At 53.8% G+C, this 57671-nt stretch carries 45 protein-coding genes and 1 pseudogene (2 of these 46 running past the window's edge); 22 read left to right on the top strand and 24 right to left on the bottom strand.

All coding sequences use genetic code 11. The features are described 5' to 3' along the window. The 3 genes in view from yrfG to hslO are tightly spaced (at most 24 nt apart) and all read left to right on the top strand, a layout consistent with a single transcriptional unit that may run on beyond the window. Window positions 1–392: the 3' portion of a GMP/IMP nucleotidase gene (yrfG, locus tag ACE15A_RS01550; RefSeq protein WP_023247867.1), read on the top strand. It extends 277 nt beyond the left edge of the window; only the last 392 of its 669 coding nucleotides appear in the window; its start codon lies beyond the left edge, outside the window; its stop codon occupies window positions 390–392. Between the two features lie 10 nt (window positions 393–402). Beyond that, window positions 403–804, top strand: a complete 402-nt coding sequence (hslR, locus tag ACE15A_RS01545) for a ribosome-associated heat shock protein Hsp15 (RefSeq protein ID WP_000660721.1) — start codon at window positions 403–405, stop codon at window positions 802–804. 24 nt (window positions 805–828) lie between these two features. Continuing rightward, entirely contained in the window at window positions 829–1707 is an 879-nt protein-coding gene (gene hslO / locus ACE15A_RS01540) for an Hsp33 family molecular chaperone HslO (protein WP_053508029.1), read from the top strand. A gap of 110 nt (window positions 1708–1817) precedes the next feature. On the opposite strand, the gene ACE15A_RS01535 is transcribed toward hslO, so the two are convergent. Then, window positions 1818–3527 carry a DUF4153 domain-containing protein gene (locus ACE15A_RS01535; RefSeq protein ID WP_053507966.1) on the bottom strand — a complete coding sequence of 570 codons (1710 nt, stop codon included), beginning with the start codon at window positions 3525–3527 and terminating at the stop codon, window positions 1818–1820. A gap of 379 nt (window positions 3528–3906) precedes the next feature. Between ACE15A_RS01535 and pckA the strand changes: the two genes are divergently transcribed. Beyond that, window positions 3907–5526 (top strand): phosphoenolpyruvate carboxykinase (ATP), encoded by a 1620-nt coding sequence (gene pckA, locus ACE15A_RS01530; protein WP_053507967.1) that lies wholly within the window; start codon window positions 3907–3909, stop codon window positions 5524–5526. A 117-nt stretch (window positions 5527–5643) separates the two neighbouring features. On the opposite strand, the gene envZ is transcribed toward pckA, so the two are convergent. Both envZ and ompR read right to left on the bottom strand, forming a co-directional pair. Continuing rightward, window positions 5644–6996 (bottom strand): two-component system sensor histidine kinase EnvZ, encoded by a 1353-nt coding sequence (gene envZ / locus ACE15A_RS01525; RefSeq protein ID WP_001253818.1) that lies wholly within the window; start codon window positions 6994–6996, stop codon window positions 5644–5646. After that, window positions 6993–7712 (bottom strand): two-component system response regulator OmpR, encoded by a 720-nt coding sequence (gene ompR, locus ACE15A_RS01520; RefSeq protein WP_001157751.1) that lies wholly within the window; start codon window positions 7710–7712, stop codon window positions 6993–6995. The genes envZ and ompR overlap by 4 nt, the downstream gene beginning before the upstream one ends. A 225-nt stretch (window positions 7713–7937) precedes the next feature. Between ompR and greB the strand changes: the two genes are divergently transcribed. The 6 genes from greB (at window position 7938) to ACE15A_RS01490 (ending at window position 15251) form a co-directional block, all read left to right on the top strand. Continuing rightward, window positions 7938–8411, top strand: a complete 474-nt coding sequence (gene greB / locus ACE15A_RS01515; protein WP_000856695.1) for a transcription elongation factor GreB — start codon at window positions 7938–7940, stop codon at window positions 8409–8411. A gap of 98 nt (window positions 8412–8509) precedes the next feature. Further along, window positions 8510–10840, top strand: coding sequence for a Tex family protein (locus ACE15A_RS01510; protein ID WP_023247864.1), 2331 nt, complete (start codon window positions 8510–8512; stop codon window positions 10838–10840). A 436-nt stretch (window positions 10841–11276) separates the two neighbouring features. Further along, entirely contained in the window at window positions 11277–11504 is a 228-nt protein-coding gene (gene feoA / locus ACE15A_RS01505; protein ID WP_001160955.1) for a ferrous iron transporter A, read from the top strand. 18 nt (window positions 11505–11522) lie between these two features. After that, window positions 11523–13841, top strand: a complete 2319-nt coding sequence (gene feoB / locus ACE15A_RS01500) for a Fe(2+) transporter permease subunit FeoB (RefSeq protein ID WP_053507968.1) — start codon at window positions 11523–11525, stop codon at window positions 13839–13841. 12 nt (window positions 13842–13853) lie between these two features. Continuing rightward, window positions 13854–14090: a [Fe-S]-dependent transcriptional repressor FeoC gene (feoC, locus tag ACE15A_RS01495; protein ID WP_023247862.1), complete on the top strand. Its 237-nt coding sequence runs from the start codon at window positions 13854–13856 to the stop codon at window positions 14088–14090. 234 nt (window positions 14091–14324) lie between these two features. Further along, window positions 14325–15251 carry an Rpn family recombination-promoting nuclease/putative transposase gene (locus ACE15A_RS01490; RefSeq protein ID WP_053507969.1) on the top strand — a complete coding sequence of 309 codons (927 nt, stop codon included), beginning with the start codon at window positions 14325–14327 and terminating at the stop codon, window positions 15249–15251. Window positions 15252–15286: 35 nt separating this feature from the next. On the opposite strand, the gene bioH is transcribed toward ACE15A_RS01490, so the two are convergent. Further along, complete coding sequence (bioH, locus tag ACE15A_RS01485; RefSeq protein WP_064055969.1) at window positions 15287–16057, bottom strand: pimeloyl-ACP methyl ester esterase BioH; 771 nt, start codon at window positions 16055–16057, stop codon at window positions 15287–15289. Between the two features lie 37 nt (window positions 16058–16094). Here bioH and gntX point away from each other — a divergent pair, with 37 nt between their 5' ends. The 3 genes from gntX to gntT all read left to right on the top strand — a co-directional run bounded on the left by gntX (window position 16095) and on the right by gntT (window position 19105). Then, window positions 16095–16778 (top strand): DNA utilization protein GntX, encoded by a 684-nt coding sequence (gene gntX / locus ACE15A_RS01480; protein ID WP_023247859.1) that lies wholly within the window; start codon window positions 16095–16097, stop codon window positions 16776–16778. A gap of 58 nt (window positions 16779–16836) precedes the next feature. Further along, on the top strand, window positions 16837–17412 hold the full coding sequence (gene nfuA / locus ACE15A_RS01475) for a Fe-S biogenesis protein NfuA (protein ID WP_000619387.1): 576 nt from the start codon (window positions 16837–16839) through the stop codon (window positions 17410–17412). A 376-nt stretch (window positions 17413–17788) separates the two neighbouring features. After that, a complete protein-coding gene (gntT, locus tag ACE15A_RS01470; protein WP_001131734.1) occupies window positions 17789–19105 on the top strand; it encodes a gluconate transporter in 1317 nt (438 codons plus the stop codon). 96 nt (window positions 19106–19201) lie between these two features. On the opposite strand, the gene malQ is transcribed toward gntT, so the two are convergent. Further along, window positions 19202–21280 (bottom strand): 4-alpha-glucanotransferase, encoded by a 2079-nt coding sequence (gene malQ, locus ACE15A_RS01465; protein ID WP_023247858.1) that lies wholly within the window; start codon window positions 21278–21280, stop codon window positions 19202–19204. A gap of 9 nt (window positions 21281–21289) precedes the next feature. Next, window positions 21290–23683, bottom strand: coding sequence for a maltodextrin phosphorylase (gene malP / locus ACE15A_RS01460; RefSeq protein ID WP_053507971.1), 2394 nt, complete (start codon window positions 23681–23683; stop codon window positions 21290–21292). Between the two features lie 593 nt (window positions 23684–24276). On the opposite strand from malP, the gene malT reads away from it, so the two are divergent. Then, on the top strand, window positions 24277–26982 hold the full coding sequence (gene malT, locus ACE15A_RS01455) for an HTH-type transcriptional regulator MalT (RefSeq protein ID WP_023247856.1): 2706 nt from the start codon (window positions 24277–24279) through the stop codon (window positions 26980–26982). A 68-nt stretch (window positions 26983–27050) separates the two neighbouring features. On the opposite strand, the gene ACE15A_RS01450 is transcribed toward malT, so the two are convergent. The 3 genes from ACE15A_RS01450 to glpE form a co-directional block, all read right to left on the bottom strand. Continuing rightward, the gene (locus ACE15A_RS01450; RefSeq protein ID WP_023247855.1) at window positions 27051–27809 is read right to left on the bottom strand and encodes a DeoR/GlpR family transcriptional regulator; all 759 of its coding nucleotides are present in this window, start codon (window positions 27807–27809) and stop codon (window positions 27051–27053) included. Between the two features lie 93 nt (window positions 27810–27902). Then, the gene (gene glpG / locus ACE15A_RS01445) at window positions 27903–28733 is read right to left on the bottom strand and encodes a rhomboid family intramembrane serine protease GlpG (protein WP_053507972.1); all 831 of its coding nucleotides are present in this window, start codon (window positions 28731–28733) and stop codon (window positions 27903–27905) included. A 75-nt stretch (window positions 28734–28808) separates the two neighbouring features. Continuing rightward, window positions 28809–29135 (bottom strand): thiosulfate sulfurtransferase GlpE, encoded by a 327-nt coding sequence (gene glpE, locus ACE15A_RS01440; RefSeq protein WP_023247853.1) that lies wholly within the window; start codon window positions 29133–29135, stop codon window positions 28809–28811. A 197-nt stretch (window positions 29136–29332) separates the two neighbouring features. Here glpE and glpD point away from each other — a divergent pair, with 197 nt between their 5' ends. Continuing rightward, window positions 29333–30841, top strand: coding sequence for a glycerol-3-phosphate dehydrogenase (gene glpD, locus ACE15A_RS01435; RefSeq protein ID WP_129382342.1), 1509 nt, complete (start codon window positions 29333–29335; stop codon window positions 30839–30841). A gap of 91 nt (window positions 30842–30932) precedes the next feature. Here the strand turns inward: glpD and glgP are convergent, their stop codons facing one another. The 6 genes from glgP to asd form a co-directional block, all read right to left on the bottom strand. Next, window positions 30933–33380, bottom strand: a complete 2448-nt coding sequence (gene glgP, locus ACE15A_RS01430) for a glycogen phosphorylase (protein ID WP_000993430.1) — start codon at window positions 33378–33380, stop codon at window positions 30933–30935. 19 nt (window positions 33381–33399) lie between these two features. Beyond that, window positions 33400–34833 carry a glycogen synthase GlgA gene (gene glgA / locus ACE15A_RS01425; RefSeq protein ID WP_001197663.1) on the bottom strand — a complete coding sequence of 478 codons (1434 nt, stop codon included), beginning with the start codon at window positions 34831–34833 and terminating at the stop codon, window positions 33400–33402. Beyond that, the gene (gene glgC / locus ACE15A_RS01420; protein ID WP_023247851.1) at window positions 34833–36128 is read right to left on the bottom strand and encodes a glucose-1-phosphate adenylyltransferase; all 1296 of its coding nucleotides are present in this window, start codon (window positions 36126–36128) and stop codon (window positions 34833–34835) included. Before glgC ends, glgA begins: the two co-directional genes overlap by 1 nt. A gap of 14 nt (window positions 36129–36142) precedes the next feature. After that, window positions 36143–38119 (bottom strand): glycogen debranching protein GlgX, encoded by a 1977-nt coding sequence (gene glgX, locus ACE15A_RS01415; RefSeq protein ID WP_064055967.1) that lies wholly within the window; start codon window positions 38117–38119, stop codon window positions 36143–36145. Then, on the bottom strand, window positions 38116–40302 hold the full coding sequence (glgB, locus tag ACE15A_RS01410; RefSeq protein ID WP_023247849.1) for a 1,4-alpha-glucan branching enzyme: 2187 nt from the start codon (window positions 40300–40302) through the stop codon (window positions 38116–38118). The genes glgX and glgB overlap by 4 nt, the downstream gene beginning before the upstream one ends. 347 nt (window positions 40303–40649) lie before the next feature. Further along, entirely contained in the window at window positions 40650–41756 is a 1107-nt protein-coding gene (asd, locus tag ACE15A_RS01405) for an aspartate-semialdehyde dehydrogenase (protein WP_053507975.1), read from the bottom strand. A gap of 182 nt (window positions 41757–41938) precedes the next feature. Between asd and ACE15A_RS01400 the strand changes: the two are divergent. Next, window positions 41939–42034: pseudogene (locus ACE15A_RS01400) on the top strand (MarC family protein); the annotation flags it as partial. 62 nt (window positions 42035–42096) lie between these two features. Here the strand turns inward: ACE15A_RS01400 and gntU are convergent. The 5 genes from gntU to ACE15A_RS01375 form a co-directional block, all read right to left on the bottom strand. Beyond that, a complete protein-coding gene (gntU, locus tag ACE15A_RS01395; RefSeq protein WP_129382341.1) occupies window positions 42097–43437 on the bottom strand; it encodes a gluconate transporter in 1341 nt (446 codons plus the stop codon). Next, window positions 43434–43967, bottom strand: a complete 534-nt coding sequence (gene gntK, locus ACE15A_RS01390; RefSeq protein ID WP_053507977.1) for a gluconokinase — start codon at window positions 43965–43967, stop codon at window positions 43434–43436. Before gntK ends, gntU begins: the two co-directional genes overlap by 4 nt. A gap of 138 nt (window positions 43968–44105) precedes the next feature. Beyond that, window positions 44106–45101, bottom strand: coding sequence for a gluconate operon transcriptional repressor GntR (gene gntR / locus ACE15A_RS01385; RefSeq protein ID WP_053507978.1), 996 nt, complete (start codon window positions 45099–45101; stop codon window positions 44106–44108). 291 nt (window positions 45102–45392) lie between these two features. Further along, complete coding sequence (locus ACE15A_RS01380; RefSeq protein ID WP_023183670.1) at window positions 45393–46088, bottom strand: pirin family protein; 696 nt, start codon at window positions 46086–46088, stop codon at window positions 45393–45395. A gap of 122 nt (window positions 46089–46210) precedes the next feature. Further along, window positions 46211–47248 carry an oxidoreductase gene (locus tag ACE15A_RS01375; protein WP_053507979.1) on the bottom strand — a complete coding sequence of 346 codons (1038 nt, stop codon included), beginning with the start codon at window positions 47246–47248 and terminating at the stop codon, window positions 46211–46213. A gap of 470 nt (window positions 47249–47718) precedes the next feature. Here ACE15A_RS01375 and yhhY point away from each other — a divergent pair, with 470 nt between their 5' ends. The 5 genes from yhhY to ACE15A_RS01350 all read left to right on the top strand — a co-directional run bounded on the left by yhhY (window position 47719) and on the right by ACE15A_RS01350 (window position 52483). Next, entirely contained in the window at window positions 47719–48207 is a 489-nt protein-coding gene (gene yhhY / locus ACE15A_RS01370; RefSeq protein ID WP_023247843.1) for an N-acetyltransferase, read from the top strand. Between the two features lie 233 nt (window positions 48208–48440). After that, window positions 48441–49655, top strand: coding sequence for a PfkB family carbohydrate kinase (locus tag ACE15A_RS01365; RefSeq protein WP_053507980.1), 1215 nt, complete (start codon window positions 48441–48443; stop codon window positions 49653–49655). Window positions 49656–49667: 12 nt separating this feature from the next. Next, on the top strand, window positions 49668–50429 hold the full coding sequence (locus tag ACE15A_RS01360; protein ID WP_053507981.1) for a glutamine amidotransferase: 762 nt from the start codon (window positions 49668–49670) through the stop codon (window positions 50427–50429). Window positions 50430–50480: 51 nt separating this feature from the next. Beyond that, the gene (locus ACE15A_RS01355; RefSeq protein ID WP_023247840.1) at window positions 50481–51452 is read left to right on the top strand and encodes a DMT family transporter; all 972 of its coding nucleotides are present in this window, start codon (window positions 50481–50483) and stop codon (window positions 51450–51452) included. Next, on the top strand, window positions 51449–52483 hold the full coding sequence (locus ACE15A_RS01350; protein WP_053507982.1) for a phosphotriesterase-related protein: 1035 nt from the start codon (window positions 51449–51451) through the stop codon (window positions 52481–52483). The genes ACE15A_RS01355 and ACE15A_RS01350 overlap by 4 nt, the downstream gene beginning before the upstream one ends. Before the next feature lie 38 nt (window positions 52484–52521). Here the strand turns inward: ACE15A_RS01350 and ggt are convergent, their stop codons facing one another. Then, on the bottom strand, window positions 52522–54264 hold the full coding sequence (ggt, locus tag ACE15A_RS01345) for a gamma-glutamyltransferase (protein WP_053507983.1): 1743 nt from the start codon (window positions 54262–54264) through the stop codon (window positions 52522–52524). Between the two features lie 125 nt (window positions 54265–54389). Between ggt and ACE15A_RS01340 the strand changes: the two genes are divergently transcribed. Next, window positions 54390–54806, top strand: coding sequence for a DUF2756 family protein (locus tag ACE15A_RS01340; RefSeq protein ID WP_000826034.1), 417 nt, complete (start codon window positions 54390–54392; stop codon window positions 54804–54806). Between the two features lie 12 nt (window positions 54807–54818). On the opposite strand, the gene ugpQ is transcribed toward ACE15A_RS01340, so the two are convergent. The 3 genes from ugpQ to ugpE all read right to left on the bottom strand — a co-directional run. After that, window positions 54819–55559 (bottom strand): glycerophosphodiester phosphodiesterase, encoded by a 741-nt coding sequence (gene ugpQ / locus ACE15A_RS01335; RefSeq protein ID WP_053507984.1) that lies wholly within the window; start codon window positions 55557–55559, stop codon window positions 54819–54821. Further along, entirely contained in the window at window positions 55556–56626 is a 1071-nt protein-coding gene (locus tag ACE15A_RS01330; RefSeq protein ID WP_000907842.1) for a sn-glycerol-3-phosphate import ATP-binding protein UgpC, read from the bottom strand. The genes ugpQ and ACE15A_RS01330 overlap by 4 nt, the downstream gene beginning before the upstream one ends. A 268-nt stretch (window positions 56627–56894) precedes the next feature. Continuing rightward, on the bottom strand, window positions 56895–57671 hold the 3' portion of the coding sequence (gene ugpE, locus ACE15A_RS01325; RefSeq protein ID WP_000572196.1) for a sn-glycerol-3-phosphate ABC transporter permease UgpE. Its footprint extends 69 nt past the window's final position; the window shows 777 of its 846 coding nt (coding positions 70–846); its start codon lies beyond the right edge, outside the window — the gene reads right to left on this strand; its stop codon occupies window positions 56895–56897.

Genomic DNA, 57671 nt, shown 5'->3' with positions numbered 1-57671 from the left:
TTTTACGCGACGATACCGTGCCGTTTCTGAATGCGTTAAAAGCCAGCGGAAAACGTCGGATTCTGCTCACCAATGCACATCCACATAACCTGGCGGTGAAGCTGGAGCATACCGGTCTGGCCTCACACCTTGATTTATTACTTTCCACCCACACATTTGGTTATCCCAAAGAGGATCAGCGGTTATGGCGCGCTGTCGCTGAGGAAACGGGAATAAGCGCAGAGAAAACTCTGTTTATCGATGACAGCGAACCGATTCTCGACGCCGCCGCCCGGTTTGGTATTCGCTACTGTCTTGGCGTGACGAATCCCGATTCCGGCCAGGCGGAAAAGCAATATACGCGCCATCCGTCCCTGAACGACTACCGCCGTCTGATCCCCTCGCTGATGTGAAGGAGACGCCATGAAAGAAAAGTCCTCCGTTGAGGTCAGACTGGATAAATGGCTGTGGGCCGCGCGTTTTTATAAAACCCGCGCGCTGGCCCGCGAGATGATTGAAGGCGGTAAGGTGCATTACAACGGGCAACGCAGTAAGCCGAGCAAAATCGTCGAGCTGAACGCAACCCTTACCCTGCGTCAGGGAAATGACGAACGGACAGTGATCGTTAAAGCCATCACCGAACAGCGCCGTCCGGCCAGCGAAGCCGTCGCTCTGTATGAAGAGACGGCGGAGAGCGTGGAAAAACGCGAAAAAATGGCGCAGGCGCGCAAGCTTAACGCCCTGACCATGCCGCATCCGGACAGACGACCGGACAAGAAAGAGCGCCGCGACCTGTTACGATTTAAACACGGCGACAGCGAATAACTGTCACCCGCAAGAGAGATGATTATGCCGCAACATGACCAATTACATCGTTATCTGTTTGAAAACTTTGCCGTTCGCGGCGAGCTGGTGACCGTTTCGGAAACCTTGCAACAGATCCTCGACAATCATAACTACCCACCGCCGGTGAAAACCGTATTGGCCGAACTGCTGGTCGCCACCAGCTTGCTCACCGCGACGCTGAAGTTTGCCGGTGACATTACGGTACAGCTCCAGGGCGACGGGCCGTTAAGCCTGGCAGTGATCAATGGCAATAATCAGCAGCAGATGCGCGGCGTGGCTCGCGTTCAGGGCGACATCCCTGACAATGCGGATCTCAAAACTCTGGTTGGCAACGGCTATCTGGTGATCACCATTACCCCGGAAGAGGGTGAACGCTATCAGGGCGTGGTGGGTCTGGAAGGCGATACTCTGGCGGCGTGCCTGGAGGATTACTTCCTGCGCTCCGAGCAGTTGCCGACGCGCCTGTTTATCCGTACCGGCGATGTCGACGGTAAACCAGCGGCAGGTGGAATGTTGCTCCAGGTGATGCCGGCACAGAACGCGCAAGCGGAGGATTTCGACCATCTGGCCATGTTGACGGAAACCATTAAAAGTGAAGAGTTGCTGACGCTACCGGCAAATGACGTGCTGTGGCGTTTGTATCACGAAGAAGAGGTCACGCTCTACGATCCGCAAGATGTTGAATTCAAATGCACCTGTTCACGCGAACGTTGCGCGGGCGCGCTGAAAACATTGCCGGATGAAGAAGTGGACAGCATTCTGGCGGAAGAAGGCGAAATCGATATGCACTGCGATTACTGCGGCAATCATTACCTGTTCAATGCGATGGATATCGCGGAGATCCGTAACAACGCCTCTCCTGCCGATCCACAGGTTCATTAATCGCATCTTATACGGCACCGTCATTGCCTGATGGCGCTGCGCTTATCTGGCCTACAGCATCCCGCTCCGTAGGCCGGATAAGGCATTTATGCCGCCATCCGGCAAAAAGCTTACTCGTTGTAGTAATTCACATCCAACCGCTTACCATCAACAATGATATCGCGCCAGGCTTTGGGAGCTGAGTCTAACCGATGCCCGGCAATCGCGCGCAAAAGTTGCGTCTTAGAAAACCCGTCCGGCAATTTGACGAACGCTATCTGCGTCCATTCCCGATCTTTTAAGCCAAAAACCCGGCTCTCGGCAACTATAAAGTTATACAGCACCTGCTCAGGCTGACCGTCACCGTTAAGATCCTGGCTCACCAGCACGCAGGCATCCTGTTCGAAGCAAGAAGCGGCCGAATAATTCTGCTCTTTGACAAACGCCCAAAATGCGGCATCCGGCTTCTGGCTACCGGGCGCAATCATCACCACCCGCGCTAAATCGTCCGCCGTCGGGGAAACCTTATTTTCCTGCAAAAGCGTCGTCAGTTCCCGCTTGCGCTTTCTGTCCTGCGTAAACATCCCGTCATCCTGCAACGATTTCAGCGCTTCACGGCCAGTTTTACCGCTGTGATCCAGCATATACAGGCTGATCTGATCCGCAGTAATTTTACCGCTGTGGTAACGCGCCATATGGCTGTTGACGCTAATACGCCAGGCATCAAGTACAGGCGAGGCCAGCAACAGCAATATCGCCAGCGTCAGCAAAGAGACGCTCAGTATCACCTTGCCTTGCCATTCACCTGGATCGCGCCCGCGCCGTAACAGACCGATCAGATAACCGAAGGACCATACCAGCAATACAAACACCGTCAGCGCACCATACAGACGATCCGGCGTCCAGCCGTATTGCTGAATGCGTACCCATAACGCCCAGCCCGCTAGCAGCATATATATCGGGGCAACGCAAAGCGAGGCGCTAATCATGCCGCGTAGTACGCGCGGATAAGGTAATACGCGCTTTTGCGGTTCACTGACGATCGCCACAAGGAGCAGCAGCATCAGTGTCAGCGTGGATAACAGCCCCGCAGCGGAAACACGCGCAGAAATCGCCTCCAGTCCGGTAAAGGGCAACGTCACAATAAACAGCAATGCCAGCAGCGACACTATCGGCAGTAAACCCATCGCGATCAGCGTCAGCAGCTTTTGTACCGCCGCTACAAGGCGCGACTGCGTGCGGGCGAGAATGACCGCCAGCGCCGTAATCAGGCCGATGGCCACATAAGCAAAGCCTTCAGTTTCAAAGAAAAGGGTGCTGAAAAAGTGGATGCCCACCAGTTTAAATAGCGCGCTCCAGAGCAGCAGAACCAGCCAGAACAGTCCGTTAGCGACCAGGACAATAAGCAATGTCAGTACGTTATGCCATAACCGCATATAAAACTGGGGATAACGCACCGAACCGGTTTGCGAATGCAACTGATATTGCATCCAGGGTAATACCAGCATCGCCATCAACACAAGCCGGAGGCCATACTGCCAGAGGAGATCGGCCTGGCGCCATTTATCCACTGCCTCAACCTGCCATTTCAGCCAGCCGCTCATTGCCAGCACTACCACAAAGATTAGTACCAGCCAGCCCCACAGCGCCCCCTGTTTAAAAGAGACCACGGTAAGCAATAGCATTGACGACAACGCTATCGTTGCGGGCATACCATAGAACAGCCAGTCGCTATTATACGGTACCAGCCAGGCCATCAGCAGGTAGCACAATACTCCCTGTAGCAAACCGGTGAGCATCATACCCCAGCGAGTAGTACGTGAAAGCGCTACACTTTCCATGTCGTTATCCAGAATGATGAGAAAGTCGCATTATTGCATCATCTCTTCACCGCCAGGCGTCGTCATGCATAATTCAGAAAAAAACGCAGAGAGGTGAATCGATATTGTTAATGTTGGTGTTACGTCACTTTCTTACATGAATGCGATTACCATCACATTATGTCGGTCAAAAACACTTCCTTTTAACGTTTTCAGAACATTTTCCACAACAAAAGTAGGTTTCCTGCCATAATAACCGCCTCTGCGTGACAGGAGACACAGTGTTTTTCGTCAATCGTGATTTTGTCCAGATACGTAAATCTATGAGCCTTGTCGCGGTTAACCAACTTCAAAAAACCTTATTATTTCCGGTAATACATATTGGCTAAGGAGCAGTGATATGCGCGTTAACAATTTAACCCCGCAAGATCTCAAGGCTTATGGTATCAATGACGTCCAGGATATCGTTTACAATCCCAGCTACGACACCCTCTATCAGGAAGAACTTAATCCTGGTCTGGAAGGCTATGAGCGTGGCGTGTTAACTAACCTGGGCGCCGTTGCCGTTGATACCGGTATTTTTACCGGTCGTTCGCCTAAGGATAAGTATATTGTTCGCGACGAAACCACGCGTGATACGCTCTGGTGGTCCGATAAGGGTAAAGGTAAAAACGATAATAAGCCGCTTTCCCAGGAAACCTGGCAACATCTGAAAGATCTGGTAACGCATCAACTTTCCGGTAAACGCTTATTCATTGTTGATGCATTCTGCGGCGCAAATGCTGATACGCGTCTTTCCGTACGCTTTATTACGGAAGTCGCCTGGCAGGCCCATTTCGTTAAAAATATGTTTATTCGCCCAACGGACGAAGAGTTGGTGGATTTCAAGCCTGACTTTATCGTCATGAACGGCGCGAAGTGCACCAACCCGCAATGGAAAGAGCAAGGGCTGAACTCGGAAAACTTCGTGGCGTTCAACCTGACTGAACGTATTCAGCTCATTGGCGGCACCTGGTACGGCGGCGAAATGAAAAAAGGGATGTTCTCGGTAATGAACTACCTGCTGCCGCTGAAAGGTATCGCATCAATGCACTGTTCTGCCAACGTGGGTGAAAAAGGCGATGTCGCGGTCTTCTTCGGCCTTTCCGGCACCGGAAAAACCACACTGTCCACCGACCCGAAACGTCGTCTGATTGGCGATGATGAGCACGGTTGGGATGACGACGGCGTATTCAACTTTGAAGGCGGCTGCTACGCCAAAACCATCAAGCTGTCGAAAGAAGCGGAGCCAGAAATTTATCACGCGATTCGCCGTGATGCGCTGCTGGAAAACGTCACCGTGCGCGAGGACGGCACCGTTGATTTCGACGATGGTTCCAAAACCGAAAACACCCGCGTCTCTTACCCGATCTATCACATCGATAACATCGTTAAGCCCGTATCCAAAGCAGGTCACGCCACTAAGGTTATCTTCCTGACTGCGGATGCCTTCGGCGTATTGCCGCCGGTTTCCCGTTTAACCGCTAACCAGACGCAGTACCACTTCCTGTCGGGTTTCACCGCTAAACTGGCCGGCACCGAACGCGGCGTTACCGAACCGACCCCCACCTTCTCCGCCTGCTTCGGCGCCGCGTTCCTGACGTTGCACCCGACGCAGTACGCTGAGGTGCTGGTGAAACGTATGCAGGCGGCGGGCGCGCAGGCTTATCTGGTTAACACTGGCTGGAACGGTACCGGCAAACGTATCTCCATTAAAGATACGCGCGCGATTATCGACGCCATTCTGAACGGTTCTCTTGATAACGCGGAAACTTTCCGTCTGCCGCTGTTCGATCTGGCGATCCCGACTGAACTGCCGGGCGTGGATACCCGCATTCTCGACCCGCGTAACACCTACGCGTCGCCGGAACAATGGCAGGAAAAAGCCACCGCGCTGGCGAAACTGTTCATTGAGAACTTCGAGAAGTACACGGATACCCCGGCAGGCGAAGCACTGGTTAGCGCCGGACCGAAGCTGTAAGGAATATGCCGGATGACGGCTTTGCCTTATCCGGCCTACAATGTGTGAAATACCAGGTCGGATAAGTGTAGCGCCATTCCAGCGTTGAGAAGAAAGGGAGGTTAATACCTCCCTTTCTTATGCCTCTTTTGTGGTCCCCTGGACGCGAGCCACAGGCACCGGCAGCCAGGCGCGAATCGACAATCCACCACGCTCGCTGGTGCCAATCTCCAGCATCCCGTTATGGTTATCGATAATGCGCTGCACAATCGCCAGACCCAGCCCTGTTCCGCTGGTGCTACGGGCGCTGTCGCCGCGCACAAAAGGCTGGAACAGATGTTTACGCTGCTCCGGCTTAATGCCCGGCCCGTCATCTTCTACCTGGAACCAGGCGCGATGCGACTCAGTGCCGCTGCTGACCTTAATCCAGCCGTTGCCATAACGGGCAGCATTGACCACCATATTCGCCACCGCGCGCTTAATAGAGAGCGGGTGCATTTTCACCTGAATGCTGCCTGCCTGAAGCGCAGTGTTAATCTCACGCTCATAGCCGCTTTCCGCCGCAATCACCTCACCCAGTACGGAATTGAGATCCGCCATCTCCATCGGCATTTCCTGACCGGTACGCAGATAGTCAATAAACTGTTCGATAATGGCGTTACACTCTTCGATGTCTTTATTGATCGACTCCGCGAGATAACCATCTTCCTCGCCCATCATCTCCGTCGCCAGACGAATGCGGGTCAGCGGCGTGCGCAAGTCGTGGCTGACGCCCGCCATCAATAGCGTACGGTCATCGGCCAATTGTTTCACACCGGCTGCCATATGGTTAAACGCACGGGTCACAGAGCGCACCTCAGAGGCGCCATATTCACGCAGCGGCGGCGGAATAATTCCCTTTCCTACCTGCAAGGCGGCATGTTCAAGATCCACTAACGGTCGGTTCTGTATGCGAATAAACAGCCACGCGCCGCCTATTGCCAATAGCATGATCGCCAGCGTGTAACGGAACAGCGGAGAAAAATCGCCCTGATGAATCTCGGTCAGCGGCACGCGCACCCAGATATTGGGCGACAGCCAGGTTTTCAGCCACACGACGGGCGAGCTTTTGTTGACCTCAACGCGCACTTCCGTCGGGCCGCCAAGCTGCTGCGCCATCTGATGGCTTAAGAATTCGTAGTGTTGCGCCCAACGCAGCCCGGCCTCTTCGGCAGCTTCGTTGGTGTAGAGAGAGATCCCCAGTTCGCGATAGATTTCCCGGCGAAACGCAGGAGGCACGACTAACTGCGTACCGTCCTCCAGTTGCAGCTTATCGGTCATCAGCATGCGGACCTCGTAAGCCAGAACCTTATTAAACTGCTGGAGGCTCGGCAAAATCGCGAAGTTCAGCACCACCAGGTAGGTCGTCACCAGGCTGACGAACAGCAAGGTGACGATGAGCAACAGCGTGCGGGCAAATGAACTTCGCGGCGAGAAGCGCATTCGCCTCATGCTTTAGAGCCGTCCGGTACGAAGACGTAGCCCAGGCCCCATACGGTCTGAATATAACGCGGATGCGCCGGATCTTCTTCCACCATGCGGCGCAGACGGGAGATCTGGACATCGATGGAACGTTCCATCGCGGAATACTCGCGGCCACGGGCCAGATTCATCAGCTTATCGCGAGAGAGCGGCTCGCGCGGATGGCTGACTAACGCTTTCAGTACCGCAAACTCCCCGCTGGTCAGCGGCATCGGTTCATCTTCACGGAACATCTCGCGCGTACCGAGGTTCAGTTTAAACTTACCGAACGCGATAACGGCCTCTTCCTGCGACGGCGCGCCGGGCAGTTCGTTTGCCTGACGACGCAGCACGGCGCGGATACGCGCCAACAGCTCGCGCGGGTTAAACGGTTTAGGAATGTAGTCATCGGCACCGATTTCCAGCCCGACGATACGGTCAACCTCTTCACCCTTCGCCGTGACCATAATGATCGGCATTGGATTACTTTGACTACGCAGGCGACGACAAATCGACAGACCATCTTCACCTGGCAGCATTAAATCCAGTACCATGAGATGGAAAGATTCACGGGTCAGCAGACGATCCATCTGCTCGGCGTTAGCGACGCTTCGAACCTGGAAGCCCTGCTCGGTCAGATAACGTTCCAGTAGCGCCCGCAGACGCATATCGTCATCAACCACCAGAATCTTATAATTCTCTTGCATTGTCTGTACTCCCAAAGGTTCGCAACAAATGTAAGTGTGTATTCTTAAAAAAGCTCACGTGAGTCACCAGCGAATTCTGGTATGAATTTCAGGCTAAATTGTTACAAAGCATATTTAACAGCAGCTTAAATATACAATTAATCAGCAAACCCATTATTTATTCTGTCGGGACGATCACGTTATACCCCGTGTGCGCAATATCGACAGCAAAGGTAAATCAACGAGATGAAAACGCCCCTGATCACCCGCGAAGGGTACGAAACACTCAAACAAGAGCTCAATTATCTCTGGCGTGAAGAGCGCCCGGAGGTCACCAAAAAAGTGACCTGGGCTGCGAGTCTGGGCGACCGCAGCGAGAATGCCGACTATCAGTATAATAAAAAGCGCCTGCGTGAGATCGACAGACGTGTCAGATATCTGACCAAATGCATGGAAAATCTCAAAATCGTGGATTATTCCCCGCAGCAGGAGGGCAAAGTCTTCTTCGGCGCCTGGGTGGAAATCGAAAATGACGACGGCGATACGCTGAAGTTCCGCATTGTCGGTTACGATGAAATTTTCGGACGTAAGGATTACATCTCTATCGACTCGCCGATGGCGCGGGCACTACTGAAAAAAGAAGTGGGCGATCTGGCGGTGGTCAACACCCCTGTCGGCGAAGCAAACTGGTACGTCAATGCGATCGAATACGTCAAATAAGACAAGAAGAATCCTAAGCCCTCGCTGATGGCTGGCATTTTTGTCAGCCAATCCGTATAACTATCCCCTGATTTTTATCCTGAAGACGAAGCTAACCCATGATGAATGATTCTTTCTGCCGCATTATTGCGGGTGAAATCCAGGCACATGCCGGACAGGTTGAAGCTGCCGTTCGCCTGCTTGACGAAGGGAACACCGTGCCGTTTATCGCACGTTATCGTAAAGAAATCACCGGCGGTCTGGATGACACGCAGTTGCGTAACCTGGAAACACGTCTGGGCTATCTGCGTGAGCTGGAAGACAGGCGTCAGGCCATCCTCAAGTCCATTTCCGAACAAGGCAAACTGACCGATGAGCTGGCTGGCGCCATCAACGCTACGTTAAGTAAGACCGAGCTCGAAGATCTCTACCTGCCCTATAAACCTAAACGCCGCACCCGTGGACAAATCGCCATTGAAGCCGGCCTTGAGCCGCTGGCCGATCTGCTCTGGAACGAGCCGTCCCACGATCCTGATGTGGAAGCGGCAAAGTATATTGATGCCGACAAAGGCGTGGCGGACACGAAAGCCGCGCTCGATGGCGCACGCTACATTCTGATGGAGCGCTTTGCCGAAGACGCCGCATTGCTGGCGAAAGTGCGTGATTACCTGTGGAAGAACGCCCATCTGGTTGCCACCGTCGTGAGCGGCAAAGAGGAAGAAGGGGCAAAATTCCGCGACTATTTCGACCATCATGAGCCAATTGCCAACGTCCCGTCTCACCGTGCGTTAGCAATGTTCCGTGGTCGTAACGAAGGCATTCTGCAACTTTCGCTCAATGCCGACCCACAGTTTGATGAGCCGCCAAAAGAGAGCTACTGCGAACAAATCATCATGGACCATCTCGGCCTGCGTCTGAATAACGCCCCGGCGGATAGCTGGCGCAAGGGCGTAGTGAGCTGGACATGGCGCATCAAGGTCTTAATGCACCTCGAAACCGAACTGATGGGCACCGTGCGCGAACGTGCGGAAGACGAAGCGATTAACGTGTTTGCCCGTAACCTGCACGACCTGCTGATGGCGGCACCGGCTGGCCTGCGCGCCACAATGGGCCTTGATCCTGGCTTGCGTACCGGCGTAAAAGTCGCTGTCGTTGACGGCACCGGCAAGCTGGTGGCGACGGATACCATTTATCCGCATACCGGTCAGGCGGCCAAAGCGGCTACCGTTATCGCCGCGCTGTGCGAAAAATACCACGTCGAACTGGTAGCGATTGGCAACGGTACGGCATCGCGCGAAACCGAACGCTTCTATCTCGACGTGCAGAAACAATTCCCGAACGTGACGGCGCAGAAAGTGATCGTCAGCGAAGCGGGGGCGTCCGTTTATTCCGCTTCTGAGCTGGCGGCGCAGGAGTTTCCGGATCTGGATGTTTCTCTGCGCGGCGCGGTGTCCATTGCCCGCCGTCTACAGGACCCGCTGGCTGAACTGGTGAAAATCGACCCGAAATCGATCGGCGTCGGCCAATATCAGCACGATGTCAGCCAGACCCAGTTGGCCCGTAAACTGGATGCGGTGGTAGAAGACTGCGTAAACGCCGTCGGCGTCGATTTGAATACCGCCTCCGTGCCGCTGCTGACCCGCGTCGCGGGCTTAACGCGTATGATGGCGCAGAACATCGTCGCCTGGCGCGATGAGAACGGTCAGTTTCAGAATCGCCAGCAACTGTTGAAGGTGAGCCGTCTGGGGCCGAAAGCGTTTGAGCAGTGCGCGGGCTTCCTGCGTATTAACCACGGTGATAACCCGCTGGATGCGTCTACCGTCCACCCGGAAGCCTATCCGGTTGTCGAACGAATTCTGGCGGCGACGCAGCAAGCGCTAAAAGATCTCATGGGCAACAGCAACGAATTGCGTCACCTCAAGGCCGCCGATTTTACCGACGATAAATTCGGCGTGCCGACCGTGAGCGATATCATCAAAGAGCTGGAAAAACCAGGCCGTGACCCGCGCCCTGAATTTAAAACCGCGCAGTTCGCCGATGGCGTCGAAACCATGAATGACCTGTTGCCGGGTATGATTCTGGAAGGGGCGGTCACTAACGTCACCAACTTCGGCGCGTTTGTCGATATCGGCGTCCATCAGGATGGTCTGGTTCACATCTCTTCCCTGTCGACTAAATTCGTCGACGATCCACACACCGTGGTGAAAGCCGGCGACATCGTGAAGGTGAAAGTGCTGGAAGTGGATCTGCAACGTAAGCGTATTGCGCTGACGATGCGTCTGGACGAACAGCCCGGCGAAACCACTGCTCGCCGTAGCGGCGGTGCCGATCGCGCTCAGGGAAACCGCCCGGCAACAAAAGCGGTGAAACCGCGCGGTCGGGACGCCCAGCCAGCCGGTAACAGCGCCATGATGGATGCGCTGGCAGCCGCACTGGGGAAAAAACGCTAATCGGGTAATACGCAGGCCGGATGATCTCTTATCCGGCCTGCGATTTTGCAATACGTCCAACCCTTTCTTTTTTAATTAACAATTAAATCTTACCCATTAGAATCTGTTAATTAATTCTCTTCTGCTATCCGTACTATTAATTATCACTCTATTAACAGATGAAACCTTAATTAAACATTAAAAATGGTGGATATTTGCACAACAGGGGGATTTGCAAAAAGACAAATAAATGTTGAGCCATATCAACATTGGCGCAAATTATCGCTTATTTGTACATTCCGTCACATTTTAACCGTTGAAGATAGAAACCATTCTCATTATCATTGTGTTGTTGATTATTTACTCTTTCCTTCGTTGGCTAAATATCGGGTCTCCTGCCGCCCCCCTGAGCGCCGCATGAGGTATACATCCAGTTAGCAAGAAACAAGTAGGTCGTATGCAATTCACTCCTGACACTGCGTGGAAAATCACCGGCTTTGCGCGTGAAATCAGCCCGGCGTATCGTCAAAAACTGCTTTCGCTCGGCATGTTGCCCGGCTCTTCATTTAATGTCGTCCGCGTCGCGCCCTTAGGCGATCCGATCCATATCGAAACACGACGCGTGAGTCTGGTATTACGTAAAAAGGATTTGGCGTTAATAGAAGTGGAAGCGGTTTCCTGTTAATACAGTGAGTCTATAAAAATGAAAAAATTAACCATTGGTTTAATTGGTAATCCTAATTCCGGCAAGACCACCTTATTTAACCAACTCACCGGCGCGCGTCAGCGCGTAGGGAACTGGGCGGGCGTCACCGTCGAGCGTAAAGAGGGTCAGTTTTCGACAACTGACCACCAGGTCACGCTGGTAGATTTACCCGGCACCTATTCGCTGACGACCATCTCGTCGCAAACCTCTCTTGACGAACAGATCGCCTGCCACTACATCCTGAGCGGCGATGCCGACCTGTTGATAAACGTTGTGGACGCCTCCAATCTGGAGCGTAACCTCTATTTGACGCTGCAACTGCTGGAGCTGGGTATCCCCTGTATTGTCGCGCTCAACATGCTGGATATTGCCGAAAAACAGCAGGTTCGTATTGATGTCGACGCTCTGTCCACGCGTCTGGGTTGCCCTGTCGTACCGCTGGTATCGACTCGCGGTCACGGTATCGAGGCGCTGAAACTGGCCATTGACCGTCACAACGCTAACGACAATGTCGAACTGGTGCATTATGCCCAGCCGCTGCTGCGCGAGGCGGGTTTCCTGGCCGACGCGATGGCCCAGGAGATGCCTTTACAACAGCGCCGCTGGCTGGGTCTGCAAATGCTGGAGGGCGATATCTACAGCCAGGCTTACGCAGGCGAAGCGGCGCAAAACCTGGACACCTCCCTTGCCCGTCTGAAGGACGAAATGGACGACCCGGCGCTGCATATCGCCGACGCCCGTTTCCAGTGTATCGCCGCTATTTGCGACGTGGTAAGCAATACCCTGACAGCCGAACCCAGCCGTTTCACCACCGCAGTTGATAAAATTATCCTGAACCGTTTCCTCGGCTTACCGATTTTTCTGTTCGTGATGTACCTGATGTTCTTGCTCGCCATTAACATCGGCGGCGCGTTGCAACCCCTGTTTGATGCCGGTTCCGTCGCTATCTTTATTCATGGCATTCAGTGGATTGGCTACACTCTGCACTTCCCGGATTGGTTAACCATCTTCCTGGCGCAAGGTCTTGGCGGCGGGATCAATACCGTCCTGCCGCTGGTACCGCAGATCGGGATGATGTACCTGTTTCTCTCCTTCCTTGAAGACTCCGGCTATATGGCGCGCGCGGCCTTCGTCATGGATCGCCTGATGCAGGCGCTGGGGCTGCCGGGTAAATCCTTCGTGCCGCTGATTGTCGGCTTCGGCTGTAATGTACCTTCCGTGATGGGCGCCCGCACGCTTGACGCTCCGCGCGAACGCCTGATGACCATCATGATGGCGCCGTTTATGTCCTGCGGCGCGCGTCTGGCGATTTTCGCCGTCTTTGCCGCCGCCTTCTTCGGGCAAAACGGCGCGCTGGCGGTCTTCTCGTTGTACGTGCTGGGTATTGTTATGGCGGTATTAACCGGCCTGATGCTGAAACATACCATTATGCGCGGCGAAGCCTCTCCGTTTGTGATGGAGCTGCCGGTTTACCACGTACCGCATATCAAGAGCCTTATTATCCAGACCTGGCAACGCCTGAAAGGTTTTGTACTGCGCGCCGGTAAAGTCATTATCATCGTTAGTATTTTCCTGAGCGCGTTTAACAGCTTCTCACTGAGCGGCAAAATCGTCGATAACATTAATGACTCCGCCCTCGCCTCTGTAAGCCGGGTGATCACGCCAGTCTTTAAACCGATCGGCGTCCATGAGGATAACTGGCAGGCGACCGTGGGTCTGTTTACGGGCGCCATGGCGAAAGAAGTTGTCGTCGGTACGCTGAACACGCTCTACACCGCCGAAAATATTCAGGACGAAGCGTTTAACCCTGCCGACTTTCATCTCGGCGATGAACTGCTGGGCGCGGTTGACGATACCTGGCAAAGCCTGAAAGACACCTTTAGCCTGAGCGTACTGGCCAACCCGATCGAAGCAAGTAAAGGCGACGGCGAAATGGCGACCGGAGCGATGGGCGTAATGGATCAAAAATTCGGCAGCGCCGCGGCGGCGTACAGTTACCTGATTTTCGTCCTGCTTTACGTACCGTGTATCTCGGTGATGGGCGCTATCGCCCGCGAGTCCAGCCGCGGCTGGATGAGCTTCTCAATCCTGTGGGGACTGAATATCGCCTATTCGCTCGCCACGCTGTTCTATCAGGTTACCAGCTTCAGTCAACACCCTACATACAGCCTGATCTGTATTCTGGCGGTGATCGTCTTTAACGTTGTGGTGTTAAGCCTGTTGCGCCGCGCCCGCAGCCGTGTGGACATTGAACTACTGGCAACCCGCAAAAACGTCAGTTCCTGTTGTTCGGGCACTGCGGGCAATTGTCACTAAGGGATGTAAAAAATGGCTTCATTGATACAGGTTCGCGATCTACTGGCGCTACGGGGTCGCATGGAGGTAACGCAGATCAGCCATACGCTGCACGCCCCGCAGCCAATGATCGACGCCATGCTGAATCAACTGGAGATCATGGGTAAAGCGGTACGTATCCCGGAAGAACCGGACGGCTGCCTTTCAGGTAGCTGCAAAAGTTGTCCGGAAGGTAAAGCCTGCCTGCGCGAATGGTGGGCCTTGCGTTAACCTTCGCCGGATAGCGACGTAACACTTCTCATCCGGCCTTTATCCCGCGTTATGTTGCCCGGTACGCGTCACGCTGCCGGGCAATTTTGCGTAATGCCTTCCACAAAGATGAAAGCGTTACCGCCGTCCGCATTTATCTCCCCATGCGCCTCGCAAGCGCACTAATTCTCTACTGCAATCAGCCCGGTCAGCGCGTAGTGTCACGTCATTGAACTTCACCGGTGACGGATCGATATGGCGACCTCAACAACATCCACGCCGCATGACGCGGTATTCAAACAGTTTTTATGCCACCCCGATACTGCACGAGATTTTTTGGAAATCCATCTCCCGTCGACATTACGTCAAATCTGTAATCTGAATACGTTACGGCTGGAGTCCGGTAGCTTTATTGAAGAGGATTTACGCCCCCATTATTCCGATATTCTTTGGTCGCTGGAAACAAGTGAAGGTGAAGGTTACATTTACGTGGTTATTGAACATCAGAGTACGCCGGACGCGCATATGGCATTTCGGCTGATGCGTTACGCGATGGCTGCAATGCAACGACACCTGGAGGCCGGGCATAAGACGTTGCCGTTAGTGGTACCAATGCTGTTTTACCACGGAAACCGAAGCCCGTATCCGTTCTCATTATGCTGGCTGGATGAATTTGCCGACCCGGTGATGGCGCGTAAGCTATACGCCACCGCCTTTCCTCTGGTCGATATTACGGTCGTGCCGGACGACGAGATTATGCGGCACCGCCGCGTCGCGCTGCTGGAACTCATACAAAAACACATCCGCCAACGTGATCTGATGGGGCTTGTCGAACAGCTGGTCGCCCTGCTGATTAAGGGATACGCTAATGACACCCAGCTTCAAAGTCTGTTTAATTACATGATGCACACTGGCGACGCCGCGCGCTTCAATACGTTTATCCGCCAGGTGGCTATGCGTATCCCACAGCATAAGGAGAAGATCATGACTATCGCAGAAAGATTACGTCAGGAAGGGCATCGTCACGGGTTACAGAAAGGGCTACAACAAGGCAAACAGGAAGGCCAACGGCTCGCCGCATTGCGCATTGCCCGCTCCATGCTAACCGATGGTTTCGATCGCGATACCGTGCTTAGGGTTACCGGGCTGGCACCTGCCGATCTGGCGTCTGAAAGCCATTAATCTTGCAGAATGGCCTGGACCCGGTAACGCCCTGGTTACAGCGATGATTTTAGCGTCATCAGCGCCTGGCAAAACGCCGCCGGATGCGAGATAAACGGCGCATGGGCCGCCTTCGCCATTATCTGCGATGTACTGTGCGGCCATAACGTATCGAGCAAAGGCGCGATTTTACGCGGCACCAGACCGTCCAGATAACCATACAAACGCAAAAACGGCATGTTCACATTTTTAAGCGCTTCTCGTAGATCGACCGTTTTTAAGATTTCCAGTCCGCCATTGAGCACGTCTACATCCGGCATAGGCTGCGCCAGCACTACGCTTTTTAAGGTGCGGGCATCCTGACGCGCCGTCTCCGTCCCTAACGTTTGCAGCGCCAGAAAACGCTCCACCGTGCGCTGAAAATCGTCGCTAAGCTGCTGCTGAAATCCGCCGAGGATTTCCGGTTTTATTCCCGGCCACCCCTCACGCGCGCTAAAGCATGGCGAAGAGGCGACAGTCACCAACGCCTGAACGCGTTGAGGGTGTGTGAGCGCCATCTGACTCGCCACCAGCCCACCCAGACTCCAGCCAAGCCAGATAGCCTGGTCCGGCGCGTTTTTCGCTACCTGCGCCGTCATCTCTTCAAGCGTCATGGCGCCAAACCCCGTGCTACGACCATAGCCCGGCAAATCGACCAGATGCAGCGTAAAATGCGAGCCGAGTTCCTCGCGAATGCAATGCCATACCTCCGCATTCAATCCCCATCCGTGCAGCAGCACAAGATGACAATTTCCCTCGCCGTAGGTCTGCCACCAGATGTCATTCATCAGTTACTGTTCTCTTTTGCCTAACAAGGATGCATCTATGCTAACAGTACCGGGATTATGCTGGCTATGCCGAATGCCGCTGGCGTTAAGTCACTGGGGGATTTGTTCCGTATGCGCGCGCGCCGTCCGTCAGCGTATCAGCCAGTGCCCGCAATGCGGATTACCTGCCGCGCATCCTTTGCTCCCCTGCGGTCGCTGCCTGCAAAAACCGCCGCCCTGGCAGCGTCTGGTGAGCGTCAGCGACTATACGCCGCCCTTGAGTTTACTGGTGCATCAGCTTAAATTTACCCGCCGCAGCGAAATTGCCGCCGCTCTGGCGCGTCTACTGTTGCAAGAGGTTCTCATGGCGCGCCGCAGCACTGGCTTGCAGCTTCCCGACAGAATCGTCAGCGTTCCGCTCTGGCCGCGCCGACACTGGCACCGGGGATTTAACCAAAGCGATCTGTTATGCCAACCGTTAGCGCGCTGGCTTGGCTGTGCATGGAACAGCCAGACCATCACGCGGGTACGGGCGACCGCAGTCCAACATCATCTCAGCGCCAGGTTACGTAAACGCAATTTGAAAAACGCGTTTCGCCTTGAATTGCCGGTACGGGATCTCCATATGGTTATTGTGGATGATGTCGTCACTACCGGAAGTACCGTCGCGGAAATCGCGCAACTGCTTTTGCGCAACGGCGCAGCGACTGTCCAGGTATGGTGCCTGTGTCGAACCTTGTAGAGCCTCGATGATGGGCGTATTATAACCAACTAAAATAGTCAACTATTAGGCCATTACTATGATCCGTATTTCCGATGCTGCACAAGCGCACTTTGCCAAACTGCTGGCAAATCAGGAGGAAGGGACGCAAATCCGCGTATTTGTCATTAATCCCGGCACCCCTAACGCGGAGTGCGGCGTTTCTTATTGTCCGCCCGACGCCGTGGAAGCCACTGACACCGCGCTCAAATTCGATTTGCTGACCGCTTATGTCGACGAGCTGAGCGCCCCCTATCTGGAAGATGCGGAAATTGATTTCGTGACCGACCAGCTAGGTTCTCAACTCACATTGAAAGCACCAAACGCGAAGATGCGCAAAGTGGCCGATGACGCGCCGCTGATGGAGCGCGTGGAGTATGCTCTGCAATCGCAGATTAACCCTCAGTTGGCGGGCCACGGCGGTCGCGTCTCGCTGATGGAAATTACCGATGAAGGCTATGCTATTCTGCAGTTTGGCGGCGGTTGCAACGGTTGCTCTATGGTTGACGTCACGCTGAAAGAAGGGATCGAGAAACAGTTGCTGAATGAATTTCCGGAACTGAAAGGGGTTCGCGATTTGACCGAACACCAGCGCGGCGAGCACTCATACTACTAATATTTTACCCGCATCCATGCCCGATGGCGCTTGCGCCTATCGGGCCTGCCGTCTGCGCTACCGTAGGCCGGATAAGGCGTTTACGCCGCCATCCGGCGCTATCAGCCACACCTCAGGTCGATGGTCTTTCTTCTCCCCGATAACATGACCTGTGTCTCATAATTTAAATTTTGCCTGCCAGAGCCATTTTCAACACCCCTATGTTACCCGTATCATTCTTATGGGCACCTAACATCCATATAACATCTGACTACGCTCATTCGTTTCAACGTTAATCAGTATTGGTGCTATTGCGGCTCTGTTCCCGTCGGGGATAACAGGAATTTGTCGTCGAAACAATGACGTTACCCATAACAAAGTAAAGGCCAGGTAAATCATGCCATTAGTCATCGTTGCTATCGGTGTTATCTTGTTACTTCTTCTGATGATCCGCTTCAAAATGAACGGATTTATCGCCCTTGTCCTGGTAGCGCTCGCTGTCGGGTTGATGCAGGGAATGCCGCTGGATAAAGTCATCGGCTCCATCAAAGCCGGTGTCGGCGGTACACTTGGCAGCCTGGCCCTGATTATGGGATTTGGCGCCATGCTGGGCAAAATGCTTGCCGACTGCGGCGGTGCTCAACGTATCGCCACTACCCTGATCGCGAAATTTGGTAAAAAGCATATCCAGTGGGCCGTGGTGTTAACCGGCTTTACCGTCGGCTTCGCTCTGTTCTATGAAGTGGGCTTCGTCCTGATGCTACCGCTGGTATTCACCATTGCCGCGGCGGCGAATATTCCGTTACTGTACGTCGGCGTGCCGATGGCCGCGGCGCTCTCCGTCACACACGGCTTCCTGCCGCCGCACCCGGGCCCAACCGCGATTGCCACGATTTTCCATGCTGATATGGGTAAAACGCTGCTGTTTGGTACGATTCTGGCGATCCCGACCGTGATCCTTGCCGGCCCGGTTTACGCCCGTTTTCTGAAAGGCATTGATAAGCCGATCCCGGAAGGCTTGTACAGCGCGAAAACCTTTACGGAAGAAGAGATGCCGGGCTTTGGCGTCAGCGTCTGGACGTCGCTGGTTCCGGTTATTCTGATGGCGATGCGTGCGATTGCCGAGATGATTCTGCCAAAAGGCCACGCTTTCCTGCCCGTTGCCGAGTTCCTGGGCGACCCGGTCATGGCTACGTTGATTGCCGTACTGATTGCGATGTTCACCTTTGGCCTGAACCGCGGGCGTTCGATGGATCAGATTAACGATACGCTGGTCTCCTCCATCAAAATTATCGCCATGATGCTGCTGATCATTGGCGGCGGCGGCGCGTTCAAGCAGGTGCTGGTCGATAGCGGCGTGGATAAATACATCGCTTCAATGATGCATGAAACCAATGTCTCTCCGCTGTTTATGGCGTGGTCTATCGCGGCGGTTCTGCGTATCGCGCTGGGCTCCGCGACTGTCGCGGCGATTACCGCAGGTGGCATTGTGGCACCGCTGATCGCCACTACCGGCGTTAGCCCTGAACTGATGGTTATCGCGGTCGGTTCCGGGAGCGTGATTTTCTCTCACGTTAACGATCCAGGCTTCTGGCTGTTCAAAGAGTATTTCAATTTGACTATCGGCGAGACCATTAAATCCTGGTCGATGCTGGAAACGATCATCTCCGTCTGCGGCCTGATTGGCTGTCTGCTACTGGGTATGGTGGTCTGATAAAATATTGCCGGGTGGCGCTTCGCTTACCCGGCCTACAAAAATCCTCGTAGACCAGGTAAGACACATTGCGCGCCGCCATCCGGCAAAATAACGTTACGCCTTCTTCACGGCCGCTTTTCGGCGTCTGTCCAAATCCTTAATCAGCTTGTTCACTCCCTCATCGGCAAACATGGCCTCAAGAGACGCGGACAATTTTCGCCGCCAGTTTTTATACTGATAGCTGGTGCCCGGCACGTTAACCGGATCGGCCATATCCAGCCAGTCCTCCGGCTGAAGCCCCAACAGACCGCTGTTACTGTCGGCGATATAGCGCTGAAGTCCGCGATTTAGTATCGGCGTCATCGACATTAACGATGCCTTATGCCCGGCGCGTTTTGGCAGACAGCCATATTTATGCAGCGCGTCCAATAGCCCCTGTTTCGCCCGCTCGCGATCCTCATACAGCCCGCGCAGAATCACTTCATCCGGATAAAGCCCCAGAGCTTTACCCAACGTCAGGTCACCGCATTCCCAATAGCCGCGCAGCGTGGGGAGATCGTGCGTCGAGGCGACAGCCATCGATTGTTGCGGATACGCGCCTGGCGCGCGGAAGTTTTTCTCAAGGTCATTTTCAAACCACAGCACTTTATAAGAATAGACCCCGCTATCGCGCAGCTTGCCGACAATCTCAACTGGCACCGTCCCCAGATCTTCGCCTATCACCATACAGCGATGACGTTGGCTCTCCAGCGCCAGAATAGCCAACAGATCGTCAACCGGATACTGAACATATGCCCCGCGATCCGCTGTTTCGCCATACGGTATCCACCACAGACGCAGCAACGACATAACATGGTCAATGCGCAACGCGCCGCAGTTTTGCATATTGGCGCGCAGCAGGTCGATAAAGGGTTCATACGCCCGGGCGACAATGATATGCGGGTCCATTGGCGGCAGCCCCCAGTTCTGACCGAGCGGGCCGAGGATATCCGGCGGCGCACCGACGGATGCTTTCAGGCAATACAGCTCCCGGTCGCACCAGGTTTCCGCGCCGCCTTCCGCCACGCCAACCGCCAGATCGCGGTACAGACCAATCGGCAACTTAAAACTCTGACAGGTATCCCAGCAGGCGGCGAATTGGCGCCAGGCCAGCCACTGAAGCCAGAGGTAAAACTCCACCTCTTCGCGGTGCGCTTCACAGAATTTTTTCACAGCGGGAGACTCTACCGACTGGTACGCCTCCGGCCAGGCTGGCCAGCCCCAGCGCTGCTCATCCTCTTTCACCTGATACGCATGCAGCGCGTCGAATGCCGCCTGCCAGTAAAGGCTCTCGCCTTCGCGGGCGATAAAGTGACGAAACTCCGCCATTTGCGCATCGTCGCGAGCGGCAAACCTCGTCCACGCTATCCGCAGCGCCGTGATTTTCAGCGCGGTAACGGTAACGTAATCCACCCATTGCGCATCTCGCGCCTGTCGCAGTCTTTGCTGTGTGGCGGGCATTTGCCACCACGCCTGCGCCTCTTCGCTCAGGCGGAAATCTTCGACAGCGTTAACATCAATATATATCACGTTCAGCCAGCGACGGGACGAGGGGCTGTAGGGACTGGCGCTCTCCGGATTCGCCGGATAAAGCGCGTGGATCGGGTTCAGGCCGATAAACGCGCCGCCGCGTTTCGCAACGTCGGCCAGCATCGACTTCAAATCGCCGAAATCGCCAATACCCCAGTTTTTTTCTGAACGAAGGGTATAAAGCTGGACGCAGGCCCCCCACAGTTTTTTCCCTTCCAGCAGCGCCTGCGGTTCATAGCATCGCGGCGGGGCAACGATAATACGACAGTGCGTTCGCTGTTCATCCTGGGTCAACGTCAGGGTGTGGTAACCCTCCGGCAACGTAGCCGGAAGGTTAAGTTTTTTACCGCCCGTCACGCGCCCTTTGTAATGCACGCCCTCTTCAGTGGTCAGCAGCCAGGCAAACTCACCGCGCCCCTCTACCGGTAACGCCATTTTTTTACCCGCAGTATAAACCTTCACATTCGGCACGATCGCCTGTGGTCCGGTGGTCGTACCGTGCATCGCCGCCAGCAAACGTCTCTTGGTTTCAGCGCCAATAGACTGCGGTTTGCCATGAGCATTGATGTAACTGGGGCTGATCCCCGCCACCAGCGCGGCACTATCGAGACGTTTATTTTCCATCGCGCTCCCTTAGCGTTTTGCCTGCCAGATACGGGCCTGATAATCGCGAATAGAGCGATCGGAACTGAACATACCGCAGCGCGCGGTATTGAGGATCGCGGCGCGCGTCCACGCTTCCTGGTCGCGATACAGCGCATCCACCAGCTTTTGCGCCTCGACATAAGCGGCGAAGTCCGCCATGACCAGGTACGGATCGCCCCCCTGTTTGCCGAGGCTATGCAGCATCTGGTCAAAGGCATGTTTATCGCCATCGCTGTATTGACCGCTTTCCAGCTCTTTTAGCACCGCATCCAGCACTTTGTCTTTTTTACGCCATTTCACCGGGTCGTAGCCTTTAGCTTTGAGCGCCTTCACCTCTTCCACAGTATGGCCAAAAATAAAGATATTCTCTTCGCCCACCTTCTCAGCGATTTCAACGTTAGCGCCGTCCAGCGTTCCCACTGTCAACGCCCCGTTCAGCGCCAGCTTCATGTTACCGGTGCCGGACGCTTCTTTCCCGGCAGTAGAAATTTGCTCGGAAATATCCGCCGCGGGAATGAGCATTTCCGCCGCCGAGACGCAGTAATCCGGCAGGAAAACGACCTTCAGCTTATCGCCCACCACCGGGTCGTTATTAATGGCTTCCGCGACCTTATTGATAGCAAAAATGATGTTCTTCGCCAGGTAATAGCCCGGCGCCGCCTTCGCGCCAAACAGGAATACGCGCGGTACGCGGTCAGCCTGTGGATTTTCGCGGATCTCTTTGTACAGCGCCAGAATATGCAACAGATTCAGATGCTGACGCTTGTACTCGTGCAGGCGTTTGATCTGAATATCAAAAATCGCATGGCTCGAAATCTCAATCCCGGTACGGGCCTGGATAAATTTCACCAGCCGTTCTTTGTTCGCCCGTTTGATGTCGCGATACTGCTGACGGAATGTGGCGTCGTCAGCGTATTTTTCGAGGTTGATCAACTGGTCGAGATCGTTAGCCCACTCTTTTTTCAGCGTTTTATCCAGCAACGCCGCAAGCTGCGGATTGCACTGCTTGACCCAGCGACGCGGCGTAATGCCGTTGGTGACATTGTGGAATTTGTTCGGCCAAAGCTGGTGATATTCCGGGAACAGATCTTTCACGACCAGATCGGAGTGCAGCGCCGCCACACCGTTGACCGCAAAGCCGCTGACCACGCACATATTGGCCATGCGTACCTGGCGGTCATGCACCACCGCCAGTTTTGCCCATACCTGCTTATCGCCCGGCCAGGTGTTATCGACCAGCGTCTTAAAGCGGTCATTAATCTGCTTGATAATCTGCATATGACGCGGCAACAGAGTTTTGATTAATCTCTCGTCCCAGCACTCCAGCGCTTCCGGCATCAGGGTATGGTTGGTGTAGGCGAAAGTGTTGCGGGTAATCGCCCAGGCATCGTCCCAGCTTATCTGGTGTTCATCCAGCAATACGCGCAGCAGTTCAGGGATGGCAATAGTCGGGTGGGTATCATTTAGCTGAATGACTTCATAATCCGCCAGCTCATGCAGTTTGCGTCCGGCCAGATGATGGCGACGCAGAATATCCGCTACCGAGCAGGCACACTGGAAGTATTGCTGCATCAGACGCAGTTTTTTACCCGCCGTGTGGTTATCGTTGGGATAAAGCACCTTCGTCAGTTTTTCCGCATCGATACCCTGCTGTTCCGCACGCAGGAAAGCGCCGTCGTTGAATTTGGTCAGATCAAACGGATGCGCGTGGGCCGCCTGCCACAAACGCAGCGGTTGCGCGACGCCGTTACGATAGCCCAACACCGGCAGATCCCAGGCCTGGCCTGTAATCACAAAGCCGGGCTCCCAGCGCCCTTCTTTGGTGACTTTACCGCCGATCCCAACCTGAACGTCCAGCGCCTCGTTGTGGCGGAACCACGGATAGCTGCCGCGATGCCAGTCATCCGGCGCTTCCATCTGCTTGCCTTCAACAAATGACTGACGGAACAGCCCATACTGGTAGTTCAGACCATAGCCCGTGGCGGACTGCCCGACGGTCGCCATCGAATCGAGGAAGCAGGCGGCCAGACGTCCCAGACCACCGTTGCCGAGCGCCGGATCGACTTCCTCTTCCAGCAGATCGGTCAGGTTGACGTCATGCGCTTTCAGCACATCGCTAACGTCCTGGTACCACCCCAGATTTAACAGGTTATTTCCCGTCAGGCGGCCAATCAAAAATTCCATCGAAATGTAGTTCACATGACGCTGGCCTTTCGTCGGCTGCGCTACCGGCTGCGCGCTCAGTAATTCTGCCAGCGCGCCGCTAACGGCCTGCCACCACTGACGAGACGTCATGTCGGACGCCGACAGTAAACCGAAACGCTGCCACTGACGCGTCAGGGCGGCCTGGAATTGATCTTTATTGAAGGTTGGCTGTGACATAGGAAATCCGTCCTCGGGTAATAAAACAACGTTGTCGCTAGTTTGCCAGGCTCGATGTTGACCTTCCTCCTCCCGGCACGGATTAGGGAGGGAGGAGGAGCGGGGATGAGCATAAAAGTGTGATCGCCGCCACTTAACCCTGCATAAACGCGCCGACTCCTGCCAGCGGTGTCCAGTGTTACGCATAATCAAATGAATAAACAGAAATAACAATAAATCACGGAGGGGTATTTTCGAAAGATTATATGAACGCCGAAATAGTTTCTTACTTGAAATATTCAGCGGCGGGAGATTCACCGACTTAACATAATTAATTAAATGCCTGGTATTGCCATTGTGTTAAATCCGGATCATGACCAGGACATTATTTACAACAGCAGCAATATGACCTCAGCCCAGTTCTGACGCCCGTTTCAACTGCACCAAATACTTTTTTAATACCGTTATTTAGAATTGTGACAGAGTGCAAATTCAGACACATAAAAAGTCTGCTTAGCTTGCATTAAAATGCTTTCTGGTCGACCTTGTATTTATTAATTACGAAGCGCAAAAAAAATCGCAGTTCCCCCATTCCTCACAGTGAAGTGATTGCTATGTTGATTCCGTCTAAATTAAGTCGTCCGGTTCGTCTCGACCATACCGTGGTTCGTGAGCGGCTGTTGGCTAAACTTTCCGGCGCGAACAATTTCAGGCTCGCCCTGGTAACCAGTCCTGCTGGCTATGGGAAAACCACGCTTGTCTCACAGTGGGCGGCGGGCAAAAATGAATTAGGCTGGTACTCTCTCGACGAAGGCGATAACCAGCAAGAGCGATTCGCCAGTTACTTAATCGCCGCTATCCAGCAGGCCACCGGCGGACACTGCACTACCAGCGAAGCGATGGCGCAAAAACGTCAGTACGCCAGTCTGACTTCCCTCTTCGCGCAGCTCTTTATTGAACTGGCGCAGTGGCATCGCCCGCTTTATCTGGTGATTGACGACTACCATTTGATTACCAATCCGGTGATTCACGATGCGATGCGCTTTTTCTTACGTCATCAGCCGGAAAATTTCACTCTGGTGGTGCTATCGCGTAATTTGCCGCAACTGGGCATCGCTAACCTGCGCGTGCGCGATCAGTTGCTGGAAATCGGTAGCCAGCAGTTGGCTTTTAACCATCAGGAAGCAAAGCAATTTTTTGACCGTCGTCTTTCATCGCCGATTGAAGCCGCTGAGAGCAGCCGAATGTGCGACGATGTTGCCGGTTGGGCCACTGCGCTACAGTTGATCGCCCTTTCCGCCCGCCAAAATAATCACTCGGCGCACCAGTCCGCCCGGCGACTTGCTGGTATTAATGCCAGCCATCTGTCCGATTATCTGGTAGACGAAGTACTGGATAACGTGGATGTCAGCACCCGACATTTTTTACTTAAGAGCGCTATCTTACGCTCAATGAATGATGCGCTGATCGTACGCGTGACCGGCGAAGAAAACGGTCAGATGCGGCTGGAGGAGATTGAGCGTCAGGGGCTATTCCTGCAACGCATGGACGACACGGGGGAATGGTTCAGCTATCACCCGTTGTTTGGTAGCTTTCTGCGCCAGCGTTGCCAGTGGGAACTGGCGGCGGAACTGCCGGAGATCCACCGCGCAGCCGCGGAAAGCTGGATGGAACAAGGCTTTCCCAGCGAAGCCATTCATCATGCGCTGGCGGCGGGCGATGCGCAAATGCTGCGCGATATTCTGCTTAATCATGCGTGGGGGCTGTTTAATCATAGCGAACTGGCGCTGCTGGAGGAGTCATTAAAAGCGTTGCCGTGGGAAAGCCTGCTGGAAAATCCGCGGCTGGTATTGTTGCAGGCCTGGCTGATGCAAAGCCAGCACCGCTACAGCGAAGTGAATACGTTGCTGGCGCGCGCCGAGCAAGAGATCAAAGGGGTCATGGACGGCACGCTGCATGCTGAATTTAACGCGCTGCGCGCCCAGGTCGCCATCAACGACGGCAATCCGGAAGAAGCAGAGCGGCTGGCGAAACTGGCGCTGGATGAGCTTCCTCTCGCCTGGTTTTATAGCCGCATCGTCGCGACCTCCGTCCACGGCGAAGTGCTGCATTGTAAAGGCGATCTCAGCCAGTCTTTATCACTGATGCAACAAACCGAACAAATGGCGCGCCATCATGACGTCTGGCATTATGCGCTGTGGAGCTTAATTCAACAAAGCGAAATTCAGTTCGCCCAGGGATTCCTGCAGGCCGCATGGGAAACGCAGGAGAGAGCCTTCCAGTTGATCAAAGAGCAACATCTGGAACAACTGCCGATGCATGAGTTTCTGATACGTATCCGCGCGCAATTGCTGTGGGCGTGGGCGCGCCTTGACGAAGCGGAAACCTCGGCGCGCAGCGGTATCGCTGTGCTGTCCACCTTTCAGCCGCAACAACAGTTGCAGTGTTTGACGTTACTGGTGCAGTGCTCGCTGGCGCGCGGCGATCTGGATAATGCCCGTAGTCAGCTTAACCGACTGGAAAATTTATTAGGCAATGGCCGTTACCACTGCGACTGGATCTCTAACGCCGATAAGGTGCGTGTCATTTACTGGCAGTTAACCGGTGACAAGAAATCCGCCGCCAACTGGTTACGCCATACGCCAAAACCGGCGTTTGCCAATAACCATTTTCTGCAAGGACAATGGCGGAATATCGCCAGAGCGCAGATCCTGGTGGGCGAATTCGAGCCTGCGGAAATCGTGCTGGAAGAATTAAATGAGAACGCCCGTAGCCTGCGCTTAATGAGCGATTTAAACCGCAACCTGCTGTTACTCAATCAGCTTTACTGGCAATCAGGGCGGAAAAACGACGCCCAGCGCGTATTGCTTGATGCCTTACAGCTAGCCAACCGGACCGGATTTATCAGCCATTTTGTGATTGAAGGCGAAGCCATGGCGCAACAATTGCGTCAGCTTATCCAGCTCAATACGCTGCCGGAGATGGAGCAGCACCGCGCGCAACGCATCCTGCGAGAGATTAACCAACATCACCGGCATAAATTTGCCCATTTTGACGAAGGCTTCGTCGAGCGCCTGCTTAACCATCCGGATGTCCCGGAGCTTATTCGCACCAGCCCGCTCACCCAGCGTGAATGGCAGGTGTTAGGGCTTATCTATTCCGGTTACAGCAACGAACAGATTGCCGGCGAACTGGCGGTGGCCGCGACCACCATTAAGACGCATATCCGCAACCTCTACCAGAAACTCGGCGTCGCGCACCGTCAGGACGCGGTACAGCACGCGCAGCAGTTACTGAAGATGATGGGGTACGGGGTGTAAATTAATGCCTGATGGGCTTATCAGGCCTACGATCGCGCGCAGAATGTAGGCCGGATAAGGCTGTCTCTTTAGCACAGCTCTAATTGAATATGGTGGTCGGCGATGACCTGCATCACGCCCGCCGGTGGTAGGATATCGGTGTAGACCGCATCGACCATACTAATGCTGCCCATGTTTACCATCGCATTACGACCAAATTTAGAGTGATCCACCACCAGCATCACGTGGCGCGAATTTTCGATAATCGCGCGCTTGGTGCGCACCTCATGGTAGTCAAATTCCAACAACGAGCCGTCGCTATCAATACCGCTAATACCGAGAATGCCGAAATCCAGACGGAACTGGGCGATAAAGTCCTGCGTCGCTTCGCCAATAATACCGCCGTCGCGGCTGCGGAGTTCGCCGCCAGCCAGGATAATACGAAAATCCTCTTTCGCCATTAGCGTGTTCGCTACGTTCAAATTGTTGGTCACGATCCGCAAATTACTGTGCCCTAACAGGGCGTGCGCTACGGCTTCCGGCGTCGTGCCGATATCAATAAACAGCGTCGAACCATTGGGGATCTGGGTCGCGACTTTACGAGCGATACGCTCTTTTTCTTCCGTTTGCGTCGCCTTACGATCGTGCCACGGCGTGTTCACCGAGCTGGAGGGCAGCGCCGCGCCGCCGTGGTGGCGCAAAATCATATTCTGTTCCGCCAGATCGTTAAGATCCCGACGGATGGTTTGCGGGCTGACAGAAAAATGCTCCACCAGCTCTTCCGTACTGACGTACCCCTGTTTTTTTACCAGTTCAATGATCGCGTCATGCCGTTGTGTTTGTTTCATGAATAATCTCTGAAAGTAACCAACCTTATGCCGGATAGCGGCATTCGCCCTACCCGGCCTGGAAAAATATCTCGACCACAGGCCGGATACGCCTCACGTTCGTTTTCGCGCATTCAACGTATCAACAAGGGCCATCGCTAAACCGACGATAAGCCCGGCGATGTGCGCGCCGTTCGCCATAGACATGCCAAACCAGTCAAGCCAGCCAGCGACTATCCACAATAATGCAAAAATAATTAAGCCGCGCTGGAGGTAAATTCCGCTTTGCGGATCGCGCTCTCCGCGCAGCCACACGTACCCCATCAGCGCATAGACGACGCCGGACAGTCCGCCAAACCACGGGCCGCTAAATTTCTGCTGTACATAGCCGCTTAGCAGCGCGCTTATCACCGTAATAACGATTAATTTACCGCTGCCCAGGCGCTTCTCTACCGCCCCGCCGAGATACCACCACCACAGCAGGTTAAAAAGAATATGCATCAGTGAGAAGTGCATAAAGATATGGGTGAAGTAGCGCCAGAATTCAAATTTTAAGGCCGGATCGAACGGCCATGCCAGCCACACCATCACCGTCTGATCGCCGACGATATTCATCGCGATATAGACCAGCACGCAGGCGACCATCACGATCCAGGTGACGGGGCCGGCTCGTTCACGCAACGTGGTGAGAAAGGGAAAACGGCGGTAGTGCAGCCCGCTGTTAGTCTGCCCGGACTGCCAGCTAGCCGCCAGATAACGCGGATCGCCGGGATTTTCTATAAACCGCGCCAGCTCGGCCCGCACGCGTTCGGCCTGCGATTCATCCGCCAGCCAGATATCGCTTTGATTATGTTGCTGAATAATAAGAATGACGCCCTGGGTGGCCATGTAATCAACAAATGCCTGCGCCACGCGGGGATTCGCAAAGGAAGTAATCATCAACATTGTTGCTGTCGCTTAGTCCATACAAAAGAAGACAGTATATATACCCTTCTCGTCGGAGGCTGCATCTTTGTGGGATTAAGCGCCATTTGCGATGTCGGCAGGGAAATGGCGATGCCAGGCCTCAAACCCGCCGTCAATGCTGTAAACCGCATCATAGCCTTGCTGGAGCAGATACTGCGCGGCGCCTTTACTGCTGTTGCCGTGATAGCACATCACCATCACGGCGGTATCGAAATCATGCTCACGCATAAACGCGCCCAGCGTATCGTTGGTCAAGTGAAACGCCTGCGGCGCATGACCCATGACATAACTTTGCGGATCGCGAATATCGACCAGCACCGCCGCGCCCTGATGCAGTTTCTGATACGCCTCTTCTACAGTGATACATTCAAATTGTTCCATGAATCGCTCTTTCATATTGCCGGTGAAGCCAATTAAGGCATTTTATCGCCCAGTGTACGTTGACGGAGTAGCTTAACGCCATAATGTTATACATATCACTCTAAAATGTTTTTTCGATGTTACCAATAGCGCGTTTCTTTGCTATTATGTTCGATAACGAACATTTTTGAACTTTAACGAAAGTGCAAGAGGACAGCATGGAAACCATAGATCTGATCGTGATAGGCGGGGGCATTAACGGCGCAGGCATCGCGGCTGATGCCGCCGGACGCGGTTTGTCCGTACTCATGCTGGAAGCGCAAGATTTAGCCTGCGCGACCTCTTCCGCCAGTTCTAAACTTATCCACGGCGGCTTACGCTACCTGGAGCACTACGAATTCCGTCTGGTCAGTGAAGCGCTGGCAGAACGTGAGGTGCTGTTGAAAATGGCGCCGCATATCGCCTTCCCGATGCGTTTTCGTCTGCCGCACCGCCCGCATTTACGTCCGGCATGGATGATCCGTATCGGTCTGTTTATGTACGATCACCTCGGCAAACGTACCAGTTTACCCGGTTCCACCGGTGTGCGGTTTGGCGCAGATTCGGTACTCAAACCTGAAATCGTGCGCGGATTCGAATATTCCGACTGCTGGGTAGACGATGCGCGTCTGGTGCTGGCCAACGCACAGATGGTGGTGCGTAAAGGCGGCGAAGTCCTTACCCGTACTCGCGCAACCGCCGCTCGCCGGGAAAATGGCCTGTGGATTGTCGAAGCGGAAGATATCGACACCGGTAAAAAATATGTCTGGCAGGCGCGCGGACTGGTTAACGCCACCGGTCCGTGGGTCAAACAGTTCTTCGACGAAGGGATGCACCTACCGTCTCCGTATGGCATCCGCCTGATCAAAGGCAGCCATATCGTTGTGCCGCGCATCCATAATCAGAAGCAGGCGTATATTCTGCAAAACGAAGATAAACGTATCGTCTTTGTCATCCCGTGGATGGAAGAGTTTTCGATCATTGGCACAACCGATGTCGAATATAAAGGCGATCCGAAAGCGGTAAAAATTGAAGAGAGCGAAATTAATTACCTGTTGAAGGTCTATAACGCGCACTTCCAAAAACAACTGGGACGCGATGACATCGTCTGGACATACTCCGGCGTCCGTCCGCTGTGCGATGATGAGTCCGACTCGCCGCAGGCTATCACTCGCGATTACACCCTGGATATCCACTATGAAAATGGCAAAGCGCCGCTGCTTTCCGTGTTTGGCGGTAAGCTCACGACCTACCGTAAGTTGGCCGAACATGCGATGGAAAAACTGGCACCCTGGTATCCAGGCATCGGACCGGCATGGACCAAAACGTGCGTACTTCCTGGCGGCGACATCGACGGCAGCCGCGAAGATTACGCGGCGAAGCTGCGTCGTCGTTATCCGTTCCTGACGGAATCGCTGGCGCGCCACTATTCGCGCACTTACGGTAGCAACACGGAGTGGATTCTCGGCGAAGCTACGTCACTGCTTGATTTAGGCGAAGATTTCGGTCATGAGTTTTACGAAGCGGAACTCAAGTATCTGGTGGATCACGAATGGGTGCGCCGTACTGAAGACGCTATCTGGCGTCGTACCAAAGAAGGCATGTGGCTGACCGCCGAGCAGCAGTCGCGCATCACCCAATGGCTGGCGGAGTATATTGGCAAACGCCAACTGTCACTGGCGTCCTGAGAAAAATGCCGGCTGGCGGTGAACGCCTGATCCGGCCTACAAGAATACATAAACGTAGGCCGGGCAAGCAAAACGCCGCCGGCATCGGGTTTTACAACCGCACCGGATCAATATGCCAGATGTTTTCGGCATACTCTTTGATAGTTCTGTCCGATGAGAAGTAGCCCATATTGGCAATGTTGAGCATCGCTTTCGTCGTCCACTCTTCCGGGCGACGATACAACTCATCCACCTTATCCTGGCAGTCCACGTAGCTGCGGTAGTCCGCCAGCACCTGGTAGTGATCGCCAAAGTTAATCAGCGAATCTACCAGATCGCGGTAACGGCCTGGCTCTTCCGGATTAAAGACGCCGCTACCAATCTGCGTCAGTACCTGATGTAGCTCTTCATCTTTTTCATAATAGTCGCGAGGTTTATACCCCTGCCTGCGCAACGCTTCCACCTCTTCTGCAGTATTACCGAAGATAAAGATATTCTCCTCGCCGACATGCTCCTGCATCTCTACGTTCGCGCCATCCAGCGTACCAATGGTGAGCGCGCCGTTCAGGGCAAATTTCATATTACTGGTGCCGGAAGCTTCTGTCCCTGCCAGCGAAATCTGCTCAGACAGGTCGGCAGCGGGAATAATCACCTGTGCCAGACTGACGCTGTAGTTCGGGATAAACACCACTTTCAGCTTGTCGCCAATCTGCGGATCGTTGTTAATCACTTTCGCCACGTCGTTGATCAGATGAATGATATGTTTTGCCATGTAATAGGCGGAAGCCGCCTTACCGGCAAAAATATTCACTCTCGGCACCCAGTCGGCCTCCGGATTTTCTTTAATGCGGTTATAGCGGGTAATGACATGCAGTACGTTCATCAACTGCCGCTTGTATTCGTGAATACGCTTAATCTGCACGTCAAATAACGCTTTAGGGTTCACCACCACGTTCAATTGTTGCGCAATCACCACCGCCAGCCGTTTTTTATTTTCCAGCTTCGCCTGACGCACCGCATGATTGACCAGCGGATAATCACAATGCTGCTCCAGCTCGCTGAGCTGACTAAGATCGGTACGCCAGGTACGACCAATATTCTCATCCAGCACTTCAGAAAGCGGCGGGTTTGCCAGCGCCAGCCAGCGGCGCGGCGTAACGCCGTTAGTGACGTTACAAAAACGAGTCGGGAAAATCTTCGCAAAATCCGCGAACAGCGACTGCACCATCAGGTTGGAATGCAGTTCAGAAACGCCGTTGACTTTATGGCTAACCACCACCGCCAGCCAGGCCATCCGTACCCGGCGTCCGTTCGACTCATCAATAATCGACGCGCGTCCAAGCAGACTGGTATCGTTGGGATATTGCTCCTGCAACGTTTTCAGGAAATAGTCGTTAATCTCGAAGATAATCTGCAGGTGACGGGGCAGAATTTTCCCCAGCATATCGACCGGCCAGGTTTCCAGCGCCTCGCTCATCAGCGTATGGTTGGTATAAGAGAAGACCTGACAGCACACCTCAAACGCGTCGTCCCAGCTAAATTTATGTTCATCAATCAGCAGGCGCATCAGCTCCGGAATTGACAGCACCGGATGCGTATCATTAAGGTGAATGGCGATTTTATCTGCCAGATTCGCATAGGTTTTATGCAGTTGATAATGACGACTCAGGATATCCTGCACCGTCGCCGAGACCAGAAAATACTCCTGGCGCAGGCGTAGCTCTCGTCCGGAATAGGTGGAGTCGTCCGGGTAGAGCACCCGTGATACGTTCTCAGAGTGGTTTTTATCTTCCACCGCCGCAAAGTAGTCGCCCTGGTTGAATTTACCGAGGTTGATTTCACTACTGGCCTGCGCATTCCACAGCCGTAGTGTGTTAGTGGCGTCGGTGTCGTAACCGGGAATGATCTGATCATACGCGACGGCCAGGATCTCTTCCGTCTCAATCCAGCGCGCTTTTTTTCCTTCCTGCTGAATTCGCCCGCCAAAACGCACCTTATAGCGCGTATTGTGCCGCTTGAACTCCCACGGGTTGCCATATTCCAGCCAGTAATCCGGAGACTCTTTTTGCCGCCCGTCGACAATATTCTGCTTAAACATGCCGTAGTCGTAGCGAATGCCGTACCCGCGCCCCGGCAATCCTAACGTCGCCAGCGAGTCCAGGAAGCAAGCTGCCAGCCGTCCTAAGCCGCCATTGCCCAGCCCCGGGTCATTCTCTTCGTCGATCAGCTCTTCGAGATCTAACCCCATGGCCTCGAGCGCGCCTTTAACGTCGTCATAAATGCCCAGCGAGAGCAGCGCGTTAGAGAGGGTACGGCCAATCAAAAACTCCATCGACAGGTAATAAACCTGCCGGGTTTCCTGCGATAATTGGGCTCGATTAGAACGCAGCCAGCGCTCCACCAGACGATCGCGCACTGCGAACAACGTGGCGTTCAGCCATTCGTGTTTATTGGCAATGACCGGGTCTTTACCAATCGTAAACATCAGCTTATAGGCAATAGAATGCTTAAGCGCCTCAACGCTGAGTGTAGGCGATGCATAAGTAAACGGAGCATTCATATAAATGATTCCTGGATGACTATTTCAAGCGATAGTACAGCTCGCGGTATGATTTCGCGGCAACTTGCCAGCTAAAATCCATTGCCATCGCCTGCCGTTGTACAAACCGCCAAAGCGAAGGCCGTGACCACAATACAAAAGCACGCCGAATCGCGCGTAGCAACGACCAGGCGTTACTATCTTCAAAGACAAAACCGCTGGCGATACCGTCCGCCAGATTTTCCAGCGAACTGTCGGAGACCGTATCGGCCAACCCCCCGGTACGCCGCACCAGAGGCAGCGTGCCATACTTTAAGCCATATAACTGCGTTAAGCCGCACGGTTCGAAACGACTTGGCACCAGAATTACGTCCGCGCCGCCCATAATGCGATGCGAGAAAGCTTCGTGATAGCCGATCTGTACACCAACCTGACCTGGGTGTTCCGCCGCCGCCGCGAGGAAACCCTCCTGAAGCACCGGATCGCCCGCGCCGAGTAGCGCCAACTGCCCCCCCTGCTCCAGCAGCCCCGGTAATGCCTCCAGTACCAGATCCAGTCCTTTCTGGCTGGTCAGACGGCTTACCACGGCAAACAGCGGCACTTTGTCGTTAACCTTCAACCCCATCGCAATTTGTAGCTGACGTTTGTTTTCCGCCTTCTCTTCCAGGGTATCGCGCGTGTAGCGCGACGCCAGCAGCAGATCGGATTCCGGGCTCCAGATCTTCTCATCCACGCCATTCAGTACGCCGGACAGACGCCCTTCCAGGTGACGCTGGCGCAGCAGGCCTTCCATACCATAAGCAAATTGCGGCTCGGTAATTTCACGCGCATAGGTCGGGCTAACTGCCGTAATATGGTCGGCATAGTACAAGCCGGCCTTCAAAAAGGAGATTTGTCCGTTGAACTCCAGCCCATGCATATTAAAAAATGACCACGGCAGTTCGATGTCATCCATATGCTTTGCATAAAACATGCCTTGATAGGCGAGGTTGTGTACGGTAAAGACCGATTTCGCCGGACGTCCGCGCGCCGCCAGATAGGCGGGCGCCAGCCCGGCGTGCCAGTCATGGGCATGCACCACGTCAGGGCGCCAGAACGGATCAAGTCCGCAGGCCATTTCGCAGCCGACCCACCCTAACAGGGCAAAACGCAGCACGTTGTCGGTATAGGCATATAAATTCGTATCGTGATAGGGGCTGCCCGGACGCTCGTACAGATGCGGCGCGTCGATCAGATAAATGCCCACGCCGTTATAATGCCCGAACAGCAGCGATATTTTACCTGCGAAAGTATCGCGGCGGCTCACCACATGCGCATCGGGTATCCCCCGACGGATATCGGGAAACCCTGGAAGCAGAACGCGAACATCAACACCATCCGCAATTTGTGCCGCAGGCAACGCGCCTATCACATCCGCCAGGCCCCCAGTCTTTAGCAGGGGGAACATCTCTGAACATACATGTAAAACCTGCATTATCGCTCCTGTTTGACCTGCAGTTTGCGCAGCATTTCACGCGTGACCAGTACAATACCTTCTTCTGAACGGTAGAAACGACGAGCGTCCTCTTCCGCATTTTCACCAATCACCATGCCTTCCGGGATAATGCAGGCACGGTCAATAATACAACGACGTAAACGGCAGGAGCGTCCTACCCAAACCTCAGGTAACAACACTGCCGAGTCAATATTACAAAAAGAATTTATTCTCACCCGTGGGAAGAGCACAGATTGCACCACCACCGAACCGGAGATAATGCAGCCGCCGGAGACCAGCGAGTTCAGCGTCATACCATGGCTACCGGAGCGGTCCTGCACGAATTTCGCAGGCGGTAGCGATTCCATATGCGTACGGATAGGCCAGTTCTGGTCATACATATCCAGCTCCGGCGTCACTGAGGCTAAATCCAGATTTGCTTTCCAGTAAGCTTCCAGCGTACCTACATCGCGCCAGTACGGTTCAGCTTCCGGATCGGACTGCACGCAGGAAAGCGGGAAAGGATGCGCGTAAGCCATGCCTTCGCGGGTGATTTTCGGGATAATGTCTTTACCGAAATCATGGCTGGAGGCGTCATCTTTATCGTCCGCTGCCAGCAATTCATACAGATAATCGGCGTCAAAAACGTAAATCCCCATACTGGCCAACGCTTTGCTATCGTCACCAGGCATCGCGGGAGGATTCGCCGGTTTTTCGACAAAATCAATAATCTTGTCGCTTTCATCTACCGCCATCACGCCGAACGCCGTCGCTTCGTTGATCGGCACCGGCATACAGGCCACCGTGCAACGCGCGCCCTTTTCAACGTGATCGATCAACATACGCGAGTAGTCCTGCTTGTAGATATGATCGCCTGCCAGGATGACGACATATTCCGCTTTATAGCGACGAATAATGTCCAGGTTCTGGGTCACAGCATCCGCCGTACCGCGATACCAGTTTTCGCCCTGCATTCGCTGTTGGGCTGGCAGCAGGTCAACAAATTCGTTCATCTCTTCGCTAAACAGCGACCAGCCGCGTTGAATATGCTGTACCAGCGTGTGGGACTGATACTGAGTGATCACGCCGATACGGCGAATCCCGGAGTTCAGACAATTCGATAAGGCAAAATCGATGATGCGGAACTTCCCGCCAAAGTGGACGGCAGGCTTGGCGCGTTTGTTCGTTAAATCTTTTAGACGCGTGCCGCGGCCGCCGGCCAGGATTAGGGCAACAGATTTCAGTGGCAGCTGGCGCGCCAACATTACACGATCGTTCTTCTCTAAACTCACCATGATTAACTCCTTTTTTATCCTCTCTGGAACACACACAGTCCATGCGCAGGTCCCTGCCAGACAGCCGTTATCACCGGATTATCCTCTCCAGCGAATGGGGGAACGGCGCGCCATTCCCCTTTGGGTAAAACAATATCTGTCACCTCAAGCGTGGCATTTATCGCAATCAGAAAACGGTCCGACAGTAGAATTTGCATCAGCTTAGGTCCGTTTTGCCACTCATCCGCACTCAAGGGTTGCGCGTTTTTATTAAGCCAACGCACGTTGCCATCGTCTTCTTCCCACCAGCTATCGCCGGTTAAAGCCGGTATCTGCTGGCGCAAACGAATCAGCGCGGCGGTAAACATGGTTAACCCACGGTTTGCCTGCTGCCAGTCCAGCCAGGTTAAGGCATTATCCTGACAGTAGGCGTTATTGTTGCCGTGCTGGCTATGGCCGTGTTCATCGCCTGCCAGCAGCATCGGCGTTCCTTGAGAGAGCAGTAGCGTCGCCAGCAGGGCATGAATGCTGTCGCGCCGCCGCTCAATTAAATCAAGCGGACCGCCTAATCCTTCTTTACCATGATTGTCGCTGTAATTGTTGTTGGTGCCGTCGCGATTTTCCTCACCGTTCGCCTCATTGTGTTTCTGATTGAAACAGACACAGTCCCGTAGCGTAAAACCGTCATGCGCAGTGATCAGATTGACAGAGGCGCCGGGCTTGCGGTCATTGCGTTTAAACACATCGCTGGAAGCGGCGAAACGACAGGCAAATTCCCCGGTCGCCAGGTTACGCGGCAACCAGAATCGGCGGGCCGCATCGCGAAAATGGTCGTTCCACTCGGCAAACGGCGGCGGAAAATTTCCGACCTGATACCCTCCCTCGCCAACATCCCACGGTTCAGCAATCAGCTTGACCGTTGATAACACAGGACATGCTTTAATCGCGGCGAACAGCGGCGCATCCTGGCGAAACGTCGGCGTTCGCCCCATGACAGACGCCAAATCAAAACGAAAACCATCGACATGGCAGGTTTCTACCCAATAGCGCAGACACTCGCACGCGTATTCCACCACGCAGGGATGGCTTAAATTGAGCGTGTTGCCGCACCCCGTCCAGTTGTGATAATCGCCATCGTCCTTTATCCAATAATAGCTACGGTTATCAATTCCGCGCAGGGAGAAGGTTGGACCGTCCAGGTCCAGTTCGGCGCTATGGTTTAATACGATGTCCAGAATGACCTCAATCCCGGCGCGATGCAGCGCTTTCACCGCATCGCGAAACTCGTCCAGCGCCGTCTCGGGCGAACTGGCCCAGGCGGGATGCAGCGCAAACATCGCCATCGGGTTATAACCCCAATAGTTGGTCAGTCCCATGCGTTGCAGGCGCGGCTCGCTGGCAAACTGCGCCACCGGCAACAGTTCCAGCGCCGTAATGCCAAGCTGTTTGAAGTACGCCACCATGACCGGATGACCAAGCGCTTTATAGGTGCCGCGTATCTCCTGGGGGAGCTCCGGATGCAGGTAGGTAAGCCCTTTGACATGAGCTTCATAGATGATCGTTTTTCCCCACGGCGTACGTGGCGCAGCGTCATCTTCCCAGTCATAATGATCGCTGATTATCACGCTTTTCGGCGCCATCGCCGCGTTATCGCGGTAGTCCGGTTCATCGTGTCCGCCGTGCAACAGCGGATGATCTTTTAGCTCGCCCTCGACCCGGCGCGCATAAGGGTCAAGCAGTAACTTCGCAGGATTAAACCGATGCCCCTGCGCTGGTTGCCACGGGCCATGTACGCGATAGCCATAACGCAAACCTGGCCTGGCGCCTGCCAGATAACCATGCCAGACATCGCCGCTACGTCCTGGCAGGTCGTAGCGATGCTCATCCCCCCGGGAATCAAAGACGCACAGCTCCACACGCTCCGCATGGGCGGAAAAGAGCGTGAAATTCACGCCATGACCGTCATAAGTTGCGCCATGCGGCGTTGCTTCGCCGATCGCAAGCTGCGTCATTCCCCCTCCCGCATCAGCCAGATCGTCGCCAACGGCGGTAACGTCAGGCTAAGAGAGTACTGACGACCATGGCTTTCGATCTCATCGCTGTGCACCATGCCGCCATTGCCGGTGTTGCTACCGTGATAATGCATCGAGTCGGTATTGAGAATTTCACGCCAGCGTCCCGGCTGGTTGATGCCAAAGCGGTAGTCGTGACGGGGAACAGGCGTGAAGTTGCTGGCAACGATGATTTCGTTACCGGCTTTATCGCGGCGCACGAAAATCAGTACCGAGCGTTCATTGTCATCGACCACCAGCCACTCAAAGCCGTAAGCATCAAAATCCAGCTCATGCAGCGCTTTATGGTGGCGATAGGTGTGGTTGAGATCGCGCACCAAACGCTGAACCCCGTGGTGCCAGTTATCGCCCCCCTCCAGCAGGTGCCAGTCGAGGCTGGCGTCATGGTTCCACTCGCGTCCCTGGGCAAACTCATTACCCATAAACAGCAGTTTCTTTCCGGGGAAGGCCCACATCCAGCCATAATAGGCGCGCAGGTTGGCAAACTTCTGCCACGCATCGCCCGGCATGCGATCGAGAATGGATTTTTTACCGTGAACCACCTCATCGTGCGACAGCGGCAGAACAAAGTTTTCGGTATGGTTGTACAACATACCAAAGGTCAGCTTGTCGTGATGATACTGACGGTGCACCGGGTCCAGTTTCATATAGTCCAGCGTGTCGTGCATCCAGCCCAGATTCCACTTGTACCAAAACCCCAGGCCGCCCGTTTCCGGCGGACGCGTCACGCCAGAGAAGTCTGTCGACTCTTCCGCCATGCTGACCGCGCCGGGCACCTGCTCGCCAATAATGCGGTTGGTATTACGCAGAAACTCAATGGCTTCCAGGTTTTCACGACCGCCGAACTCGTTCGGTATCCACTCGCCCTCTTTGCGGCTGTAGTCGCGGTAGATCATAGAGGCCACCGCATCGACACGCAGCGCATCAATCCCAAAACGCTCCATCCAGTACAGGGCGTTGCCCACCAGATAATTACTGACTTCACGACGACCATAGTTGTAGATCAGCGTATTCCAGTCCTGGTGATACCCCTCGCGCGGATCGCTGTGCTCATAGAGGTGGGTCCCGTCAAACTCCGCGAGGCTAAATTCATCGGACGGAAAATGGCCCGGCACCCAGTCGAGAATGACGTTGAGCCCCGCCGCATGGGCCGCATTGATGAAATAGCGGAAGTCGTCTCGCGTACCAAAACGGCGGGTCGGCGCGTAGAGACCGGTCGGCTGGTAGCCCCAACTGCCGTCGAACGGATGTTCGTTGACCGGCAAAAGTTCCAGGTGCGTAAAACCCATCCATTTGGCGTAAGGCACAAGCTGATCCGCCAGCTCACGATAGCTCAGCCAGAAGTTGTTATCCGTATGGCGACGCCATGAACCTAAATGCACCTCATAAATCGAAATCGGCGCGTCAAACTGATTGGCTTTTTGTCGTTCTTCGCTTTGCGTCACTTTCTCCGGCAGTCCGCAGATCATCGACGCCGTTTCCGGACGCATCTGCGCCTCAAAAGCATAGGGATCGGCTTTAATGCGCAGATTACCGTTCGCATCAAGCAGCTCGAATTTATACAGTTGTCCATTATGCGCGCCGGGGATAAACAGCTCCCAAATACCGCTCTCTTTGCGCAGACGCATCGGGTGGCGACGCCCATCCCAATAGTTGAATTGCCCTACAACCGAAACGCGACGAGCATTAGGCGCCCAAACGGAAAAACGGGTGCCGGTGACGCCGTCCATCGTATCGGCGTGCGCGCCCAGCGTTTCATAAGGACGCAGGTGGGTGCCTTCCGACAATAGCCAGGCATCCATTTCCTGTATTAATGGACCAAAACGGTAAGGATCGTCGATGAGGTTCTGCTGTCCGTGCCAGACTACGGCGAGCTGATAGCGAAAGAAATTTTTACGTCGGGGTAAAACGCCGCAGAAAAAACCGCGAGCGTCGAGGCATTCCAGTTTGCCGACTTTACGTCCGGTTTTGGGTTCAATCACCCATACGTCGGTGGCGTCAGGTAATAGGGCGCGGACTTCCAGTCCGGCTTGGGTCTGGTGCATTCCGAGTACGGAAAAAGGGTCCGCAAAATGTCCTGCAATTAGCGCATTAATCACGTCTCTATCGATACGACTGGACATGGTTTGTCATCCTGTTTTGTGGCGTCACTCCATCTAACTGAATTCAACATCAGGTAGTGACACTTCTTTGACCTGAACGGCGCAGCACACTGTGCATCCTATCTGCGTCGTCCTACCTTCAGGTTAGGCTTAATACCCGTAGGATTAAGCTACCCTTAAAGAATAGCCAATGCTCTCTTTAACTCCTGATAAAAAATGAAACATCCGCGTTTACTCCTGTATTACGCAAAAAAAGGGTGACGATGCACCCTACATATCAATCAGATCTCTGATTGCCGACTACACCTTATCCAGCCTACAGAACCGCACGTAGGCCGGATAAGCGCGGCGCCATCGGGCAGCTACCGCTACGCCAACTGACGCAGCATTCGACGCAGCGGCTCCGCGGCGCCCCATAACAACTGGTCGCCTACGGTAAAGGCCGACAAGAACTCCGGCCCCATGTTCAGCTTACGCAGGCGACCAACGGGCGTAGTCAACGTGCCGGTCACCGCCGCCGGGGTTAATTCACGCATAGTGATATCACGATCGTTCGGCACCACTTTCGCCCACGGATTATGTGCCGCCAGCAGTTCTTCTACCGTCGGAATGGATACCTCTTTTTTCAGCTTAATGCTGAACGCCTGGCTGTGACAGCGCAGCGCGCCGACGCGCACGCACAAACCATCAACCGGGATCACAGATGCGGTATTGAGAATCTTGTTAGTTTCCGCCTGGCCTTTCCACTCTTCGCGGCTCTGGCCGTTATCGAGCTGTTTATCGATCCAGGGGATCAGGCTTCCCGCCAGCGGTACGCCAAAGTTATCAACCGGCAGCTCGCCGCTGCGGGTCAATGCCGTAACTTTGCGTTCAATATCAAGAATTGCGGAAGAGGGCGTCGCCAGTTCATCGGCGACATGACCATACAACTGACCCATTTGGGTTAACAACTCGCGCATATGGCGCGCGCCGCCGCCGGAGGCGGCCTGATAGGTCGCGACAGATACCCAGTCAACGAGATTATGGGCAAAGAGACCGCCCAGCGACATCAACATCAGGCTAACGGTACAGTTACCGCCCACAAAGGTCTTAACGCCATTATTCAGGCCGTCGGTAATCACATCCTGGTTGACCGGGTCGAGAATAATAATGGCATCGTCTTTCATGCGCAGCGTAGAAGCCGCGTCAATCCAGTAACCTTGCCATCCGCTTTCGCGCAGCTTTGGATAAATTTCGTTGGTATAATCGCCGCCCTGGCAGGTCACGATAATATCGAGCGCTTTTAGCGCATCCAGATCAAAAGCGTCCTGTAGCGTACCGGTAGCGGTGTCGCCGAAGGTTGGCGCCGCCTGTCCGAACTGGGAGGTAGAAAAGAAAACAGGGCGAATAGCGTCGAAATCGCGCTCCTCTACCATGCGTTGCATGAGAACAGAGCCGACCATTCCGCGCCAGCCGATAAAACCAACATTTTTCATAGCGTTTTTTCCTGCAAAGAGATGTGCTGTGTATGCGCGCCAGTATCCTGTGGCGCATCCTTCACCATACAAAAAGCAGCCAAAGTCGCAAGTGAAATTAATCAATGATAGCGAAGCCATCAGTAATGCGACTTATCCTGCCTTACCGCGCAAGCAGAAAGTCCAGTGGCGATTATCCGGGAATTTGCGTTAGGAATGGAATCATTTCCGCCGCTACTTTATTGATCCTGATTATGGATCAGCGTGGAAATCTACTTATTTTTATGTGTGTACTGCAGGGAGGTTTAAAAACAGAAAATGATTGCTGCGAACAAGCTCGCAGCAATATGTAACGTGAAACTCAACTCAGCAACTGAAACGCAATCATCCCGATAATCGCGCCTGTCGTGCCGAGGATAGTTTCCATCATTGTCCAGGTTTTTAACGTCTGCGCTTCGGTCGCGCCGGTAAATTTACCGAACAACCAGAAACCGGCATCGTTAACATGAGAAACCACAATTGAACCACCAGCGATACAGATAGAGAGCGCCGCCATCTGCGCACCGGAGAAATTCAGTTGCTCAATGACCGGCATCACCAGACCGACCGCGGTTAAACACGCCACGGTCGCGGAACCCTGAATGATGCGCACCGCCGCCGCCAGCACAAAGCAGGTAATGGCAATCTGCAGTCCCATACCGGTTAACGCTTCGCCCAGCGCCGGGCCGACGCCGGAATCGACCAGCACCTGTTTGAACACTCCGCCTGCGCCAATGACCAGCAGGATAATGCCCGCCGGTTGCAGCGCGTGACCACAGATTTCCATCACTTTATCTTTCGGCATCCCCTGACGCATCGCCAGGCCGTAAATCGCCACCAGACATGCGACCAGGATGGCGGTAAAGGGGTGACCGATAAACTCAAACCATTCGTAAGCGGTGGAACCTTCCGGCACAAAACGCGCGGCGATCGTTTTCAGCCCCACCAGCACCAGCGGTAGCAGGATGAGCGACAGGCTGAAGCCGAAAGAAGGCATTTTGCCTTCTCCCAGATGCGGCTCGGTAATGTCGTCAGGAATACGCAGCTCAACATAACGGCTGATGAAATTCCCCCACAGCGGCCCGGCGATAATCATGCCGGGGATCGCCGCGCACAGACCAATCAGAATCATCCAGCCGAAATCAGCATGCATCTGGGAAGCCAGTAGCATCGGCGCGGGGCCAGGCAACAAAAACGCCGCCGCCGCCGCCACCCCCGCAAATAGCGGAATGACCAGCTTCACGAGGTTGGTGCCGGTATGACGCGCCATTGAGAACGCGACGCTAATCAGCAGCACGATCGCGACTTCGAAGAACAGCGGGAGCGCGCAAATCAGCCCGGCAAGGCCAATAGCATAGTGTGCGCGGTTATGGCCAAAAGATTTAAGCATTCTAACGGCAATCTGATCGACCGCGCCGGTTTCATGCAGGATTTTACCGAACATCGCCCCCAGCGCGACCACAATCGCCAGGAAGCCCAGCGTACCTCCCATCCCTTTTTCCATGGTCGCGGCGATTTTATCAAGCGGCATACCAGAAAAAAGCCCCGCGCCCATCGAGACGACCATCAATGCGACGAAGGCGTGCATACGCGCTTTCATCACCAGAAACAGCAGCAGTAAGACAGAACCGACGGCGGTTAAAACCAGTGTTAATGTACTCACAGCGTACTGCCTTTATTGATGGCCTCAATGGTGCTCGCCACGACGCCTTCCAGCGCCTGGTCGATATCCACCACCAGAACATCGCGTTCGTCGGCACCCGGCTCTTGCAGCGTTTCAAACTGCGTCACCAGCATCTGGGTTTTGAAGAAATGGCCTTTACGCGCTTTCAGACGGCTTTCAATGACGTCGAAATCGCCTTTCAGATAGATAAAGGAGAGATTCGGGTTTCCCTCGCGCAGTAGGTCGCGATAGTGTTTTTTCAGCGCGGAACAGACGATCAGCGAGATTTTATTGGTACGCTGCATCGCGAAAGCGGCGTCGTTCAGCGCCTGCAACCACGGTTTGCGGTCATCATCATTCAACGGCTCGCCGGAAGCCATTTTTTCAATATTGCAGCGCGGATGCAGAAAATCGCCGTCCAGAAACGCGGCATGAAGCTGATGCGCCACGGCGCTTGCGACAGCGGATTTACCGCTGCCTGATACGCCCATCAGAACGTAAACGTGGTGATCATGATTAGTCGTGCTCAAAGCGGGCCCCCACTCTACAAGTTGCAAAATTTGTTACGGGTAACTGTTATCGGTAACATTGTCCAGCCGCACCATTCGCGACGCAATGACCATTCGTGCCAAAAGTGAATAAGTGTGAGCTACTTCAAAGTTGTCAGACTAAATAGATCCGCCCGGTGACAAGGTGAAACCTAAATCTAACATTTTCGGCGTGACCGTTTCGCCGCGAATGCGGGCCAACAGACGTTCTGCCCCAATGCTGCCCATTCGCTCGCGCGGCGTCAGGACACTTGCCAGACGCGGTTCCATCACCTGGCCGATATAATGACCGTGGAACCCGGCGATCGCCATATCGTCCGGGATTTTTAGTCCCAGGCGCTGGCATTCGAAGGCCGCGCCCACCGCCAGGTCATCGTTGGTGCAAAAAATACCGTCAAGCTGCGGATATTCGCGTCGCGCCTGGCGCATGAGTTCGATACCGGAAGAGTAGGATGAAGATTGCTCCATCATCACACTGTAGGGAACCAGGCCTGCGTCCAGCATCGCCTGCTCATAGCCCTTCTGCTTGATGATAGTACGTTCGTCGAGGCGCGCCCCCAGATAGGCGATATGGCGATGGCCGCGTGCGATAATCGCGGCGGTCATCTGGCGGGCGGCGTCAAAGTTGTCAAAACCAACGGCGATATCAAGACACGGCGACTGGCTGTCCATCAGTTCAACCACCGGAATCCCGGCTACTTCGATCATTTTTAAGGTGCGCGGCGTATGGGTACGCTCAGTAAGGATAAGGCCGTCGATATTCCAGGAGAGCATTGATTCCAGGCGCTCCTGTTCCATCTCCGGTTTATAGCCGTAGTGCGCCAGCATAGTCTGATACCCGTGGGCATCGGTGACGCTTTCAATACCGCGTAAAACTTCCGCAAAGACCTGGTTGGTTAAAGACGGCAGCAGAACGCCAATGGCGCGGCTGGTGGCGTTGGAAAGAATGTCTGGCGCGCGATTAGGAATGTACCCGAGCTCATCAAGCGCAGCCGCAATTTTACCCCGCAGCGCGACGGAGACCTGCTCCGGATTACGCAAAAAACGGCTGACCGTCATTTTGGTCACGCCGACACGGTCGGCCACATCCTGAAGTACGGGTCTTTTCTTTTTCATCGTCCTGAAAGGTATAAAAGGGATAGATTCTTCCAGTTTACCACGGACATGCGTGAACCTTCGCAGAGAAAAAAGGAGTTCATTATTGTGAGAAATACACAAAATCATTCGAGTTGCATCAAGGCGGCGACGCAGTGACAAATTCGTCAGGAACGAATTTGAACAACCGAAGGTTGCCTCTGGTGAGGGACAAGGATGTCCCTCATTAATCCCCGGGAGCGTACATAAAGTACGTGACCGGGGGGAGTAAGGAAAGCCAACACAGATGCGGCCTGAAGGATGACGTGTATTTTATACCGGCGGAAGATCAAACAGCAGCACTTCGCTGTCGCTGTCGGCATGAATCGAGATTGCCTGCTCATCCCAAATCGCCAGGCCGTCGCTGGTCGTCGCTTTGGTGCCGTTAATGGTCACGTTACCTTTTACCACCTGTATCCAGACGCGGCGCTCAGCGGCAATCTGATGCACCGACTGCTCCTCTTTCACCATCGCCCAGCGATACAGCGCCATATCCTGGTGGACCTTCAGCGAACCGTCGCGAGCATCTGGTGAAAGCACCAGTTGCTTGCCCTGCGCGGCGTCGAAGCGGCGCTGTTCGTAGCGCGGCGTGATGCCTGTTTCTTGCGGAATAATCCAGATCTGATACAGCCGCAGACGATCCGTTTTGCTTGGGTTGTACTCGGAGTGGCGAACGCCGGTCCCGGCGCTCATAATCTGGAATTCGCCTGCCGGAACCTGTTCTTTATTGCCCATACTGTCCTGGTGTTCTACGGCGCCTTCCAGTACATAGGTCAAAATTTCCATGTCTTTATGCGGGTGAGTGCCGAACCCCTGGCCCGCGTCAATCACATCATCGTTAATCACACGCAGCGCCGAGAACCCCATAAAGTTCGGATCGTAATAATCGGCAAAAGAAAAGGTATGCCAGGAGTCAAGCCAGCCATGATTCGCATGACCGCGGTCGTTTGCTTTGCGTAAGTAGATCATTGTGTTCACCCCAATTCGTGTTGATGGATTGAGTGTGAACCTAATCCTTCAATGATGATAGGGGGTGAAAATTGACTCCTCTGTTCAAAAAATATGAATAAGTTCAAAGGAGCCGATAACACTTATTTTGCAAGGGTTATGGTGGCGGGAGAAGCCTGTTCAAATGCCCGTTCCAGAAGCTCCAGATTGGTGAGAACCTCAGATTCCCTGACGTAATTTGGCGCGCCGGTAGTGAGCGTCTCATACAAGGCATCATAAACGCGACCATAGTCACCTGTTTCCGGTTTCACCTCTTCTTTTACGGTTACGCCTTCGTCGCTGACATACTCCAGCACACCGACAGATTCGTCTACCGCAAAACCCGGTTCGCCTGGCATAATGTTCGCTTTCAGGCTGGTTTCTTGCTGATCGATACCATACTTCACAAACGAGCCTTTGGTCCCGTGTACGATAAATTTCGGGTAGTCAATTTTCACCAAATGGCTGGTTTTAACGATCGCCTTCAGATCGCCGTAAAATAACCGCGCTTCGAAGGTATCATCCGGATTCGCTTTATTACGCAGGCTACGAATGTCATACGCGACATGATCCGGACGGCCAAACAACGAAATAATTTGATCCATCGTGTGCACGCCAAGACCGTAGAAGGCGCCATCCTGCGGCAGTCCCGGCCTGGTTTCCGCTACCGGGCGGTAATAATCGAAATGGCTTTCAATTTCGACAATCTTGCCCAGTTTCCCGCTCTCAATCACTTTTTTAGCTGTCAGGAAGCAAGAGTCAAAGCGACGGTTCTGATAGGGCGTCACAATTAATCCTTTGCTTTGCGCCAGTTCAAACAAGACCTTTGCTTCAACCATCGTCGGCGTAAAGGGTTTTTCCACCAGCACGTTTTTACCGGCTTCCAGCGCCCGTTTTGCATATTCAAAGTGGCTATCGGCGTGGGTGCAAACGATCACCAGTTTCACCTGCGGATCGTTCAGCACATCGTCAAGATCGCTGGTGAAATGGATATGTGACCAGGCAGGCGCCTGCTCTTCCGGTTTCGCATGACGGCGGAAGATGTGCGCCACATGCCAGCTCTCTTTACGGTTGAGAACATAGGGAAGATGGTAGCGGGTGGTGCTTTTACCAAAACCAATGAATGCGCAATGTAAAGTCATAGCCAGATCCTTTTTTAAAGGTGATTACCTACACCATAGCGCAAAGCTGCTTGAGACTGAATGTTGGATTCTTTGCCGGATGGCGGCGGAGTCTTATCAGGCCCGGCGCGTTATACAGCCAAAAGATCGGGCGTCAGTGGCGCAGGCAGATTATTCACGGCCTGCGCACAGCAACCGGAGCGTACACAGAGTACGTGAGGATTACGAGCACAGCCCGGGATTAAGCTGGCAAGCAAACTAGCCCAAAACCCAGCCAAAAAAAAGCCAGCACCCGGCTGGCTAAAGTAATACTGGAAGCAATGTGAGCAATGTCGTGCTTTCAGGTTTTCCGTCAAGGTCCCCCTGAACGCAAAGCAATAATAATCATTCTCATTCGCACTTGTCTAGCTTTTTTTGCAAAAAAAAGGCGTTGACGTCCTTTTGAAAGTCAGTGATGTTGAAAGGGTTATTAATCCGTTGAGGAACCCGTAATGAATGATATCGTGATACGCCACGCTGAACCGAAAGATTACGACGCTATCCGTCATATTCATGCCCAGCCGGAGGTATATCACAACACCCTACAGGTTCCCTACCCTTCCGGCCATATGTGGCAAGAGCGGCTGGCCGAGCGGCCGGGCGTTAAGCAGCTGGTCGCCTGCATTGATAATAGCGTCGTTGGCCACCTTAGCATTGACGTTATTCAGCGACCACGCCGCAGCCACGTTGCCGATTTTGGGATATGCGTTGATGCGCAATGGCAAAATCGTGGCGTCGCCAGCGCGCTGCTCCGCGCCATGATCGATATGTGTGATAACTGGCTGCGCGTCGAACGTATTGAATTAACTGTATTTGTCGATAATGCCCCTGCGGTAGCGCTTTACAAAAAGTTTGGTTTTGAAATTGAAGGCACCGGCAAAAAATACGGTCTGCGCAACGGTGAATACGTTGACGCCTATTTTATGGCGCGGATTAAATAATTAATTTGGCCCCCATTATTGGGGGCCAAATTAATATCCATACTCTTTATCAGATTGTATCCTGAATCTTTATATTTTTTCTGAAGCTTGCTCACACTATTTTTATTGGCATTTTGCCAACAGCTAATTTCACCCTTCCTTTTTGCTTTTTTTTGCTTTTGCCCGTCACTTTATGGTGATTATCACAACAATATACTTCCCCTGATATTAACGTAACTCAGGTGAGGTGAACCATGAAATTTGAACGCCACCATGAAATATTGAAAAAAATTGGCACGTCCGGGATCGTAAAAGTCTCTGTTCTGGCGAAAAGTCTGAACGTCACAAAAGAGACAATTCGTTCAGATCTTAATGAATTGGCCAGACTCGGTTACCTGACCCGCTGTCATGGCGGCGCGTTTATAACTCTCGACTCGCTGGATAACGTAGCGAAAAACGAAATTGCTTACGCACTTGAACATTACGAAAAAACACAGGGCATAAAAAAGGGTCGCTCCGATATGAAAAGTCATGTATGTGTAATTGGATCATTTAATGTCGACATAATCAGCTATTTGCCCAGGCTTCCCGCGGTCGGCGAGTCGCTGCTTGCCAATAAATTTATTTTTTCTCCCGGCGGAAAAGGCTGCAACCAGGCGTTGGCGGCAAGCTACGCAGACTCAGACGTACATTTTATTACTAAAGTCGGTGCGGATCATTTTAGCGAATATGCTATCAATTTTATGAACGCCTCAAAAATACATAAAAGCATTATTTACCAGACTCAGGGAACGCAAACCGGTACTGCAACGATCCTGGTTAATGAGGACACCGGAGATAACGTTATCGCTATCTATCCTGGCGCCAATATGACTATTACACCAGATGAGGTCGTGATCCAACAAGAAGCGATTATTAACGCTAATATTGTTCTTCTGCAGCTTGAAACTAATTATAGCGCATTGCGCCAGGCCATCGCTCTGGCGCAAAAAAACAGTATCCCGGTAATTATTAATCCAGCGCCGTATAACGACGGGGTTAATTCTATTATTGAAAATATTGATTACATTACGCCCAACGAAACAGAGGCCGGACTCCTGGCAGGGATTGAGGTTACAGATATTGCCTCCGCCAGAGAGGCGGCAAAAATTATCCACCAGAAAGGTGTAAAAACCACCATTATCACTTTAGGCAGCAAAGGTTCGTTGGCCTATGACGGGAGAAAATTTATCTATTCCCCAGCGTTCCCGGCGGTAGTCAAAAATACCGCGGGCGCAGGCGATGCGTTTAACGGCGCGCTCGCTTCAGGCCTCGCCAAAGGCAAACCGCTGGAGTCTGCGCTGTGCTACGCCAGCGCCTTTGCCTCCCTGGCAGTAGAGACCGCTAACGCCTCTGATATGCCGGAACATGAATCCGTCATTCACCGTATTCAGAGCACATCATATCAGCAATCTATCTCTAGCCATTAAAAGGAGTAAATAATGAATAATGCCAACACAACGTTAAAGGTGCTCTTTATTGGAGAATCCTGGCATATCCATATGATCCATTCAAAAGGATATGACAGCTTTACCTCAAGTAAATATGAAGAAGGAGCCACCTGGCTACTGGCGTGTTTAAAAAAAGGAGGTGTTTCTGTCGACTATATGCCCGCACATACGGTACAAATCGCTTTTCCAGAAAGCGTGGACGATTTAAATCGTTATGACGTTATCGTGATCAGCGACATCGGCAGTAACACTTTTTTATTACAAAACGACACTTTCTATCAGCTAAGAATAAAACCAAATGCCCTTGAGTTAATCAAAGAGTATGTTCGTAACGGCGGCGGATTATTGATGATTGGCGGCTACCTTTCCTTTATGGGGATTGAAGCAAAAGCAAATTATAAAAATACGATACTGGCCGAGGTACTGCCGGTAGTGATGCCTGATGGCGACGATCGCGTTGAAAAACCGGAGGGCGTCTATGCTCAGGTTGAAAACCCTGAACACCCGGTTATTAAAGGCTTTTCTGATTATCCTCCTTTTCTGGGATATAACCAGGCTGTCGCGAAAGAAAATACCGCCGTGGTGTTAACCATCAATAACGACCCCTTACTGGTCTTCGGCGAATATCACCACGGGAAAACCGCTTGCTTTATGAGCGACTGCGCGCCGCACTGGGGAACACAGCAATTTATGGCATGGCCGTTTTACACCGACCTGTGGGTCAACACGCTTAAATTTATCGCCAAACGATAACAATACGGGAGTAACGCGGGTTACTCCTTTGCTAAATAAAAGGATTGATGTATGAAAAAAAATAAGTACTCAACTCCCTTGCTGATGATTGCCACTATTCTCGCGGGTATGCTTTCGCCTATGCAATCAGCGGTTAACGGTCAGCTTGGACACTGGTTACAGGATGGCAATGCGTGTGCGGTCATCTCTTTTGCCAGCGGTCTGGTGGTGATGTTTTTTATTATTATGGCCCGCAAGGAGACGCGCCAGCAATTTGCCGCGATCCCTTCGCTGATTAAAAATAAAAAAGTACCTCTGTGGAACTGGTTTGCTGGTCTGTGCGGCGCAATGGTGGTATTTTCCGAAGGCGCTTCCGCCAGCGCGCTTGGCGTAGCCACCTTTCAGACCGCATTAATTTCGGCCTTGTTGCTCTCCGGTCTGCTTTGCGATCGCTTTGGTATCGGCGTGGATGAGAAAAAGTTTTTTACGCCCTGGCGTATCACCGGCGCGCTTTTTGCCGTTATCGCCACGATATTTGTCGTCTCTCCGCAGTGGCACTCAACCTCTTTTATTTTGCTGGCCATCCTGCCATTTCTGGCGGGGCTGCTGGCAGGCTGGCAGCCCGCTGGTAACGCCAAAGTGGCGGAAGCCACCGGCTCAATGCTTGTCTCCATTACCTGGAATTTTATTGTCGGCTTTTGCGTGCTTGGCGCAGCGCTGGCGATTCGCGTCGCGTCAGGGCATGTCAGCGTCCAGTTGCCGGACGTCTGGTGGATGTATCTCGGCGGCCCGCTGGGGCTGATGTCCATCGGCCTGATGGCGATCCTGGTCCGGGGTCTGGGGCTGTTAATGTTAGGCGTCGCGTCCACGGCGGGTCAGTTACTGGGGTCTGTATTGATTGATAAATTAATTCCTTCATTAGGTAATACCGTTTATTTAGTCACCATTATCGGCACTCTGTTTGCTTTGGTCGGTGCGATTGTCACCACCATTCCGGAATACAGAGCATCGAAAGCCGTCAATAAGATGGAGGTCTCAGGATGAAAGGTTATCTGCAAACCGTAACAGGCCCGATTGCGCAGGCCGACATGGGACTTACGCTCCCGCATGAGCATCTGTTTAACGATCTCTCTTCCGTCGTGGATAAACCCTGTTATGCCTTCTCAGAACAATTAGTCGGCAAAAAAGTGAGCGCGGAATTACAGTGGGGACTTAAACATGACCCCTACTGTTGCGCCGATAATATGGATAAAAAGCCTATTCAAGATGTGATTTTTGAAGTGAACAATTTTATGGCGCTGGGCGGCAGGACGATTGTTGACGCCACGGGTTCCGAATCTATCGGACGCGATGCGCAAGCGCTGCGGGACGTGGCGCTGCAAACTGGCCTTAACATTGTGGCCTCATCCGGGCCTTATCTGGAAAAATTCGAAAGTAGCCGCATTCACCAACCGATTGATAAACTGGCGGCGCGCATCGACAAAGAACTGAATCAGGGAATTGGCGATACCGATATCCGTGCCGGAATGATTGGCGAAATCGGCGTCTCGCCAGCCTTTACCGACGCAGAGCGTAATAGCCTGCGCGCGGCGTCGCTGGCGCAAAACAATAGCCCGCAGGTGGCGATGAATATTCATATGCCGGGTTGGCTCAGACGAGGCGAGGAGGTGCTGGCGATTGTCCTTGATGAGATGAAAGTCGCCCCTGGCAAAGTGTCTCTTGCCCATCCCGATCCTTCCGGTAAGGACGTGTCCTATCAGCGGAGCCTGTTGGATCGGGGCGTGTGGCTGGAGTTCGATATGATTGGGCTCGATATCACCTTCCCCAAAGAGGGCGTTGCGCCTGGCGTGCAGGAGACCGCGGATGCCGTCGCCCATCTTATTGAGCTTGGTTACGCCGACCAGCTCGTGCTCAGTCACGATGTGTTCCTGAAACAGATGTGGGCAAAAAATGGCGGTAACGGCTGGGGCTTTGTGCCCAATGTTTTCCTGGCCTATCTGGCCGAGCGTGGCATTGACGGCGCCACATTACGTAAACTGTGTATCGATAATCCGGCGCGCCTGCTTACCGCCTGAATTGTTTCAGACCCGGCGGCATACGCCGGGTCATTCCCTTAATATCCCGCCGTTAAATCATCCACCGAACGCGGGTCGGACGCACCGTACAGTTCGCCATCCGGTCCAACCATTATACTTTGGGTGCTTCCCATCGCTTCTTTCAGCGCGACTTTCTGCCCTTTCTGTTCCAGCAACTTCAGCGTATCGGGGCTGAAGCCCTTTTCTACCCGCAGTTCGTCCGGCAACCATTGATGATGGAAACGCGGCGCGTTGGTCGCTTCGGCGACGTTCATGCCAAAATCAATAGTATTGACCACCATTTGCAGTACGGTAGTAATAATACGGCTACCGCCAGGACTGCCGGTCACCAGCCAGGTTTTCCCGTCTTTAACGACGATAGTCGGCGACATCGACGACAGCGGACGCTTCTTCGGACCGACCGCGTTAGCATCGCCGCCCACCAGGCCATAAACATTAGGTACACCGGGTTTAGCAGAAAAATCATCCATTTGATTATTCAGCAGAATACCGGTATTTCCCGCCACAATTCCTGTGCCGAAGGTGGTGTTCAGGGTATAGGTCACCGCCACAGCATTGCCGTCTTTATCCACCACCGAGAAGTGGGTGGTCTGGTTGCTTTCATACGGGGCGAGCTTGCCCGGTTTGATCTGACTGGAAGGTTTTGCCTTATTAATATCAATTTGATCGGCCAACGTTTTTGCATAGGCTTTGTGGGTCAGCGCCTGCCACGGCACTTTCACAAAGTCCGGATCGCCCAGATACTCTGAGCGGTCAGCGTAGGCATATTTTTCCGCTTCCGCCATGATTTGCATGGCATCGGCGCTGCCAAAGCCGTACTTCTTCATGTCGAAATTTTCGAGGATATTCAGGATCTGTACGATGTGAATACCGCCCGAGGATGGCGGCGGCATGGAGAAGACCTGATACCCGCGATAGTCACCACTGATTGGCGTACGCTCAACGGCTTTATAGCTGGCTAAATCCTCTTTGGTCATCAGACCGCCGTTCTTCTGCATTTCCCCGGCAATCTGGTCGGCAATCGCCCCTTTATAAAACGCATCCGGGCCGTTTTCGGCAATCATTTCCAGGCTTTTCGCCAGATTCTTCTGGACCAGCTTATCGCCTTTTTTCAGCGGCTCGCCGTCTTTCCAGAAAATGGCTTTGCTGTTCTCATGGTTGGGGATCACTTCGCTGCCGTAAGTTTTTAAGTCGTCGGCCAGCGCATCGTTAACCACAAAACCCTCTTCCGCTAGCTTCATCGCCGGACGCACCACTTTATTCAGCGGCATCGTGCCGTATTTCTCCAGCGCCAGCGAAAACCCCGCCACGGTACCCGGCGTACCGGATGCCAGATGCGACGTCAGCGACTTTTTCGCATCGGCGTTACCCTGATCGTCGAGGAACATATCACGGGTCGCGCCAGCAGGCGCCATTTCACGAAAATCGATCGCCGTGGTAGCGCCATCTTTAGTGCGCAGCAGCATAAATCCTCCGCCGCCCAGATTCCCGGCTTGCGGATGCGTGACAGCCAGCGCATAGCCCACGGCGACGGCGGCATCCACGGCATTACCGCCCTGCTTTAAGATATCCACGCCAACCTGCGTCGCCATTGCATCCACCGAGGCCACCATCCCTTGCGTCGCCCGCACAGGATGAAAGACATCTTCTTCAACACCATAGGAGACTGGCGGCGCGACGGGAGGATTGGCCACCGCGCTAAACGTCCCCCCGGCCAGCAGAGCGGCGATCGCCACCCAGCGCATAAACGTTGGTTTCATCGTTGTTTTTCTCCAGATAAATGGGTGTATGTCCCGTTTAATCCTGGTCCACAACGCTTAAAAAATCATCATCATGGCGAAATAGAGGTACACTTAAAAAGAGGCCTCATCGGGAGGAGACGACAATGAAACGCTTACTACTTATTACGGCTTTGTTACCCTTTGCTGTATTGGCCCAGCCAATTAATACACTCAATAACCCTAATCAGCCGGGTTATAAGATTCCCAGCCAGCAGCGTATGCAGACGCAGATGCAAACGCAGCAGATTCAGCAGCAGGGTATGTTGAAACAACAGATGCAAACGCAGGCTCGCAGCCAGCAGCAAAATCTACAGTCGCAGTTGAATGCCAATACGCAGCGGGTTCAGCAGGGACAGCCGGGCAACGGTATGCTCGGTCAGCAAACGCTGCCCAATACGCAGGGCGGAATGCTCAGCGGTAGCGGAAATCCGGACCGGATGCTAAACCATTCCCAGCCAATGTTGCAGCAGGGCAGCGGGACGCCGCAGCCTGACATCCCGCTGAAAACCATCAGTCCTTAAAACTGACGGCCCTTAAAACTGAAAGTGAGGGCCGATGTCATCAATGCGATCGGTGCAGATACAATCCACGCCCCAGCGCAGCAGCTCTGCCGCCCGCTGAGGCTGATTGACGGTATACACCAGAATCCGCAGACCCGCGGCCTTAATCTCTTGCACTCGCGTCTCATCGAGTAATTTATGGTTGAGATGGAGGGAAACACAGCCCAGACGGGTCGTCAGTTCACGCCAGTCTTCACGCCATTTATCCAGCAGTAACCCGCGCGGCAGTTCAGGTGCTGCCGCCTGCGCCGCTTCCAGCGCCTCTATCTCAAAGGAAGAAAGCAGCGGCGGCGTCATCCCGGCCCACAGTTCGCGGGCGGCCAACGCCACGACACGTCCTGTTAGCCTTCCGCTCCCCGTTGTCGGTTTTATCTCAATATTCGCCATCATGCCGTGTTTACGGCAGCGCTCCGCCACCTGCGAAAGCAACGGCAGCGGCTCGCCTTTAAATTCGCCGCTAAACCAACCGCCAGCGTCCACACGCAATAAATCCTGCCAGTTCAACTCGCCCGCCACGCCCCAACCGTTGCTGGTGCGCTCCAGGTTATCGTCATGCAGCAGGAAAATTTCGCCGTCTTTCGACAGCCTGGCATCAAACTCAATCATGGTGTGCCCGTATCGCGCGCCCACGTCAATCGCCGCCAGAGTGTTTTCCGGCGCCAGTTTACCGCCGCCGCGATGGGCGACAATGTGGGGATAAGGCCAGTTACTCATACACGTTGTCCTGTTTCGCCATCAAAAAGATGCCGCTGATGTTCCGGCAGATGCAGCCATAGCGTACTGCCCGCCGCCGGGCGCTGCTGATGCGCCAATCGCACCACCAGTTTCTGATCGCCCCAGCGCCCATGCGCCAGATTATCCGCGCCCAGAATCTCCAGCGTGTCTACCGTTAGCGGCACGCCGCCTTCCGCCTGCGAGCTTAACGCAATATGTTCCGGGCGGATACCCAGCGTCATTTTACGTCCGGCATGACCTCGATAGCCCGCACCAATCGGCAACGCCAGACCGCCAGGCAATTCGAAACGGTCGCCGGAAGCGCTGATAACGCCATCCAACAGGTTCATCGCCGGGCTGCCGATAAAGCTCGCCACGAAGCGACTGGCCGGTTTTTCATACACCTCTACCGGCGTGCCAATCTGTTCTGCGACGCCTTTATTCATCACCATCACCCGCTGGGCCAGCGTCATCGCTTCTACCTGATCGTGAGTAACATAGAGCGAGGTGGTACGAAGACGACGATGCAGATGTTGTAACTCCAGACGCATCTGCACGCGCAGCTTGGCGTCGAGGTTAGAAAGCGGTTCGTCGAATAAAAAGACTGCCGGCTCGCGGACGATCGCGCGCCCCATTGCCACGCGCTGCCGTTGACCGCCGGAAAGCTCGCGTGGACGGCGTTTAAGCAGGCCGTCCAGCTCCAGAATGCGCGCCGCCTCCCGCACGCGTTCTTCAATATGCGCTTTGCTCATACCGCGAATTTTCAGCCCCCACGCCATGTTCTCCTCTACGCTCATATGGGGATAGAGAGCATAGTTCTGAAATACCATCGCGATGCCGCGATCTTTGGGCTCCATCTCGGTGACCCGTTTGCGATCAATCCAGATATCGCCGCTGGTCACGCGTTCCAGACCGGCCACCATCCGCAGCAACGTTGATTTGCCGCAGCCGGACGGCCCGACCATCACGATAAATTCGCCATCCGCCACGTCCAGCGTTAACGGTTGAATGACCTGGGTTTTGCCGTCCCAGCTTTTGGTTACTGCCTGTAGTTTTAAACCAGCCATAGAGGTTGCATCCCCTGATTATTCATGAACGTCGCTGGCGGCTATTTTTGCCCAGGGCAAGGCACGAGCGACGAAGTTTGGTGGGCCCAAATTAGACGCGAGTAACACGGCACTGGGCAAAAATAGCCCCAGCCCTGTGGGACGCGTGCCGAAATCGCGTACTCTGCGTTGTCGGATTTGGACATAGGCCCACTATGTCCATCATCCTCCGCCTTGATTACGCGATTTCGGCTCAGCGTCGACGTCACGAATAATCAAGGGATACAACCTACTTCTCACTGTCCACTAAACCACGCACAAACGCCCGTTGCATGGCTAACACAATTACGACCGGAGGAATCAGAGTCAGCAGCATCGCGGCCATCACCTGGTTCCATTGCGTGGTACCTTCGCCGGTGGCGATCATCCCTTTGATCCCCGCTACGGCAGTGCCAAGATTCACGTCGGTGATAATCAACAGTGGCCACAGATACTGGTTCCAGCCGTAGATAAAGGTGATGACGAACAACGCCGCCAGGTTGGTTTTTGACAGCGGCAACACGATGTCGCGGAAAAAGCGCATCGGCGACGCGCCGTCAATACGGGCCGCCTCCACCAGTTCATCCGGAAGCGTCATGAAGAACTGACGAAACAGGAAAGTGGCGGTAGCGGACGCCATCAGCGGTAGCGTCAGACCAGCATAGCTGTCGAGCATTTTCAGGTTGGCGATCACTTCCACCGTCGGGAAGATACGCACTTCAACCGGCAGCATCAGGGTGATAAAAATCATCCAGAAGAACAGGTTACGCAGGGGAAAACGAAACCAGACGATGGCGAATGCGGAAAGCATAGATACCGTGATTTTGCCTACCGTAATGCTGAACGCCATAATGAAACTGTTAAGCATCATCAGCCAGAATGGCGCGCTATTAACACCGACGCCGTTGACCCAAATAGTTTTGATATTCTCCAGTAACTGCGTGCCGGGAAGCAGCGTCATCGGCGTCTCAAACACCGCGCGGTCGTCCAGCGTCGCCGCGACAAACGCGACATACAGCGGAAACAA

It is taken from the genome of Salmonella sp. HY31, assembly GCF_042604575.1.
GTDB classification, from domain to species: Bacteria; Pseudomonadota; Gammaproteobacteria; order Enterobacterales; family Enterobacteriaceae; genus Salmonella; species Salmonella diarizonae.
Note: the sequence above shows the minus strand (reverse complement) of the source record. Positions and strands in the feature narration are given on the sequence as shown.

Coding starts and splice junctions, on each gene's coding strand:
- hslR (WP_000660721.1), top strand. CDS start 403: ATGAAAGAAAAGTCCTCCGTTGAGGTCAGACTGGATAAATGGCTGTGG.
- hslO (WP_053508029.1), top strand. CDS start 829: ATGCCGCAACATGACCAATTACATCGTTATCTGTTTGAAAACTTTGCC.
- ACE15A_RS01535 (WP_053507966.1), bottom strand. CDS start 3,527: ATGGAAAGTGTAGCGCTTTCACGTACTACTCGCTGGGGTATGATGCTC.
- pckA (WP_053507967.1), top strand. CDS start 3,907: ATGCGCGTTAACAATTTAACCCCGCAAGATCTCAAGGCTTATGGTATC.
- envZ (WP_001253818.1), bottom strand. CDS start 6,996: ATGAGGCGAATGCGCTTCTCGCCGCGAAGTTCATTTGCCCGCACGCTG.
- ompR (WP_001157751.1), bottom strand. CDS start 7,712: ATGCAAGAGAATTATAAGATTCTGGTGGTTGATGACGATATGCGTCTG.
- greB (WP_000856695.1), top strand. CDS start 7,938: ATGAAAACGCCCCTGATCACCCGCGAAGGGTACGAAACACTCAAACAA.
- ACE15A_RS01510 (WP_023247864.1), top strand. CDS start 8,510: ATGATGAATGATTCTTTCTGCCGCATTATTGCGGGTGAAATCCAGGCA.
- feoA (WP_001160955.1), top strand. CDS start 11,277: ATGCAATTCACTCCTGACACTGCGTGGAAAATCACCGGCTTTGCGCGT.
- feoB (WP_053507968.1), top strand. CDS start 11,523: ATGAAAAAATTAACCATTGGTTTAATTGGTAATCCTAATTCCGGCAAG.
- feoC (WP_023247862.1), top strand. CDS start 13,854: ATGGCTTCATTGATACAGGTTCGCGATCTACTGGCGCTACGGGGTCGC.
- ACE15A_RS01490 (WP_053507969.1), top strand. CDS start 14,325: ATGGCGACCTCAACAACATCCACGCCGCATGACGCGGTATTCAAACAG.
- bioH (WP_064055969.1), bottom strand. CDS start 16,057: ATGAATGACATCTGGTGGCAGACCTACGGCGAGGGAAATTGTCATCTT.
- gntX (WP_023247859.1), top strand. CDS start 16,095: ATGCTAACAGTACCGGGATTATGCTGGCTATGCCGAATGCCGCTGGCG.
- nfuA (WP_000619387.1), top strand. CDS start 16,837: ATGATCCGTATTTCCGATGCTGCACAAGCGCACTTTGCCAAACTGCTG.
- gntT (WP_001131734.1), top strand. CDS start 17,789: ATGCCATTAGTCATCGTTGCTATCGGTGTTATCTTGTTACTTCTTCTG.
- malQ (WP_023247858.1), bottom strand. CDS start 21,280: ATGGAAAATAAACGTCTCGATAGTGCCGCGCTGGTGGCGGGGATCAGC.
- malP (WP_053507971.1), bottom strand. CDS start 23,683: ATGTCACAGCCAACCTTCAATAAAGATCAATTCCAGGCCGCCCTGACG.
- malT (WP_023247856.1), top strand. CDS start 24,277: ATGTTGATTCCGTCTAAATTAAGTCGTCCGGTTCGTCTCGACCATACC.
- ACE15A_RS01450 (WP_023247855.1), bottom strand. CDS start 27,809: ATGAAACAAACACAACGGCATGACGCGATCATTGAACTGGTAAAAAAA.
- glpG (WP_053507972.1), bottom strand. CDS start 28,733: ATGTTGATGATTACTTCCTTTGCGAATCCCCGCGTGGCGCAGGCATTT.
- glpE (WP_023247853.1), bottom strand. CDS start 29,135: ATGGAACAATTTGAATGTATCACTGTAGAAGAGGCGTATCAGAAACTG.
- glpD (WP_129382342.1), top strand. CDS start 29,333: ATGGAAACCATAGATCTGATCGTGATAGGCGGGGGCATTAACGGCGCA.
- glgP (WP_000993430.1), bottom strand. CDS start 33,380: ATGAATGCTCCGTTTACTTATGCATCGCCTACACTCAGCGTTGAGGCG.
- glgA (WP_001197663.1), bottom strand. CDS start 34,833: ATGCAGGTTTTACATGTATGTTCAGAGATGTTCCCCCTGCTAAAGACT.
- glgC (WP_023247851.1), bottom strand. CDS start 36,128: ATGGTGAGTTTAGAGAAGAACGATCGTGTAATGTTGGCGCGCCAGCTG.
- glgX (WP_064055967.1), bottom strand. CDS start 38,119: ATGACGCAGCTTGCGATCGGCGAAGCAACGCCGCATGGCGCAACTTAT.
- glgB (WP_023247849.1), bottom strand. CDS start 40,302: ATGTCCAGTCGTATCGATAGAGACGTGATTAATGCGCTAATTGCAGGA.
- asd (WP_053507975.1), bottom strand. CDS start 41,756: ATGAAAAATGTTGGTTTTATCGGCTGGCGCGGAATGGTCGGCTCTGTT.
- gntR (WP_053507978.1), bottom strand. CDS start 45,101: ATGAAAAAGAAAAGACCCGTACTTCAGGATGTGGCCGACCGTGTCGGC.
- ACE15A_RS01380 (WP_023183670.1), bottom strand. CDS start 46,088: ATGATCTACTTACGCAAAGCAAACGACCGCGGTCATGCGAATCATGGC.
- ACE15A_RS01375 (WP_053507979.1), bottom strand. CDS start 47,248: ATGACTTTACATTGCGCATTCATTGGTTTTGGTAAAAGCACCACCCGC.
- yhhY (WP_023247843.1), top strand. CDS start 47,719: ATGAATGATATCGTGATACGCCACGCTGAACCGAAAGATTACGACGCT.
- ACE15A_RS01365 (WP_053507980.1), top strand. CDS start 48,441: ATGAAATTTGAACGCCACCATGAAATATTGAAAAAAATTGGCACGTCC.
- ACE15A_RS01360 (WP_053507981.1), top strand. CDS start 49,668: ATGAATAATGCCAACACAACGTTAAAGGTGCTCTTTATTGGAGAATCC.
- ACE15A_RS01355 (WP_023247840.1), top strand. CDS start 50,481: ATGAAAAAAAATAAGTACTCAACTCCCTTGCTGATGATTGCCACTATT.
- ACE15A_RS01350 (WP_053507982.1), top strand. CDS start 51,449: ATGAAAGGTTATCTGCAAACCGTAACAGGCCCGATTGCGCAGGCCGAC.
- ggt (WP_053507983.1), bottom strand. CDS start 54,264: ATGAAACCAACGTTTATGCGCTGGGTGGCGATCGCCGCTCTGCTGGCC.
- ACE15A_RS01340 (WP_000826034.1), top strand. CDS start 54,390: ATGAAACGCTTACTACTTATTACGGCTTTGTTACCCTTTGCTGTATTG.
- ugpQ (WP_053507984.1), bottom strand. CDS start 55,559: ATGAGTAACTGGCCTTATCCCCACATTGTCGCCCATCGCGGCGGCGGT.
- ACE15A_RS01330 (WP_000907842.1), bottom strand. CDS start 56,626: ATGGCTGGTTTAAAACTACAGGCAGTAACCAAAAGCTGGGACGGCAAA.